Here is a 55,878-nt window from a genome sequence, read left to right as displayed (position 1 = left end):
GCGGCGTCGGCTCCGCGCCATGGAGCGTGATGCGCAACTGATTTATACCCGCCGCGGTACGTACGCGCCGGTCGACAAGCTGGACCTCATCCTGGGCCGCATCAGCGGTCACCGTGACGGCTTCGGCTTCCTGGTGCCGGATGACGGCTCCGACGACCTGTTCATGAGCCCTGCGCAAATGCGTCTGGTGTTCGACGGCGACCGTGCACTGGCGCGCGTCTCGGGTCTGGACCGTCGCGGCCGCCGGGAAGGCGTGATCGTCGAAGTCATTTCCCGTGCACACGAAACCGTGGTGGGTCGCTACTTCGAAGAAAGCGGCATCGGTTTCGTCCAGCCGGACAACCCAAAAATCCAGCAAGAAGTGCTGATCACCCCAGGCCGTAACAACGGCGCCAAGATCGGTCAGTTCGTCGAGGTGAAAATCACCCACTGGCCGACACCGCGCTTCCAGCCCCAAGGTGACGTGGTTGAGGTGGTGGGCAATTACATGGCGCCCGGCATGGAGATCGATGTCGCGCTGCGTACCTACGACATCCCTCACGTCTGGCCTGAGGCTGTGCTGAAAGAAGCCGCCAAGCTCAAGCCGGAAGTGGAAGAGAAGGACAAGGAAAACCGCGTCGATCTGCGTCACCTTCCGTTCGTGACCATCGACGGTGAAGATGCCCGCGACTTCGACGATGCCGTTTTCTGCGAAGCCAAGCCCGGCAAGCTGCGCCTGTTCTCCGGCGGCTGGAAGCTCTACGTGGCGATCGCCGACGTATCGAGCTATGTGAAGCTTGGCTCGGCGCTCGACGCTGAGTCTCAGGTGCGCGGCAACTCGGTGTATTTCCCCGAGCGCGTGATCCCGATGCTCCCTGAGCAGCTGTCCAACGGCCTGTGCTCGCTGAATCCGCTGGTTGATCGTCTGGCAATGGTTTGCGAGATGACCATCTCCAAAACCGGCGAGATGACTGACTACGTTTTCTACGAAGCCGTGATCCACTCCCATGCGCGTCTGACCTACAACAAGGTCAGCTCGATGCTGGAGCATCCAAAAGCCGCCGAAGCCAAGCAGCTGCGCGAGCAATATGGCGACGTCGTGCCGCACCTGAAGCAGCTTTATGCGCTGTACAAAGTGCTGCTGGGCGCCCGGCACGTTCGCGGTGCCATCGATTTTGAAACCCAGGAAACCCGGATCATTTTCGGGACCGAGCGCAAAATCGCCGAGATCCGCCCGACCACTCGCAACGATGCGCACAAGCTGATTGAAGAGTGCATGCTTGCGGCGAACGTGGCGACTGCAGCGTTTCTCAAGAAACACGAGATCCCTGCCCTGTATCGCGTCCACGACGGTCCGCCGCCCGAGCGTCTGGAAAAGCTGCGTGCCTTCCTCGGCGAGCTGGGTCTTTCCCTGCACAAGGGCAAAGACGGCCCGACGCCGAAGGATTATCAGGCGCTGCTCGAAACCATCAAGGACCGTCCGGATTACCACCTGATCCAGACTGTCATGCTGCGCTCGTTGAGTCAGGCGGTGTACAGCTCTGATAACCATGGCCACTTCGGCCTGAATTACGAAGCGTATACCCACTTCACCTCGCCGATTCGTCGCTACCCGGACTTGCTGACTCACCGGGCGATCCGCAGCGTGATCCGCTCCAAGCAGGAAACGCCGCACGTTCGTCGTGCCGGTGCTCCCGTCATTCCGAAAGCGCGCATCTACCCGTACGATGAAGCAATGCTCGAGCAGTTGGGCGAGCAGTGCTCGATGAGCGAACGCCGTGCCGATGAGGCCACCCGCGACGTCACGAACTGGCTTAAATGCGAGTTCATGAAAGACCGCGTTGGCGAGTCGTTCCCGGGCGTGATCACGGCTGTCACCGGCTTTGGTCTGTTCGTCGAGCTGACCGATATCTATGTCGAAGGCCTGGTTCATGTCACCGCATTGCCGGGTGATTACTACCACTTCGATCCGGTCCACCATCGTCTGGCCGGCGAGCGCACAGGGCGCAGCTTCCGCCTGGGCGACACCGTTGAAGTGCGTGTCATGCGTGTTGATCTTGACGAGCGCAAGATCGACTTCGAAATGTCCGAGAAGACCACCAGCGCACCGATCGGCCGCAAACGTCGGACGTCAGAGCCTGCCGCGGCAGAGAAGGGCAAGGATTCCAAGGAGTCCTCGTCTGCTTCCAAGTCCGGTCGCCGGACCGCGAAAGAGCCTGTTGCCGAGGCCTATCGACCAAGTGATGCGGCTGCCAAGAACGCTGAAGTGCGCAAAAGCCGTGAAATGAAAAAAGCGCTGCTGACTGAAGCCAAGGGTGGTAGCAAGGCATCGTCGGGAAAGTCGACGAGTGATTCCGCTGGCGCCTCCGGTAAGTCCAGCAAGCACCGCAAGGGTTCGTCGAAATCGGGCTCGGCTTCTTCTGCAAGTAGTGGCAGCGTTCGCAAACCTAGGGCAAAGTCATGAGTCAGCTGGAAAAAATCTACGGTGTTCATGCCGTAGAGGCGCTGTTGCGTCATCACCCGAAGCGGGTCAAGCAGATCTGGCTGGCTGAAGGGCGCAGCGATCCGCGGGTTCAGGTGCTCATCGAGCTCGCTGCGCAGAACCGCGTGTCGGTGGGGCAGGCCGAGCGCCGCGAGATGGATGCCTGGGTTGAGGGCGTTCACCAGGGCGTGGTGGCGGATGTGAGTCCGAGCCAGGTCTGGGGCGAGGCGATGCTCGACGAGCTGCTCGACCGCACCGAAGGTCCTCCGCTGATTCTGGTCCTGGATGGCGTCACCGATCCGCATAACCTGGGCGCCTGCCTGCGGACTGCCGATGCGGCCGGTGCGCTGGCGGTGATCGTGCCGAAAGACAAGTCCGCGACTTTGACGCCGACCGTGCGGAAAGTGGCGTGCGGCGCGGCCGAGGTCATTCCTCTCGTGGCCGTGACCAACCTGGCGCGCACGCTGGAAAAACTCCAGCAACGCGGCCTGTGGGTTGTCGGTACCGCAGGTGAGGCCGAGCAAGAGTTGTATCAGCAGGACCTGACTGGCCCGACCATCCTGATCATGGGGGCTGAAGGTAAAGGCATGCGCCGCCTGACCCGCGAGCATTGCGATTATCTGGTACGTCTGCCGATGGCGGGTAGCGTCAGCAGCCTCAACGTTTCGGTCGCGACAGGCGTCTGCCTGTTCGAAGCCCTGCGCCAGCGCGCGGCTGCCAAGAAGTAGTTGTCAGTAGCGAGCTGCAAGCTGCAAGCCTCAAGCTCGAGCCAGTCACGCTCCGGCTTGTAGCTTGTAGCTTGTAGCTTGTAGCTCAAAGCCATTGTTCAAATATTCACCAATCTCCTTGCGCCCCTCCGACCCCTTCTCTACAATCGCGTCCCTTGCTGTCATGGCAGGTGCTCATGTGCCTGTTCCTGTGCAAGATAAACCAGTGTTATTCACTCCTTGTCTGACCGCTTTGGCGGCAGGCTACAACCCGTAAGGAGCATTCATGCGTCATTACGAAATCATCTTTCTGGTTCACCCGGACCAGAGCGAGCAAGTCGGCGGCATGGTAGAGCGTTACACCAAGCTGATCGAAGAAGACGGCGGCAAGATCCACCGTCTGGAAGATTGGGGCCGTCGTCAACTGGCCTACGCAATCAACAATGTTCACAAGGCTCACTACGTGATGCTGAACGTTGAGTGCACTGGCAAGGCTCTGGCCGAGCTGGAAGACAACTTCCGTTACAACGATGCCGTGATCCGTAACCTTGTCATCCGTCGCGACGAAGCTGTTACTGGCCAGTCCGAAATGCTCAAGGCTGAAGAAAACCGCAGTGAGCGCCGTGAGCGTCGCGACCGTCCTGAGCACTCCGACGCCGATGGCGCCGATGGTGATGACAGCGACAACAGCGATAACGCTGACGAGTAATCCACGGACCTTTTGAGGAGCCCATTACATGGCACGTTTCTTCCGTCGTCGTAAATTCTGCCGCTTCACAGCTGAAAATGTGAAGGAGATCGATTACAAAGATCTCAACACCCTGAAAGCCTACGTATCTGAAACCGGCAAGATCGTTCCTAGCCGCATTACTGGTACCAAAGCTCGTTATCAGCGTCAGCTGGCTACCGCTATCAAGCGCGCCCGCTTCCTGGCCCTGTTGGCCTACACCGACAGCCACGGCCGCTGAGACCAGGTAGTCGACAAACGCAGTAAGGGATAGATCGCATGCGTGCCATGGCTGAATTCATCATGCGCGGCCGCATGCAGGCCACTCTCGTAGTGGTTGGATGTGCGGCATTGCCGCTGTTGTTCTGGTTGAGTGCTGCCGCAGGTTGCCTTGTGCTCCTGCGACGCGGGATGAGTGACGCCTTGGGCGTCCTCGCCTGGGCTCTGCTGCCGGCTTTGGTCTGGTGGTATTTCGGTGAACCCCGCACCCTGATGGTGTTGCTGGGTTCTTGGGGGTTGGCCGCCGTGTTGCGTGCCAGCGAGTCCTGGGTCCGAGTGCTGCTGGTCAGCGTGGCGGTTGGATTGTTGTATGCAGTGATTCTGGGCGCGGTGTTTCGCGAGCCCATCGAAGCCATGGCGGGAGAGCTGCAAAAGCTCTTGCCCCACGTCTTCGGTGATGTCTACCAGCAGATGTCGGTAGAAGAGCGAGCGCGTCTGGGGGCACTGATTACACCCGTCCTCAACGGCCTGATTGCAGCGTTGTTGCAGATCGTCAGCGTGGTATGCCTGATCCTTGGGCGGTACTGGCAGGCGTTGTTGTATAACCCGGGCGGTTTCGGGCGCGAATTTCGCAGCCTGAAACTCCCGCGGGCACCGATGCTGGTGCTGCTGGTGTGCATGTTGGTGGGGCCGAACTTCGGTCCTCAACTGGCGATGCTGACACCGTTGTGCAGCGTACCGCTCATGTTCGCGGGCCTGGCCCTGATTCACGGTCTGGTGGCTGCAAAGCGCCTGACACGGTTCTGGCTGGTGGGGTTGTACGTCACGCTGTTGCTGTTCATGCAGCTGATCTATCCGTTGCTGGTGGTGATTGCCATTGTCGACAGCCTGATTGATTTTCGCGGCCGTCTGGCGTCGAAAGATGCCGATAACGGTTCTGCGAACGGTGAAGGTTAAAGTTAAGAGGTTTTACCAAATGGAACTCATCCTGCTGGAAAAAGTCGCCAACCTGGGCAACCTGGGCGATAAAGTAAACGTTAAGGCTGGCTACGGTCGTAACTTCCTGCTGCCTTTCGGCAAAGCAACCGCTGCAACCGCTGCCAACGTGGCCGCGTTTGAAGAGCGTCGTGCAGAGCTGGAAAAAGCTGCCGCCGAGAAGAAAGCTTCTGCTGAAACTCGTGCTGCCCAACTGGCTGAGCTGGAAGTGACCATCACTGCCACCGCTGGTGACGAAGGCAAGCTGTTCGGCTCGATCGGTACTCACGACATCGCTGACGCACTGACCGCCTCTGGCGTTGAAGTGGCCAAGTCTGAAGTTCGTCTGCCGAACGGCACCATCCGTAACGTTGGCGAATACGACGTAGCCGTGCACCTGCACAGCGATGTTGAAGCTACCGTTCGCGTTGTTGTTGTAGCTGCTTAAGCAGTATGGTTTCTGCGCTTCGGTGCAGAAGTCTGACCGACTGACGACTCGCTCCTCGGTCGGTTGGCATTGGGCACGTTCCTGTTCGCAGGTCGTGCCCTTTGTCATTTCTGAGTATCCTGATTCAACCCCCTGATTTCCGTGTGGCCATGAACGACATTTCCGCTCCCGAGCAATATGATCTGCAAACCGCTGCCCTGAAGGTGCCGCCGCATTCCATCGAGGCCGAACAGGCCGTGCTCGGTGGTTTGATGCTGGACAACAACGCCTGGGAGCGCGTGCTTGATCAGGTGTCGGATGGCGATTTCTATCGTCATGACCACCGTCTGATATTCCGCGCCATCGCCAAGCTGGCGGATCAGAACCAACCGATCGACGTCGTCACCCTGGCCGAGCAGCTCGACAAGGAAGGCCAGACCTCCCAGGTCGGCGGCCTGGGTTACCTATCGGAACTGGCGAAGAACATCCCGTCCGTCGCGAACATCAAGGCCTATGCCCAGATCGTTCGTCAGCGCGCAACGCTGCGCCAGTTGATCGGCATCAGCACCGAGATTGCCGACAGTGCTTTCAATCCGGAAGGGCGCACCGCTGAAGAGATTCTCGACGAGGCCGAACGGCAGATCTTTCAGATCGCCGAGGCGCGGCCCAAGACGGGCGGCCCGGTCAGCGTCAACGACCTGCTGACCCGCGCGATTGACCGCATCGATACGCTGTTCAACATCGGCGACGGCATCACTGGCCTTTCCACGGGCTACGCCGACCTGGATGAAAAGACCAGCGGTTTGCAGCAGTCTGACCTGATCATCGTCGCAGGCCGTCCGTCGATGGGTAAGACCACCTTCGCGATGAACCTTGTGGAAAACGCGGTGCTGCGCAGCGACAAGGTGGTTTTGGTCTACTCGCTAGAGATGCCAGGCGAATCGCTGATCATGCGTATGCTTTCGTCGCTGGGCCGTATCGACCAGACCAAGGTGCGTTCCGGTCAGCTGGATGACGATGACTGGCCGCGCCTGACGTCGGCGGTCAACCTGCTCAACGATCGCAAGCTGTTCATCGACGACACGGCTGGCATCAGCCCGTCGGAGATGCGTGCGCGTACGCGGCGTCTTGTCCGCGAGCACGGCGACATCGGCCTGATCATGATCGACTACCTGCAGCTGATGCAGATCCCGGGCTCGAGCGGGGATAACCGGACGAACGAGATTTCCGAGATCTCCCGTTCCCTCAAAGCGCTCGCCAAGGAATTCAATTGCCCGGTGGTCGCGCTGTCCCAGCTGAACCGCTCCCTCGAGCAACGTCCCAACAAGCGCCCGGTGAACTCTGACTTGCGGGAATCCGGAGCGATCGAGCAGGACGCCGACGTCATCATGTTCGTGTACCGGGATGAGGTGTATCACCCCGAGACCGAACACAAGGGCATCGCTGAAATCATCATCGGCAAGCAGCGGAACGGCCCGATCGGGTTCATTCGGCTTGCGTTTATCGGCAAGTACACCCGCTTCGAAAACCTCGCGCCGGGTAGCTACAACTTTGATGATGATGAGTAGGTAGCCGGTTCAGGGCTAACCACTAATCCGACCTGTGCCGTCGGATTTGATCAAAATTTGTGCTATTCTCCGCGCCCGCGAATTTCCAAGCGAAAATCGCCCCCAGACACGAACACTGGTCATCGATATGCAAGCAGCCAAGCCGTTATTTGACTATCCGAAGTACTGGGCCGAATGTTTCGGACCAGCGCCTTTCCTGCCCATGAGCCGGGAAGAAATGGATCAGCTTGGCTGGGATTCCTGCGACATCATCATTGTCACGGGTGATGCCTACGTCGATCACCCGTCGTTTGGCATGGCAATCATCGGCCGGCTGCTGGAGTCCCAGGGCTTCCGCGTCGGGATCATTGCGCAGCCTGACTGGAAGTCAAAAGACGACTTCATGAAGCTCGGCGAGCCGAACCTGTTCTTCGGCGTCGCGGCCGGCAACATGGATTCGATGATCAACCGCTACACCGCCGACAAAAAGATTCGCTCCGACGATGCGTACACGCCGGGCGGTATGGCGGGCAAGCGTCCGGACCGTGCGAGTCTGGTCTACAGTCAGCGTTGCAAGGAAGCCTACAAGAACGTGCCGATCGTTCTGGGTGGCATCGAAGCATCGCTGCGCCGCATCGCTCACTACGACTACTGGCAGGACAAGGTACGGAACTCGATCCTGATCGACGCGTGCGCCGATATCCTGCTGTACGGCAACGCCGAGCGAGCCATCGTCGAAGTGGCCACTCGCCTGTCCTATGGCGAGACGATCGAAAGCATCACTGACGTGCGCGGCACGGCATTCATTCGTCGTGATACGCCGGAAGGCTGGTACGAAGTCGACTCCACGCGTATCGACCGTCCAGGCAAGATCGACAAGATCATCAACCCGTACGTGAACACTCAAGACACCCAGGCCTGCGCCATCGAGCAGGAAAAGGGTGACGTCGAGGATCCGAACGAAGCGAAGGTCGTGCAGATTCTGGCGAGCCCGCGCATGACCCGCGACAAGACGGTCATCCGGCTGCCGTCGATGGAGAAGGTCCGTAACGACCCGGTTCTGTACGCTCACGCCAACCGCGTATTGCACCTGGAAACCAACCCGGGCAACGCCCGCGCGCTGGTCCAGAAGCACGGCGAAGTCGACGTCTGGTTCAATCCGCCGCCCATTCCGATGACCACCGAAGAAATGGACTACGTGTTCGGCATGCCTTATGCGCGCATCCCGCACCCGGTGTACGGCAAGGAGAAGATCCCGGCCTACGACATGATCCGTTTCTCGGTGAACATCATGCGCGGCTGCTTCGGTGGCTGTACGTTCTGCTCGATCACCGAACACGAAGGCCGGATCATCCAGAACCGTTCCCACGATTCGATCATTCGCGAAATCGAAGAGATCCGTGACAAGGTCCCCGGCTTCACCGGCGTGATTTCCGACCTCGGCGGGCCGACGGCGAACATGTATCGCATCGCCTGCAAGAGCCCGGAAATCGAATCCGCGTGCCGCAAGCCGTCGTGCGTGTTCCCTGGCATCTGCCCGAACTTGAACACCGATCACTCGGCATTGATTCAGCTGTACCGCAGCGCCCGTGAACTGCCCGGCGTGAAGAAGATTCTGATCGCCTCCGGTCTGCGTTACGACCTGGCTGTCGAATCGCCCGAGTACGTCAAGGAGCTGGTCACCCACCACGTCGGCGGTTACCTGAAGATTGCGCCTGAGCACACCGAAGAAGGTCCGCTCAACCAGATGATGAAGCCGGGCATTGGCAGCTATGACAAGTTCAAGCGCATGTTCGAGAAGTACTCCAAGGAAGCGGGCAAAGAGCAGTACCTGATTCCTTACTTCATCGCGGCCCATCCGGGCACGACTGACGAAGACATGATGAACCTCGCGCTGTGGCTCAAGGGCAATGGCTTCCGTGCGGATCAGGTGCAGGCGTTCTATCCGTCGCCGATGGCCAGTGCGACGGCCATGTACCACTCCGGCAAGAACCCGCTGCGCAAGGTCACGTACAAGAGCGACTCGGTCACCATCGTCAAGAGCGAAGAGCAGCGCCGTCTGCACAAGGCGTTCCTGCGCTACCACGATCCGAAGGGCTGGCCGATGCTGCGTGAAGCGCTGGAGCGAATGGGCCGTGCCGATCTGATCGGGCCGGGCAAGCATCAGCTGATCCCGCTGCACCAGCCGGAAACCGACACCTATCAGAGCGCGCGCCGCAAGAACTCGACGCCGGCCGGTAGCCACAAGGTTGCCAGGACCACCAAGATCCTGACGCAGCACACCGGCTTGCCACAACGCGGCAGCGACGGCAGCAAACCTTGGGACAAGCGCGAAGAGGCCAAGGCCGCGGCGGCTGCTCGTAACAAGCAGGCAGCCAAGGATCGCTCGGATGCGGCCAAACCCGGCAAAGGCAAGAAGCCAACGCGTCAGCCGGTCTTTCCACGCTAACACCCTCGCGCCAACGCTTCTTCGCTCCAACAAAACGCCAGCTTTCGAGCTGGCGTTTTGCATTCCGGTGCAAATAACCCCACCCGCCTCATTTCCGTGCGACCCTTGCACCATTCGTTGAAGCGGGCGCGATTTTGGTGCTGTGCTTGGCTGAACAAGCTACCTCCACGCCGGAGGCGCCTGATTTGCCGGGGTGGCATAAGTCTTGCGCAGCTCCGTTACCGTCCAGGCTCGCAGGAGGCACGCCGTGTCGATTCACATTGCCTTGCACCATGTCACGCATTACCGCTACGAACGCGCGGTTGAGCTGGGTCCGCAGATTGTCCGCTTGCGCCCGGCGGCCCACAGCCGCACGCGCGTGTTGTCGTATTCGCTGAAAGTCCTTCCTGAAAACCATTTCATCAACTGGCAGCAGGACCCGCAGGGTAATTACCTGGCGCGGTTGGTGTTCCCGGAAAAGACTGATGAGTTGCGCATCGAGGTGGACCTGGTCGCCGAAATGGCGGTGTTTAACCCCTTCGATTTCTTCCTTGAGCCCTACGCTGAGAAGATCCCGTTCACCTACGCCCGCGAAGAGCATCACGAGCTGCAGCCCTATCTGGAAAAGCTGCCGCTGACCCCAAGATTCCAGGCGTATCTGGACAGCATCGACCGCACGCCGATTCCGGCGATCGACTTTCTGGTCGGCCTCAACCAGCGTCTGGCCAATGACATCGGTTACCTGATTCGTATGGAGCCGGGCATTCAGACGCCCGAATACACCCTGGAAAACGCTTCCGGTTCCTGCCGCGACTCCGCCTGGTTGCTGGTGCAGTTACTGCGACATCTGGGTTTGGCTGCGCGGTTTGTGTCCGGGTATTTGATTCAGCTCAAAGCCGATGTGAAGGCGCTGGATGGACCGTCCGGCACCGACGTTGATTTCACGGATCTGCACGCCTGGTGCGAGGTGTATCTGCCCGGCGCTGGCTGGGTGGGCCTTGACGCTACGTCCGGCTTGTTTGCCGGTGAGGGTCACATTCCGCTGGCGTGCAGCCCCGAGCCGTCTTCGGCGGCGCCGATCAGTGGCATGGTCGAGCCCTGCAACACCGAATTCACCCACGAGATGTCGGTGCGGCGCATCTGGGAGGCGCCCCGCGTCACCAAGCCCTACACCGAAGAGCAGTGGCAGGACATTCAGGCGCTGGGCCGGCAGATTGATAACGACCTGATGGCACACGACGTGCGCCTGACCATGGGCGGCGAGCCGACCTTTGTGTCCATCGACGACCGTGACGGCGATGAATGGAACACCGCCGCACTGGGGCCGAAGAAGCGTCTGCTCTCCGCTGAGCTTTATCAACGCATGCGGGACCATTACGCGCCCCAGGGCATCGTTCATTTTGGTCAGGGCAAGTGGTACCCCGGTGAGCAATTGCCGCGCTGGTCGCTGAACTGCTTCTGGCGTAAGGACGGGCAACCGGTGTGGCGCAACAACGCGCTGGTCGCTGACGAAACCCGGGACTACGGCGCCGACAGCGAAATGGCGGGCAGTTTCCTGCGTAGCGTGGCCGAGCGGCTGAAGCTGCCGGCGCGCTACGTTTTCCCGGCCTACGAAGACCGTTTCTATTACCTGTGGCGTGAGGGCGCGCTGCCCAAAAACGTCAGCGCCGAAGCTTCGCGTCTTGAAGACCCGCTCGAACGCGAGCGCCTGCGCAAAGTGTTTTCCCAAGGGCTGGACACCATCATCGGCCACGTGCTGCCGCTGGCGCGAACCGCCGCCGACGATCATTGGCAGAGCGGTCGCTGGTACCTGCGTGACGAGCATTGCCGGCTGGTGCCGGGGGACTCCGCGCTGGGCTATCGCCTGCCACTGGCTTCCCAGCCTTGGGTCAAGGCTGCCGAGTATCCCTACATCCACCCGACCGACCACAATCAGGCATTTGCAGAGTTGCCCGACCGCGACGAGGTTCAGTCGCGACTGGACGGCCTGGCAGAGCAGGGCGACCCGGGCGTCGAGCGCGAACCCGAGATCGACGAGTCCGCCGATTGGCTGACCCGCACCGCCTTGAGCGCCGAAGCACGGGGCGGGCGGTTGTATCTGTTCATGCCGCCGCTGCAATCCCTTGAGGCCTATCTGGAACTGGTCGCCGCCATCGAAGCGACGGCCGAGGACATGCGCTGCCCGGTGTTGCTGGAGGGGTATGAGCCGCCGAGCGATCCGCGTCTGGCGAACTTCCGCATTACCCCGGATCCGGGCGTGATCGAAGTGAACGTGCAGCCGTCGTCCACCTGGGATGAGCTGGTCGAACGCACCGAGTTTCTCTACGAACAGGCGCGTCTGACCCGGCTGACCACCGAGAAATTCATGATCGACGGGCGCCACACCGGCACCGGCGGCGGCAACCATTTTGTCCTCGGTGGCGCAACGCCGGGCGACTCGCCCTTCCTGCGCCGGCCGGATCTGCTGCGCAGCCTGTTGAGTTACTGGCATAACCACCCGTCGCTGTCCTACTTGTTCTCTGGATTGTTCATCGGCCCGACCTCCCAGGCACCGCGTGTCGACGAAGCACGCAACGACTCGTTATACGAGTTGGAAATCGCCTTCTCGCAAATGCCCGCGCCGGGCGAAGAATGCGCGCCGTGGCTGGTGGACCGGCTGCTGCGCAATCTGCTGATCGACGTGACCGGCAACACCCACCGCGCCGAATTCTGCATCGACAAGTTGTACTCGCCCGACGGTGCGACCGGCCGCTTGGGCCTGCTGGAATTGCGCGCATTCGAGATGCCGCCCCACGCACGCATGAGTCTGGCGCAGCAGCTGTTGCTGCGGGCACTGGTCGCGCGTTTCTGGCGCGAACCCTATGCACCGGCGAAACTGGCGCGCTGGGGTACCGAGCTGCACGACCGCTTCATGCTGCCGCATTTCATTGAGCAGGATTTCGCCGACGTCATCGCCGAGCTCAACAGCGCCGGTTATCCCGTGCGCGCGGAGTGGTTCGCGGCGCATCTGGAGTTTCGCTTTCCGAAGGTCGGCGATTACACCGTCAGCGGTATCGAGCTGGAGCTGCGCCAGGCCCTGGAGCCTTGGCACGTGCTGGGCGAGGAGGGTGCAGCGGGTGGCGCGGTTCGTTATGTGGACTCATCCCTTGAGCGCTTGCAGCTGAAGGTCACCGGCCTGCCGCCGCAGCGTTACATGCTCACCTGCAACGGTGTGCCGGTGCCGCTGCGACCGACCGGGCGCGTAGGCGAGTTCGTCGCGGGGGTGCGTTATCGCGCCTGGCAGCCGACCAATGCCTTGCAGCCGACGATCCCGGTGCATGCGCCGCTGGTTTTCGACATTCTCGACACCTGGATGCAGCGTTCGCTGGGGGGCTGCGAGTATCATGTCGCCCACCCTGGCGGGCGCAATTACGAAACCCTGCCGGTGAACGCCAACGAAGCGGAAAGCCGACGTCTGGCGCGGTTCTTCCGGGTGGGACACAGTCCCGGCAAACTGGACGTCCCCACGCTAACCCTCAACGATGAACTGCCGATGACCCTGGATTTGCGCCTGCATCGGTAATCGCGCCGGCGGCCTGACGTGGGGTCAGGTCGCCGTGCCGCACGTCTAAACATGGAAAGCGCCCCTGCGTGTCATGTTGTCTGCGCTACTCTGAGCGCAGTTGATTCGAGTCCTTTTGTTGTCTGCCGAGCCTTCCATGCCAGACCTGCTTGACCACTATCCGCTCACCCCGGGTACCTACCACGAGATGCTGGATGCCAGCGGCGCCGTTCGGCCGCATTGGCAGCGGCTGTACGAGCATCTCCAGCGCAGCACACCTGGGCAGCTCATCCAGCGTCAGGCGCTGCTCGCCAGGCAGATTCAGGAAAACGGCGTCACCTATAACGTCTACGCCGACCCCAAGGGCGCCGATCGTCCTTGGGAACTGGACATGCTGCCCCACGTGATTCCGATGGAAGAGTGGCAGCCACTGGCGGCCGGCATCGCCCAGCGCGCGCGTTTGCTCAATGCCGTGCTGGCTGATCTCTACGGCCCGCAGGAACTGATCGCCGAAGGTCTGCTGCCGGCGGAGCTGGTGTTCGGCCACAACAACTTTCTCTGGCCATGCCAGGGCGTAAAGCCGCCTGAAGGCACGTTTCTTCATGTGTATGCGGTTGACCTGGCGCGCACGCCCGACGGTCGCTGGTGGGTCACGGCCGACCGGACTCAGGCGCCGTCGGGTGCGGGTTACGCGCTGGAAAACCGGCTGATCGTGTCGCGGGCGTTTCCCGAGTTGTACCGGGATCTGCAAGTCCAGCACCTCTCGAATTTCTTCCGGTCGCTGCAGGAAACTCTCGCGCGCCAGGCACCCACCAGCCACGAAGCCCCGCTGGTGGTACTGCTAACACCTGGGCGTTTCAACGAGAGTTATTTCGAGCATCTGTATCTGGCCGGTCAGTTGGGTTATCCATTGGTGGAAGGCAGTGACCTGACCGTGCGTGACGCGACGGTGTACCTGAAAACCCTCAGCGGGTTGCGTCGTGTTCACGCGATCATGCGCCGTCTGGACGACGATTTTTGCGATCCACTTGAACTGCGCACGGATTCCGCGCTGGGCGTGCCGGGCCTGCTTCAAGCGGTGCGACAGGGCCGCGTGCTGGTCGCCAATGCCTTGGGTAGCGGCGTGCTGGAATCGCCGGGGCTGTTGGGGTTTCTGCCAAAGATCAATGAACACTTATTTGGTGAAGAGCTGTTGCTGCCGTCGATCGCCACCTGGTGGTGCGGCGAGCCGCCGGTGCTGGCCCAGGCGCTGGAGAAGATGCCGGAGCTGCTTATCAAGCCTGCGTTCCCGTCCCAGAGTTTCGCCCCGGTCTTCGGCCGCGATCTCAGCGACGATGACCGCCAGGCCCTTGGCGCGCGTATGCAAGCCCGGCCTTATGCCTACGTCGCGCAGGAATTGGCGCAGTTGTCCCACGCGCCAGTCTGGCAGGGTGAGGACAGTCAGCTGCAGCCCCGCGCCATCGGCATGCGCGTTTACGCGGTGGCAACGGCCGATGGCTATCGCGTCCTGCCGGGCGGCTTGACCCGCGTGGCGGCCGATGCCGACGCTGACGTGGTGTCGATGCAGCGCGGCGGCGCAAGCAAGGACACCTGGATTCTTGGCGAGCGCCCCCTGGGTAGTGAACCGTGGAAAAACCGTCACTCGCTGGGCGTGCACGACCTGATCCGTCGCGACCCGTATCTACCGTCGCGTGTGGTGGAAAACCTGTTTTGGTTCGGCCGTTATTGCGAGCGATGCGACAACAGCGCGCGCCTGCTGCGGATCATGCTGACGCGCTATGTCGACGGCGATGATCCAGTCGCTTTGCGAGCAGCGGTCGAGCTGGCCGAACGGTTGAATCTGCTTCCGCTCCAGGACGAAGATGAGCCGAGCGAGCTGCATGAGCGTTTGCTTGAAGCGCTTTTGGGTGATGACTGGCCGTTCAGCCTGCGTTCCAATTTGCAGCGCCTGCAGTGGGCGGCGTCCCAGGTGCGCGGCAAGTTGTCCCGCGAGAACTGGCAGGCGCTGGTGGAATTGCAGCGTGAAGCCCTGAGCCTGGAGACCGAGAGCCCTGATTTCGGTGAGTTGCTGGATTTCCTCAACCGGCTGGTAATGTCGCTGGCGGCGCTGTCCGGTTTTGCCCTGGACGACATGACCCGCGACGAGGGCTGGCGCTTCCTGATGATAGGGCGGCGCATCGAGCGCTTGCAGTTTCTCTGTACGACGCTGGCGGCGTTCCTGCGCAGCGAGGCGGTGTTTCACCAGGACGCCCTGGACGGGCTGCTGGAGCTGGGCAACAGCGGGATCACCTACCGCTCGCGCTATCTGGCCCTGCCGCAGTTGATCCCGGTGCTCGACCTGCTGGTGCTGGACGACCAGAACCCCCACGCGGTGTTGTTTCAGCTCAAGCTGGTGGCCCGCTCGGTGAAGCGCATGAACGAGGATTTCGGTGTGCCTCAAGACAACAGCCTCGCGACGCTGATTCAGCGGCTGGCGGTGTTCGATCTGGGTTGCCTGGAAGAAGGGTTGTTCGGTGAGAGCAGCATCAAGGCAGCACTGGATGGGCTGGCGGATCTGCTGCAAACCATCGGCGAGACCAGCGGCCACGTTTCGGACCGGCTCGCGCTGCGTCATTTCGCCCACGTCGATGATGTCAGCCAGCGCACGGTGTCGGTCTGATGAACAGCGCCCAGTATCAAGTCCTCCACGACACCCACTACAAATACGACAGCCCGGTTTCCCTGGCCCAGCAGCTCGCCCATCTGTGGCCACGGCGCAGTCCCTGGCAGCGCTGCCTTGAGCAGCATTTGGTCATCAGCCCGACCCCGACCACCCGCCGTGATGAGCTGGACGTGTTCGGCAATCCGCTGACGCGCCTGGCGTTCGAACGTCCCCATGATGAGCTGCAGGTCAACGCGCGCCTGCGCATTGAAGTGCTGGAACGGCCGCAGCTGGATTTCAATGGGTCCGCTCCATGGGACGAGGCGCAGCATCGACTGACCTACAGCGCCTCGAGGATGGCGCCGGATATCCTTGACGCCTGCCGGTATCGCTTCGAATCGCCTTACGTGCATTTGAAGCAGACCTTCGTCGAATTCTCCGCCAGCTGCTTTCCCGCCGGACGGCCGATGCTGCTGTGCGCGCAGGCGCTGATGGAGAAGATATTCGAAGAGTTCACGTTCGATGGCGAGGCGACTCAGGTGGCCACGCCGTTGGTGGAAGTGCTGGAAACCCGACGAGGTGTCTGTCAGGACTTTGCTCATTTGATGCTGGCGTGCGTGCGCTCGCGCGGGCTGGCGGCGCGGTATGTCAGCGGCTATCTGCTGACCCAGCCGCCGCCCGGCCAGCCACGGCTGATTGGCGCCGATGCGTCCCACGCGTGGGTGTCGGTGTTCTGTCCGGTGTTGGGGTGGGTGGATTTCGATCCGACCAACAACGTTCAGCCTGCGCTTGAGCACATCAGTCTGGCGTGGGGGAGGGATTTTTCTGACGTGTCGCCATTGCGGGGGGTGATTCTGGGAGGCGGGAGCCACGATCCGGAAGTGCGGGTGACGGTGATGCCGATTACGGGTTAGGCGGGCGTTGGTATCGACGGGGCTGTGAGCGCGCTTGCGATATCGGGGTGTCAGCCAATGGATGGATCATGGCGAAAATCCCATCGTGAGCAAGCTCACTCCTACAGGTTTTCGCGTTCATCCATCCCATTGCGCTGAATCAGATGATCACTCAGCAGGCTTTTCTTCGGCGGAGCCTTTTACTTCGGTGGAGCCTTCAGCATCGGTAGAGTGTTCAGCTTCAGTGGCGCCTTCGGCGTTTTCGCCGTCTACGACTGCACCTTCTCCAGCCTCTGCTTCAGCCTTCTCGGCCTGCTTGCGCTGTGCTTTTTCCTCTTTCTTTTGCTCTTTTGCCAGATCACGTTGGCGTTTGGCGAAGGAATAGTTGGGTTTGGCCATGGGCAGTCCTCGAGGCAGACGATAAGTCAGCACATTCTGCCTGAGAATGGTGCAAAACCGGCGTGGTATTTTTCCTCACCCGATCATCAATCACGGTCAGTCGCCCGCCATTACAGGTCGCAGCCGTTGAAAACCGCGCGTTTATAGACGCCGTAATCCTGGCTGGCGCGGTCGTAATTGCCCGATGCGCCGCAGGCGTAAGCGGCGAGCAAGCTGCGGAAAATGCTGGAAAGTTGCATGGGATCGTCCTGAAGGTGGGTGACAGGGCGATCTTATGCAGCCATCTTAGCGCTGACTGTTTGATTGTCTCGATGGCCCTGATAGAGGCCGTGCCGAGATGACCGGCAATAACGGTTGTTGAATTGTTCTAATTCAGGGCTGTCTTTGTATACGAAATCAAAGGCTACCCCACCTGGAGACGCACCATGATTCGCAAGCTTGTCGCTGCATCCGTTCTGACTTTGGCCAGTGGGCACCTGCTGGCGGCCGAATGCTCGGTCGAAGTCGATTCCACCGACCAGATGACGTTCACCACCAAGGCGATTGAAATCGACAAGAGCTGCAAGCAGTTCACCGTCAACCTGAAACATACGGGCAGCCTGCCGAAGGCGGTCATGGGCCACAACCTGGTCATCAGCAAATTCGATGACATGTCGCAGATCGCCAATGACGGCATGAGCGTCGGCATCGACAATGATTATCTGAAGGACGGTGACGCGCGCGTTATTGCCCACACCAAAGTCATCGGCGGAGGCGAGTCGGATGCGGTCACGTTCGACGTATCCAAGCTGGATCCGGCCCAGGCATATGGCTTCTTCTGCTCGTTCCCGGGCCACATCGGCATGATGAAAGGCACTGTCACGCTGAAGTGATCATTGGGCCTGCTTCGAGTCGGTCATCTTGAAGATGCCCTGGGCGTTGCTGCTGTCAAAGTTGAGATCGATCTTGCCGTTGTCAGGGTCGATCTTGCGCTGAATGAACTCCACGAATGAGCCCGGCACCTTGTGCGTCACCACGACGCCCTCGGCGTTCAACAGCACTCGGTTTACGGTGCAGGCCTTGTACGCGGTCTGCATGACCCTTCCCGAACCTGACACCTCGATACTGTCCTTCATTGGCCGCTCGCGCCGATGCTGTTCGGCCACTGTCGCTTCCAGATCCACCACCCGATCGGTCAGGTGATTGAAGCTGTTGCCTTCGGTGGCGATCCATGCCATTTCCGCGCTCTCGCTGAGTAGCTTGCGATAGTCATCTTCCCGAACGACGCCGTGTTGGCGGCCAAACGCGCGATACAGCGCCGGTAGCAGCTGCGTGGCTTCGGAAACGCTGCAATGGCGGGTGGTGCGCAGGCGATTGAGGATGCTCAGGTCTTCCGGGCTCAACGGGTCGCGGCTCGAACCGACGACACGGCTGACCGCCTCTTGAAACGGCTGACTGAGTCGGCCGGGGTGCAGTTCGGAGACGAAGAACTGCGCGATGTCTTCGGGCAGGTCCATCTGGCGATAGCCCCAGCCGGTCATGTTCAGTTTGGTCAACGGATAGGTGCGCACATCGGTGAAACCCAGCGGCTCGAGCAGGCGCGAGAAGGCCTGACGACCGCGCGGCAATTCGCCGTTGTCCGCCCAGTCGACGGTGCGGATGGCGCCGTGGTCGAACACCACCTTGCGGCCGCCCTCGGATTGCTCGTCCACGTAGCGAAGTCCGTCAGGCACGGCCTCCACCAGCTTGTGGAACAGGCACAGGTTCAACGCTTCAGCGAGCCAGACCCGATGGACCGCCTCGTCAGACCATGAAAATCCGCTCAGCGCCTGAGGCACCTCGACGCGGTGTTCGAGCCATGCCGCAGCGGGCTGGCCGACGGTGGACGCAACGAGGGAGAAGAGGCCTTGGAAAGCAGTCATGGATAGCGGCTCTGGGCGGGGAAGTCAGAGCGCTATGTAAGCCGTGATGGCGAGCGCCATCAAGCGAAAAGAAATAACGGGTTCATTCCGTTTTTGAATGCTGCCCGATGGATTTTCATCCAAACCCATCGGGCATCTTCATTGCCGAGCCTTATGGCGCGTACGGCAGATCCCGTTTGTGCTGGGTCTTGCGGTAAGTGCTGACAATAATGTCGGCGGTTTCCTGCTTCACCGGCTCACCGTGCAGGAAGGCGTCGATCTCTGCGTAACTGATGCCGTGGGCCGCTTCGTCCGGTTTGCCGGGGACCAGTTCTTCGAGGTCGGCGGTGGGGACTTTCTCGACCAGGTTTTGCGGGGCGCCGAAGCTGCGGGCGATCGCGCGGACCTGATTCTTCACCAGACCGCTCAGCGGCGCCAGGTCGCAGGCGCCGTCGCCGAACTTGGTGTAGAAGCCCATGACCGCTTCAGCGGCGTGGTCGGTGCCGATGACCAGACCGCCTTTCACGCCGGCAATGGCGTACTGCGCGACCATCCGCGTCCGGGCCTTGATGTTGCCTTTTACGAAATCCACGGCACTGGCGGCCTGGCCTTCGAAGGCTTTGATCTGATCAACCAGCGCTTTCACCGAGGGCGCGATGTCCACCGTGTGGCGCTCGTCCGGGTTGATGAAATCCACCGATGCCGTGGCTTCATGTTCGTCGTGCTGGATGTGGTACGGCAGGCGTACGGTGATGAAGGTGTAGGCATTGTCGCCGGTGCTTTCACGCAGCTCGCGGATGGCACGTTGGGCCATCAGACCCGCTGTCAGCGAATCCACGCCGCCGCTGATGCCGAGCACCAGCACTTTCAGGCGGGCGTTATTCAGGCAGTCCTTGATGAATTGCACGCGGCGGCTGACTTCCGCCTGCAGCGCTTCGTCATTGGCGAAAGGCGGCTGGACGTTGAGCTGCCGGGCGATCTCGCGCTGTACGTCTTGCATGATTGACTCCTTGAGCAAAAAAGGAATGGCATGGAAAAGGGGCGGCGGTCGGTGCTCGACTCAGGCTGGCACCTTGAATACGTGGCGCAGATAGGACACGAACTCCGGGTCCTTGCACTGGGTTTTGCCGGGCTCGTCGGAAATCTTTGCCACGGGCTGGCCGGCGCAGGCGGTCATTTTCAGCACGATGCTCATCGGCTTGATCCCCGGAATGTCTGCCGTCAGGTTGGTGCCGATCCCGAAGCTGACGTTGATGCGACCCCGCAGCGCGCGGAATATTTCCAGCGCCTTGGGCAGATTCAAACCGTCGGAAAACACCAGCGTCTTGCTCATCGGCTCGATGCCCAGCTTCTGATAATGACGGATGCATTTTTCGGCCCACTGCACAGGATCGCCCGAATCGTGGCGCAGTCCGTCGAAGAGCTTGGCAAAGAACAGGTCGAAATCACCGAGGAAGGCATCGGTGGTGATGCAGTCGGTCAGTGCAATACCCAGCAGGCCTCGGTACTCACGCACCCAGCAGTCGAGCGCGGCGATCTGGCTGTCGATCAGCCGCGGGCCAAGTTGCTGATGGGCCATGATCCATTCGTGGGCCATGGTGCCAAGGGGTTTGAGGTCGAATTTGCGCGCCAGGTGCACGTTGCTGGTGCCGACGAACTGGCCGGGGAAATCCTTTTTCAACACTGAAACCACGTCTTCCTGCACCGCGTAGGAGAAGCGCCGGCGCGTGCCGAAGTCAGCCACTTTCAGTTCCGCCAGTTCATCGGCGGTGGCGGTGGCGGTCAGCCAGTCGAACTTGCGGTACAGCTGATCGCGGGCCTGGCTGAGCAAGGTTTCCGGGTTGCGGTGTCGGTTGCGGACTTCGCTGACGATGGCCAGAACGGGCACTTCGAAGAGGATCACGTGCAGCCATGGGCCAGACAGGCGGATGCACAGTTCGTCGTTTTCGATGGTGGTCTGGACGTAGCGCAGGTTGAAGCGGAACAGCCCGAGGAAACGCAGGAAGTCGGGCTTCATGAAGTTGATGCGTTCGAGGAAACCGGTCTCCTCGATGCTCAGCGACAGTTCGCAGAGCTGCTCGATCTGATGGCGGATCTCGGCCAGATACGGCCTGAGGTCTTCACCGTTGCGGCAGCGAAACTCCCACTCGACTTCGACGTTGGGGTAGTTGTGCAGCACGGCCTGCATCATGCTCAGCTTATAGAGGTCGGTATCGAGCAGGTTCTGCACGATGCGGTCCGCGAAAGCGCTCTCACTCATTGTGTCGCTCCAGCCAGCAGCGGGCCGCCAAGGTGCGGCCCGGGATTCAATTGGGTGTCGCATACAACCTTGCGGTAGCGCTGTGGCGGTACGTCCGGTTTGTTATTGACGATGGCCGACATAATGCCAGTCGTCGTGGAAGAGGGGCAGAAATGTTTCAGCGATTGTGGGACCGGCTTTAGCCGGGAAGGCGTCGGTGGTCACGCCGCAGATGTGATCGTATGCAAAAGGGCCTCTTCCCGGCTGAAGCCGGTCCTACGAACACCGCGTGTATCCAGTGCGAAAGGCGGGGACTCCCTAACTCACTGCGGCGTTGGCTCGTTGAGCTGTTCGAGCATCCATTCCACAAACACGCGGATCTTCGGCACTTCGGCCGCGTGTTCCGGGTAGGCGAGGTAATAGGCGTCCTGACTCGGCAGAGCATGGGGCCATGGGATGATCAGTTTGCCGTCAGCCAGTTCCTCTTCGACCAGAAACCGGGGCAGCAGCGCGACGCCGCATCCCACTTGCGCCGCGCGAATGCACATGTAGATCGTTTCGAAACGCGGGCCGTGGTAGCTGTGTTCCGTCTGGTAGCCCTGACTCTCGAACCAGTCATGCCAGGCCTGGGGACGATGCGCGTTTTGCAGCAGGACCAGATCGGTCAACTGCGTAGGATCTGTGAAGGGCTCAATCGGTAAACTGCCGGGGGCGCAGACCGGGATCAGCTCTTCGCTGAACAGCTTCACGCTCTCGGCACCGGGTCGGGCGCCACCGCCGAAATAGAACGACAGGTCGCAACGGCTCTGGGCGAGGTCATCGCTTTCCTGTTCGTTGACCAGATCCAGATGAATGTGCGGATGACGCATGCGCCAGCCCTTCAGTCGCGGCACCAGCCAGCGGGCACCGAAGGTCGAGGGTGTCGACACCCGCAGGACTTCGGTTTCGCCGCCGTAGGAACGCAGGAAGTGCGTCGACATTTCCATCTGCGTGAGCACTTTGCGCACTTCGCCCAGGTACAGCGCACCGGCTGGCGTCAATTGCAGGCGCCGACGAACCCTTCGAAACAACAGGTGTTGCACCAATTCTTCCAACTGGGCGACCTGCTTGCTGACCGCGCTCTGGGTGAGGTTCAGCTCCTCGGCCGCGCGGGTAAAACTCAGGTGGCGGGTCACCGCTTCAAAACATTGCAGCGCGGTGACCGACGGGAGATGGCGTTTGCTCAGCATATTCGGCTCGTTAAGCGTCAGCATGAAAAAACGGAATGATATCTCGCTTAATCGTCGTTTGTTGCAGTGCCGCCCGCCAGCTATTACTAGAGGCTGACGAAATAACCCATATTTGGCATTCCGCTTTCGCGCTTACGATCAGTTTCAGGAGAAACCATGCTCAACGACCTGCTTACCCGACTCGGTGTCGATGCCGCGCTTTATCAACAGGGCGACAAGCCTGTTCACACGCCTATCGATGGCAGTCAGGTGGCGTCGGTGAACTGGGAAAGCGCCGCCGAAGTCGAGCAGCGCACCACCCGCGCCGACCACGCCTTCGAAGCGTGGCGCAAAGTCCCTGCGCCCCGGCGTGGCGAGCTGATCCGCCTGTTTGGCGAAGCGCTGCGCAAGCACAAGGCCGACCTGGGCGAGCTGGTGTCGTGGGAGGCCGGCAAGATCACACAGGAAGGGCTGGGTGAAGTGCAGGAAATGATCGACATCTGCGACTTCGCCGTCGGCCTGTCGCGTCAGATGTACGGCCTGACCATCGCTTCCGAGCGCCCGGGCCACCACATGCGTGAAACCTGGCACCCGCTGGGCGTCGTCGGCGTCATCAGCGCGTTCAACTTCCCCGTTGCGGTATGGTCGTGGAACACCGCACTGGCGCTGGTCTGCGGTAACTCGGTGATCTGGAAGCCGTCGGAAAAGACCCCGCTGACGGCGCTGGCCTGCCAGGCACTGTTCGATAAAGTCGCCGCTGAGTTCTCGGACGCTCCGCAGTACCTCACCCAATGCATCGTCGGCGGCCGCGAAGCCGGTGAGGCGTTGGTGGATGACGCCCGCGTCGCGCTGATCAGCGCCACCGGCAGCACGCGCATGGGCCGCGAAGTGGCGCCGAAACTCGCCGCACGTTTCGCCCGCAGCATTCTGGAGCTGGGCGGCAACAACGCGATGATTCTGACCCCGAGTGCCGATCTGGACCTGGCCGTGCGTGCCGTGCTGTTCAGCGCTGTCGGCACGGCGGGTCAGCGTTGCACCACCCTGCGTCGTCTGATTGCGCACTCGTCGGTCAAGGCCGAGTTCGTCGAGCGCTTGAAAGCGGCGTACGCCAAAGTGCGTATCGGGCATCCGCTGGAAGGCAATCTGGTCGGTCCGCTGATCGACAAGCAAAGCTATGAAAACATGCAGGAGGCGCTGGAACAGGCGTTAAGCGAAGGCGGCAAGGTGTTTGGCGGCAAGCGCCAGTTGGAAGATAAATTTCCCAACGCTTACTACGTCTCGCCGGCCATCGTCGAAATGCCGGAGCAGAGCGATGTGGTGCGCAGCGAAACCTTCGCGCCGATTCTGTACGTCGTGGGCTACGAAGAATTCAGCGAGGCGGTGCGCCTGAACAACGACGTGCCCCAAGGTTTGTCGTCCTGCATCTTCACCACTGACGTGCGCGAGGCCGAGCAGTTCATTTCGGCGTTGGGCAGCGATTGCGGCATTGCCAACGTCAACATTGGCCCGAGTGGTGCAGAGATTGGTGGCGCGTTTGGTGGTGAGAAAGAAACCGGCGGCGGTCGCGAGTCCGGCTCGGATTCGTGGAAGGGCTACATGCGTCGCCAGACCGCCACGGTGAACTACTCCCGCGAACTGCCGCTGGCGCAGGGGATTACGTTTGATTGATTAGCAGTGAAGGAGTGTAGTCATCGCACCGCGTTGACTTCATTCGCGAGCAAGGTGGAGCGCCACCCCGGTCGCTCCCACAGATTTAGGTGATCGTACCCACGCGCTCTGCGTGGGCACGCCCTCGATAGGCGCTCTGCGCCTGCTTGTAGTGACGCGGAGCGTCATCGGCTGCATTACCACGCGGAGCGTGGGAACGATCAGGTCTGGCTGTCTCTTTCCGAGGGTTTGCGATGCCGTTACGCGAAGAATGTCTGTGGGAAACGATGACGCCGCAAAGGCCGGAAGCGCCCGCGTTGCGCAGGGAAGTGACTGTCGATGTGTGCGTCATCGGCGCAGGCATCACCGGTTTGTCGGCGGCCATTCATCTGCTTGAGCAGGGCAAGACCGTCGCTGTCGTCGAAGCCCATCGCACCGGGCAGGGCGGGTCCGGCCGGAACGTAGGACTGGTCAACGCCGGCCTGTGGATTCCGCCTGACGAGATTGAAGCCGGCTTCGGCGAGAAAGTCGGCAGCCAGCTCAACACCATGCTCGGCAATGCGCCGTCGCTGGTATTCAGTCTGATCGAAAAGTACGGCATCGAGTGTCAGGCGACGCGCAAAGGCACGCTGCACATGGCCCACAACGCCAAGGGTGAGCTGGACTTGCGCAGCCGTGAGGAACAATGGAAACGTCGCGGCGCGCCTGTGGAATTGCTCACCGGCAAGGCTTGTCAGGAAGCTACCGGCACCACCGAAATCACCTCCGCCTTGCTCGATCACCGCGCCGGCACCATCAACCCGATGGCCTACACCAGCGGGCTGGCGGCGGCCGTCACGCAATTGGGCGGTCAGCGTTTCGATCACTCGCCGGTCAAACGCCTTGAACGTCAGGGCTCCCGCTGGTGCGTGATCACCCAAAACGGCGCGGTGCTTGCCGAGCAAGTTGTTATCGCGTCCAACGCCTACACCGAGGGCGAGTGGACCGAGCTGCGACGCAACTTCTTCCCCGGCTATTACTATCAAGTGGCCTCGGCGCCACTGACCGAAGACGCTGCCCGGCAGATCTTGCCAGGCGGGCAGGGTTCCTGGGACACGCGGCAGGTGCTCAGCAGCATTCGTCGGGATGCGGATGGTCGGCTGTTGTTGGGCAGTCTGGGCAATGGCAATCAGAAGCCCGGCTGGTTTTTGAAGGCGTGGGCCGATCGCGTGCAACAGCATTATTTCCCGTACCTCAAATCAGTGGAGTGGGAATCCACATGGACCGGCTGCATCGCGTTTACGCCCGATCACTTGCTGCGAATGTTCGAGCCTGCACCAGGACTGGTCGCTGTCACCGGTTACAACGGACGCGGCAACACCACAGGGACGGTGGTTGGCAAAGCCTTCGCCGATTATCTGTGCAGCGGCAACGCCAGTGTCTTACCCATCCCCTTTGCGCAGATGCAGCCGCTGGCGGCCGTTGGACTGCGCAGTTCTTTGTACGAGGCTGGCTTTTCGCTATACCATGCGGGCCAGTGCCTCAGAATCGTGATCTGAGAAGAATTTTCTCTTCAAAACAACGATTTCTCCTACATCCACTACCCTCAAATGGTGCGTCCCGTAGCGGATCCGCACCGACGGTGTGCAGTTCGGTGACGCAGGCTGTAACAACAGGGTTGTACAGGTGAAGGCGGCGCGGTTGCGCGCCTGCTTCCCTGCGGTTGCTCTTTTAAAGTCGCAAGGTTGCACCTTGCGCGGTTTAGACGGTTGCACGCCCTGTGAAAATGGGCAGAAATCAGTCGGATAGCAACAAAACGACGAGTTTCTCAAGAATAAAAAACCGATGGCACGCCACTTGCTCGCAGCAGCTTCGTGGTCGCAGTGCTAATTAAAAAACCCAGGAGCACCAACTCATGTCGCAGACGTTCTACAGAAAAGGCTTTCTTGCACTCGCCGTGGCTACTGCCATGGGTGCGGCTTCATTTGCGCAGGCAGCCGACATCAAGATCGGCGTTGCTGGCCCGATGACCGGCGCCAATGCCTCGTTCGGCGAGCAATACATGAAGGGCGCTCAAGCAGCTGCCGATGCCATCAACGCTGCGGGCGGTGTCAACGGCGATAAAATCGTCCTGACCGCCTACGACGATGCGTGCGAACCGAAACAGGCCGTTGCCGTTGCCAACAAGGCGGCGTCTGACAAAGTTGCCGGCGTTGTCGGTCACTTCTGCTCCTCCTCAACCATCCCGGCGTCGGAAGTCTATGACGAAGCCGGCATCATCGCGATCACCCCTGGCTCCACCAACCCGACCGTTACCGAGCGCGGCCTGAGCGCCATGTTCCGTATGTGCGGCCGTGACGATCAGCAAGGCATCGTTGCCGGCGACTACATCGTCGACGTGCTCAAGGGCAAGAAGATCGCCGTCATCAACGACAAGGACACCTACGGCAAAGGGCTGGCAGACGCCACCGCCAATCAGCTGACCAAGCGCGGCGTGACGCCTGTGCTGCAAGAAGGTCTGACCCGTGGCGAGAAAGACTTCAGCGCCCTGGTCACCAAGATTCGTGGCGCCGGCGCTGACGTCGTTTACTTCGGCGGCCTGCACCCGGAAGCCGGTCCACTGGTTCGCCAGTTGCGTGAACAAGGCCTGAAAGACGTGAAATTCATGTCTGACGACGGCGTCGTGACCGACGAACTGGTGACCACCGCTGGCGGCGCGCAATACGTCGATGGCGTGTACATGACCTTCGGCGCCGACCCGCGCATGCTGCCAGACAGCAAGGCCGTGGTTGAGCAGTTCCGCAAATCCGGTTACGAGCCAGAAGGCTACACCCTCTACGCGTACGCTTCGGTTCAGGCCTTGGCCGCTGGCTTCAACGGCGCCAAGTCGAACAAAGGCGAAGACGCTGCCAAGTTCCTCAAGGCTCACCCGGTCAAAACCGTCATGGGCGAGAAAGCCTGGGACACTAAGGGCGACCTGAAAGTCTCTGACTACGTGGTTTACCAGTGGGACAAGGACGGCAAATACCACCAGCTCGAAAAGCAGAAGTGAGTTAAGCGCTTAGTCGGATCTGCTGTTTCCCGGGGGTGAGCCAGGAAACAGCCTGATCCGGTAATCGGCGCTGTCTGACGGCGGCGCCGGATTTCTTCTGTTGCCACTGTGTGCGCCGTTCTATTCCTCACGAGGGAATGGTCGCGCGCGCCAGGTCGGCCTTTCAAGTTCGTGAGCGTGCGTGATGGACGGTATTTTCCTGCAGCAAATGGTCAACGGCCTGACACTGGGCTCGGTCTATGGCCTGATCGCCATCGGTTACACGATGGTCTACGGCATCATCGGCATGATCAACTTCGCCCACGGCGACGTGTACATGATCTCCGCCTACCTCGCAGCCATCGGCCTTGCCGTGCTGTCTTTCTTCGGCGTTGAGTCATTCCCCTTTCTGATTCTTGGCACACTGATCTTCACCATCGTGGTCACCGGTGTGTACGGTTTCGTCATCGAGCGAGTGGCGTACAAACCGCTGCGTAACTCGACCCGTCTGGCGCCACTGATCAGCGCGATCGGTATCTCCCTGATTCTGCAGAACTACGCGCAGATCGCTCAGGGCCCACGCCAGCAAGGCGTTCCGACCCTGCTCGAAGGCGCCATGCGCTTCGATGTCGGCAGCGGTTTCGTACAGATCACCTACACCAAAATCTTCATCCTGATCGCTGCCTTCGTCGGCATGGGCGTACTGACCTACATCATCAAATACACCAAGCTGGGCCGGATGTGCCGCGCCACGCAACAGGATCGCAAGATGGCCTCGATTCTGGGCATCAACACCGACCGGGTGATTTCCTACGTCTTCGTCATTGGTGCGGCCATGGCGGCATTGGCCGGCGTGCTGATCACCATGAACTACGGCACCTTCGACTTCTTCGCCGGCTTCGTCATCGGCATCAAGGCGTTTACCGCAGCGGTACTCGGCGGCATTGGTTCGTTGCCGGGGGCCATGCTTGGCGGCCTGATCCTGGGGGTTGCCGAGTCGCAGTTCTCCGGTCTGATCAACTCCGACTACAAAGATGTGTTCAGTTTCGGCCTGCTGGTAGTGATTCTGATCTTCCGTCCCCAAGGCCTGCTGGGTCGCCCACTTGTGGCGAAGGTATAACCATGTCTGCACCTACTAAACCCATTGATATCAAACAAAGCCTGATCGACGCGGTGATCGCCGGGCTGCTGGCGCTGATCGTGTTCGGCCCGATTGTCGGCATCGTGCTGGATGGCTATGGCTTCAACCTGCAACCGGGCCGCGTCGCCGTGCTCGTCGGCGTTGTCGTTGTCGGTCGTTTCTTCATGAGCCTGTTCCTGCAGACGCCGAAGGGCGTGGCCATCGCGCAGAGCTTCGAAAGCTCGGGCTCCGGCGTGCACGTGCTGCCGCCGGGTTACAAGACGCGCCTGCGTTTTATCATTCCGCTGATGATTCTCATCGCAGTGATCTTCCCGATCTTCGCTGACAAGTACGTGCTGACCGTGGTGATCCTCGGCCTGATCTACGTGCTGCTGGGCCTGGGCCTTAATATCGTGGTCGGCCTCGCCGGTTTGCTCGATCTGGGTTATGTGGCCTTCTATGCAATTGGCGCGTACGGCCTGGCGCTGGGTTATCAGTATCTGGGCCTGGGGTTCTGGTCGGCGTTGCCGCTGGCAGCGATTGCAGCGGCGCTTGCCGGTTGCATCCTCGGCTTTCCGGTGCTGCGCATGCACGGGGACTACCTGGCGATCGTGACCCTGGGCTTCGGCGAGATCATCCGTCTGGTGCTCAATAACTGGCTGTCGTTCACCGGCGGACCGAACGGCGTGCCAGTGCCTTCGCCGACCTTCTTCGGGCTGGAATTCGGGCGTCGCGCCAAAGACGGCGGCATCCCGATCCACGAGTATTTCGGCTTCGAATACAACCCCGACCTGAAGTTCATCTTCATCTACACCGTGCTGTTTCTGGTGGTGCTGGCGGTGCTGTACGTCAAACACCGCCTGACCCGCATGCCGGTAGGCCGCGCGTGGGAAGCGCTGCGTGAAGACGAGATCGCCTGCCGCTCCATGGGCCTGAATCACGTGCTGGTCAAGCTGTCGGCCTTCACCATCGGCGCGTCGACGGCGGGTCTGGCGGGGGTGTTCTTCGCCAGTTATCAAGGCTTCGTCAACCCGACCTCGTTCACCTTTTTCGAGTCGGCGCTGATCCTCGCTATTGTCGTGCTCGGCGGCATGGGCTCGACCGTCGGCGTGGTCATCGCGGCGTTCGTGCTGACCGTCGCACCGGAACTGCTGCGCAGCTTCGCGGAATACCGCGTCTTGTTGTTCGGCATCCTCATGGTGCTGATGATGATCTGGCGTCCCCGTGGCCTGATTCGCATCAGCCGTACCGGCGTGCAGCCACGCAAAGGCGTGCTGGCCAAAGTGGAGGGCGCGTGATGAGCGACGAAATCGTTCTGTCCGTCGAAAACCTGATGATGCACTTCGGCGGCATCAAGGCCCTCAGCGACGTCAGCCTGCAAGTGCGGCGCAACTCGATCTTCGCCCTCATCGGCCCGAACGGCGCCGGCAAGACCACGGTATTCAACTGCCTGACCGGCTTTTACAAAGCCACCGGCGGGCGCATCGAGCTCAATGCGCGGGGCAAGAAAACCAACGTCATTCAGTTGCTCGGCGAGCAGTTTCGCGCCGCCGACTTCGCTTCGCCGAAGCGCTTCGGCAGCCGGCTGTACTACAAGATGTTCGGCGGCACGCACCTGGTAAACCGTGCAGGGCTGGCGCGTACTTTCCAGAACATTCGTCTGTTCAAGGAAATGTCCGTCGTCGAGAACCTGCTGGTCGCACAGCACATGTGGGTCAACCGCAACATGCTCGCCGGCATCCTCAACACAAAGGCCTATCGCAAGGCCGAAGACGACGCCATGAACACTGCGTTTTACTGGCTCGAAGTGGTGGATCTGGTGGACTGCGCCAACCGTCTGGCCGGTGAGCTTTCCTACGGCCAGCAACGCCGTCTTGAGATCGCGCGGGCGATGTGCACGCGTCCGCAGGTCATCTGCCTGGACGAACCGGCAGCAGGCCTGAACCCTCAGGAAACCGAGGCGTTGAGCGGCATGATTCGCCACCTGCGCGATGATCACGACATGACCATCGTGCTGATCGAGCACGACATGGGCATGGTCATGGGGATTTCCGACGACATCGTCGTGCTCGACCACGGCAACGTGATCGCCAAGGGCAAACCGGAGCAGATCCGAAACGATCCGAAAGTGATCGCGGCATATCTGGGCGCTGATGAAGAGGAGTTGGTATGAGTAAGCCGATCCTCGAACTGAAAGAGATCGACGTGTATTACGGGCCGATCCAGGCCCTGAAGAAAGTCTCGATGCACATTGACGAGGGCGAGACGGTCAGCCTGATCGGCTCCAACGGCGCGGGCAAATCCACGCTGCTGATGTCGATCTTCGGCCAGCCACGGGCGGCCAGCGGCCAGATCATCTATCAGGGCACCGACATCACCCACAAGTCGTCCCACTACATCGCGTCCAACGGCATCGCCCAATCGCCGGAAGGCCGCCGCGTGTTCCCGGACATGTCGGTGGAAGAGAATCTGATGATGGGCACCATCCCCATCGGCGACAAACACGCCAGCGAAGACATGCAACGCATGTTCGAGATGTTTCCGCGGCTCAAGGAGCGTCGTAACCAGCGGGCAATGACCATGTCCGGCGGCGAGCAGCAAATGCTCGCCATCGCCCGCGCGCTGATGAGCCGTCCCAAGTTGCTGTTGCTGGACGAGCCGAGCCTGGGGCTGGCGCCGATCATCGTTAAGCAGATCTTCGCGACGCTGCGTGAGCTGGCGCAGACCGGCATGACCATCTTCCTGGTCGAGCAGAACGCCAACCATGCGCTGAAGCTGTCAGACCGCGCTTACGTGATGGTCAACGGCGAGATCCGTCTGACCGGCACGGGTAAGGAATTGCTCACCAATGAGGAGGTCAGGAACGCCTATCTCGGCGGTCATTGATTCTTGATCCTGCTGTTAAAACAAGCCCCGGGTGGATAACTCCCGGGGCTTTTTTGTGAGGAAGTCGAATTGTGGAAAACAATTTTGGGCAGTTGCGAAAACGCGACATATAGCCGCTGCAAATCGCTGTTTTGTCACGCTTTTGACTTGTTCAGTTTTACTGTGGAGGTGACTGTGAATAAGTTGTCAGCAGCTGGCTGCAGGCCTTAGTTTACGTGGCTTACAGCCTTCTGATCAATTTTTGATCAGCCGTTTCGGCCGGTATTTTGCGGGGGTTTGTCAACGTTGTTCCGGCTGGTTTTTTATACAGTCTTTATGTAGATCCGCCCTGTGGATAAGTCTGTGCGCAACCGTTGGAAAGACCGCCGCAGATAGCGCAGTCTCTGGCCTCGACGCGTCATTCCTGTCCGCGCACCCAAGTCCCGGGGGAATTGGACGGCAGATGGCCCATGGCCGGTCAAGTAAAAACATCGTTCGAGTTACCCACACGCCCCGTATGCCGGGGCTTCCGGCGTTTCGAGTTGCCCCCAGAAAATGGTTGTCTGACTGTGGATAAGGTGGGCAAAAGTGTCTGCAGGCCATATGGCATAAGGCCTTGGAGTCATTGGTTGTTTTTTATACAGCAAAGCAGTTGTATGACGATGTTGCTGATGGTGCTTGATCCCGGCCTGTCTGCGCGGGCATTCTCCAGAACCTTCTTACACGCAACGCAGCATGCGTGACATTCCCGCTTGGCTTGATAAGCCCGCATCTTTAGTCAGGAGAAAGAAATGACCTCTACCGTATTCATTACCGGGGCCACTTCCGGGTTCGGCGAAGCCTGCGCCCGTCGTTTTGCCGAGGCGGGCTGGTCGCTGGTGCTGACCGGTCGCCGTGAAGACCGCTTGCAGGCGCTGAGCGCTGAATTGTCGAAACAGACCAAGGTGCACACGCTGACGCTGGACGTGCGAGATCGCGCAGGCGTGGAGCGCGCTGTGGAAAGCCTGCCGGCTGAATTCGCGAAGATTCGTGGCCTGATCAATAACGCTGGCCTGGCGCTGGGCATCGATCCTGCACCCAAGTGCGATCTGGATGACTGGGACACCATGATCGACACCAACGTCAAAGGGCTGGTTTACACGACGCGCACGCTGCTTTCACGCCTCATCGCTTACGGCCGCGGGGCCAGCATCGTCAATCTTGGTTCGGTGGCGGGGAATTATCCGTACCCGGGCGGTAACGTGTATGGCGGCACCAAGGCGTTCGTCGGACAGTTTTCGCTGAACCTGCGCAACGACTTGGTCGGCACCGGCGTACGCGTGACCAACCTAGAGCCGGGGTTGTGTGAGAGTGAGTTCTCGCTCGTGCGCTTCGGCGGCGATCAGGCCAAGTACGACGCGACCTATGCGGGTGCAGAGCCTATCCAGCCCCAGGACATCGCCGACACTATCTTCTGGATCATGAACACCCCGGCCCACGTCAACGTCAACAGCCTGGAGCTGATGCCTGTGAGCCAGACCTGGGCCGGCTTTGCGATTGATCGCAGTCGTGGGGAGAAGTAAGTAGGGTTTTAGGTGATTAGCGCCGCCCGGCACGCGGCGCGTTTTAGAAAGCAGCGCCGTCCATGTGAGCGTGGGCTTGCTCACGAAGACGGCATTTCAATCGCTGAATCTTTAGCGGATGTACCTGCCCATTCGCGAGCAAGCTCGCTCCCACGGGTTTGAGTAAGGCGCAGAATCAGGTGCCGAGCGCCATCCATGTGGGAGTGAGCTTGCTCACGAAGACGGCATTTCAATCGCTGAATCTTTAGCGGATGTACCTGCCCATTCGCGAGCAAGCTCGCTCCCACCGGGGGCGTCGCCAATCTCTGATGGGATGACCATCAGGGAGTCAGCTCAGCCGCTGAAATACTCGGCCAACCCGATGTAGCAGGTCGCCAGGTGATACGGCGTCGTCGACGGCATGTCGCTGCGGCTGATCTGCCCCTGGCTGTCGAGGCACTCGTTCCAGCCGGTGGGGTGCAGGAACTGCGCTTGCAGCGCGTTCAACTGACGCGCCAGCAGGTGCTCACCATCAGGCCGCAAGGTCAACGCGCGCAGGTATTCAGCCTGGGCCCAGATACGCTGCGTGCCGTCTTTCACCGAACCGTCCACTTCCAGCATCGCCGCGACCGCGCCCGTCGTTTGATCGACGCCCTGTGCCTCGGCATGGGCGAACGCGGTCTCCAGCGAGCGATACAGCGGCGTGCCCCGCAGCCGCGTGGAAGACGCCAGCAAGTAGAACCATTCGAACTGGTGACCCGGCTCGGACCAGTTATCCACAGCGTCCAGCGGTTTCTCCAGCATCACCCCATGCTCAACATCGACAAAGCGTCGTTGCATGGCGTCCACCAACCCATCCAGCGCCGCCCGCGTGTCAGCGTCGTCGCGCACGGCCAGTGTGCCGAGAAAGGCTTCGGCCAGATGCATCAGCGGGTTCTGCAGCGGGCCGGCGTTCAGCGAAGACCAGTCTTCGGCCAGCACGGACTCGTACAAACCGTCGCCATCGGCGAAGCGTTCGGCGACCACGTTCAGGGCGGCATTGAGCACCGACTCCACCAGCGGCTCACGGACCTTGCCCCAGTAATGCGCGCAGGCGAAGACGATGAAGGCGTGGGTATAGAGGTCCTTGCGGCGATCCAGCGGCGCGCCCTGTGGATCAATGCTGTAGAACCAGCCGCCGTGCTCGGCATCGTGAAAGTGCTGCTGCAACGACCGAAACAGCGCCGCCGCTCGGGTAGCGGCGTCGGGGACGTCGGGGTGATCGATCAGGCTTGAAAACAGGAACAGCTGACGCGCACAGGCCATGGCCCGATAGCGCTGCGGCGGCAGAGGCCGATGCTGAGCGTCGAGCGCCTCGAACGGCAACGCCATCTCGGCATTCCACCCCGGGCCTTGCCACAACGGCACGACCACGCCCATGAAGTGCTGCTGCAGCTCAGTGAACAGGGCGGACAGTTCAGACTTGGCGGTGGGGAGGGAAGCGTCAGGCATTGGATGGCGTCACGGCAGTGGCAAATTGCGCGACATGGTAGCAGGAGGTGAGGCGAGCGGGGCAGCGGGGATCAATTGATCCCCGCCAAGCCCTATCGGAAATGCCTGCCGTTCAACGCAAAACGCGATCCCTGTAGGAGTGAGCTTGCTCGCGAAGACGGTATTTCAACCGCTGAAGATTGAGCGGATGTTCGGACCTCTTCGCGAGCAAGCTCGCTTGTATGGTTAGACTTGAAGGGGTGGTGGGACGAACAGTTCGCATCTGACTGCTGCAACAGTACAGACCGTGGGAGACCTCGCCCCACCCCTTCCACCAAAAGCGCCGATAAAGAATGCTTCGTTCAAGCGACGATAGAAACAAGCCTGCGCCTCTGGGTGAAACCCCTCCAAGCCGTAAAACCTTAACGTGGAGAAGTGTCCATGGCAATGCACGTTTCGAAGTCAATCGTGGGCGTGGATGTCGCCAAAGTTGAACTCGTTATTTACGAGCCAGATCAGGATTTGCTCACCTCGATAACCAACGAAAAGCCCGCCATAAAGCGCTGGCTTAAAACGTTGCCGAGGCCCACCGCGATTGCAGTTGAAGCAACAAATGTTTATCACATCGACCTGATCGAGCTGGCTTATGAGGCGGGTTTCGACGTTTACATCATTGATGGCTATCAGCTGAGTAATTACCGTAAAAGTGTTGGCGTGCGCAGTAAAACGGACGCCTCCGATGCTCGTCTTCTTGCCCGTTATCTGAAAAACGAAGGCGAAGATTTACGCCCCTGGACTCCACCTCCCGCCGTCTACGGCAAGCTGCAAAGCCTTCTGCGGCGCAGGGCTTCGCTGGTTCAGGCCAAAACCAGCCTGACTCAGAGCTGGGCAAATGACGCCAGTTTGAAAGCTGTGTTCGCCACTTTTCTCAAATCGGTTGAGCGCCTGGACCTGCTCGTCCAGAAAAAACTCAAAGATGTCTTGCGAGAAGCCGGTTTGCTTGAAGAAGTGGCACGTTGCCAAGCGATCGAGGGTATCGGTTTTCTGACCGCAACTGCTTTGGTCATGGCGTACAACCGAGGCGACTTTAAAAGCGGCGATTCTTTTATCGCTTTTTTGGGCATGGATCTGAGGGTAAGTGACTCGGGCCAAAAAAATGGCCGTAGATCCTTAACTAAGCGAGGGTGCTCGGAAGTTCGTCGATTACTGCACAACGCGGCCATGTCGGCCTGCCGATCAAGTGCCTGGAAAGGGTTTTACAACGAACACCTGAGCAGCGGAAAAGCGACTACCCAGGTGCTTGTCATGCTCGGCCGTAAACTCGCTCGGATCGCGTTCTCCCTGATGAAAAACCAAAGCGAATATCAACCGAAAGGGGGGATTTTGGCTTGATGACAACCATAGAATCTCCCACAATTGACCTGTCGGTAGACATATATCTGCGGTCTGGTTTTATCGGAGCGTCATTCAGCCCGCGAACAACCAGACGCCGGTCGCCGCCGACAAAGCGCCAGCGATCCGCACGATCGGGGCCGCCGCCGTTGGCAGGAAGCGCACCACGGCATAACCCGCCGCGTGCAGTGCAGCGGTCGCGCCGGCGAAACCTAGGGCGTAACCCCAAGGGCTCGACATCTCCGGCAGCTCCAGACCATGGGCCACGCCGTGGAACAGCGCAAACAGCGCCGTCGCCGCCACGGCCACGAACAGTGGCGGACGCACCGCCAGCGCCACCGCCAGGCCCAACGCAAACACCGAGGCCGCAATACCGCTTTCCAGTGCAGGCAGCGCCAGCCCTTCAAACCCGAGCAAGCCGCCGAGCAGCATGGTGCCGACAAACGTGCACGGCAGCGCCCAGCGCGCGGCGCCTTTTTGCTGTGCAGCCCAAAGCCCGACAGCAATCATCGCCAGCAGGTGATCGATGCCGCCCAATGGATGGCTGATGCCTGCCACAAGACCGCTTTCGTCGTGGCCGGGGTGGGCGAAGGCCAGCGCCGGGACGAGGAGCAGCGCCAACGCGCCGAATACTTTTTTGCCGTTCATGAATGAATTCCTTGAGTCCTTAAGATGTACGAATCAGGCCGCAGTCAGCAGGCCCTGGCGCTCGATGAACGCGACGATCTGCTCCAGGCCGTGACCGGTTTTCTGGTTGCTGAACACGAACGGCTTGTCGCCGCGCATCTTCTTCGTGTCGCGGTCCATCATCTCCAGCGAGGCACCCACCAGCGGCGCGAGGTCGATCTTGTTGATCACCAGCAGATCGGATTTGCAGATGCCGGGGCCACCCTTGCGCGGCAGCTTGTCGCCTGCCGACACGTCGATCACGTAAATGGTGAGGTCCGACAACTCCGGGCTGAACGTCGCGGACAGGTTGTCGCCGCCCGACTCGACGATGATCAGGTCCAGTCCCTCGAAGCGCCGATTGAGCTGGTCGACGGCTTCCAGATTGATCGACGCGTCTTCGCGGATCGCCGTGTGCGGGCATCCGCCGGTTTCCACGCCGATGATGCGCTCAGGCGCGAGTGCTTCGTTGCGCACCAGAAAATCAGCGTCTTCACGGGTGTAGATGTCGTTGGTGACCACCGCCAGGTTGTAGCGATCTCGCAGGGCCAGGCACAGCGCGAGCGTCAGGGCGGTCTTGCCGGAACCGACCGGACCGCCGATGCCGACGCGCAAAGGTTGGCTGTTCATTCGTTCTCTCCGTTAAGCAGGTTGTGCGGTTCGAGGCGCTGCGCCGATGGCGGCCACCTCATGATCGGAACAGGCGGCTGTACTGCCGCTCATGGTTCATGCTCGCCAGCGCCAGACCGAATGGCGCGCTGCCGATGTGTTCAGGATTCAGCGCGGTCGCGTGTTGCTGGGCGTTCTGCAGCAGGGGCAGCAACTCGCTGGTCAGGCGCTGGGCGGCTTGCTGCCCCAGTGGCAGGGTTTTCATCAGCACCGCCAGCTGGTTTTCCAGCCAGCTCCAGAGCCAGGCGGCGAGCGCGTCCTGAGGACTGATCTGCCACGCGCGCGCAGCCAGTGCCCAGCCCAGCGCCAGATGCGGCTCGCCCACGCGCTGCAGAAAATCCCGTGCGGGCTGATCCATTTCCGGCAGGCCGTTGAGCAATTGCTGCAGCGAGTAACCCATCTGCCGACTTTCCAGATGCAGCTCGCGGGTTTCGCGGCTGGCGCGGTGTCCTTCGCTCAATTGCAGCAACGTCGCCCAGTCGTCTTCGGCAGCCGCCGTGCAGTGCGCCAGTAAAAGCGGCGCTTCGAATCGCGCAAGGTTGAGCAGCAATTGGTCGCCAATCCAGCGGGCGGCGCTGGCCGAGTCGTGAACGGTCGATTGCTCGACCGCCATTTCCAGGCCCTGGGAATAGCTGTAACCGCCGATCGGCAGTTGCGGGCTCGCCAGACGCAGCAGCGCCCAGGCAGCGTTCACGTGCGCACGCCGAATTGATGAATGCGCGGCGCGTAATTGAAGTCTTCTTCACCGGCGCGGGAGTGGTGATGGCCGCCACCGTAGGCGCCGTGCTCGGGCTGGAAGGGCGCTTCGATGGATTCGGTGGTGGCGCCCAGTTGATCGAGCATGGCCTTGAGCACGTAGTCGTCGAGCAGACGCAGCCAGCCGTCGCCCACTTGCAGCGCCACATGGCGGTTGCCCAAGTGATACGCCGCGCGCGTTAGTTCGAAAGCGTTGCTGCACGTCACGTGCATCAGCTGTTCAGGGCGCGCGCAGACGCGCACGATCCGGCCGTCTTCAGCCTTGAGGAAATCTCCGTCACGCAACGGCGGCTGACCCCGTTCAAGGAAAAGCCCGACGTCTTCACCTTCGGCACTGAAACAGCGCAGCCGGCTTTTGCTCCGGGCCTCGAAAATCAAATGCAGCTCTGCGGCCCATTCAGCCTGAGGTTCGGTTCTTTGATGAATGACGAGCATCAGAAAGCTTCCAGCAATGTGCGATGCAAGGGCTAGAGCAAGTGCCTTGCCAACAGGCGTGCAGCGCAGAAATTGCCTGAATACGGTGCAGCGATGGATGGGCCGAGCCATCGGATGCGCCTTATCGGTGCATCAGTCGCAGCAACGCACTTCGGTGGTGCGGGGTGAAGGGTTTGGGCGTAATGCAGAGCCGTGAAGCGTCGCGGGTCACTCGGTGCTGCCCAGTCCCTGCCAGCGCTTGGCGCCGATAAAGATGAAGCGCAGTTGCTGGGTGATTTTCGCGCGCGGGGTCAGGTGTGCGGCCAACGCCGGGGGCGGCGGGTCGATCAGCTCGGGGAGCATGGCGAACACGCTCTTGACCACAAGGTCGGCCATGACCGAGAGGTCGTCGGTGTTCAGGTGCTGGAATTTGGGCATCGACGCCAGGTCGGTCGCAAGGTCGGCGATGATGCCTTCGCGCAGTGCACCAAGCGCCTGACGCACTTTCAACGAGCCGCCGTATTGCTCGCGCGCCAGAAACAGAAACTGCGAGCGGTTGGCGGCCACGACATCCAGAAAGATGCGGATAGAGGCGTCGATGATGCCGCTGTGGATGTTGTGGTTGTGGCGCACGCGGCGGATGGTTTCACGGAAGGTCTGGCCGACTTCGCTGACCAGCGCCAGGCCGAGGTGGTCCATGTCATCGAAATGCCGGTAGAAACCGGTGGGCACGATGCCGGCGGTTTTCGCCACTTCGCGCAGGCTCAGGCTGCCAAAACCACGTCCGCTCTCCATCAGGCCCCGGGCTGCATCGAGCAGGGCATGGCGGGTCTGCTGTTTCTGTTCGGCGCGGGGCAGCATGGGGCGTGTATCTGATGAAGGCATGGGCCGCAACTCTAGCAAATGCGTTTGCGTGGCGTCGAACCCGGTTTCACGTCGGGCAATAAAAAGCCCGGCGATCAAGGCCGGGCGGTTCTCGCGCTTATGCTGGCGGATTGAGGGTGCTCAAACCGGCCTCTTCCCGGCTAAAGCCGGTCCCACTAATCCAGCGCCGCGTTGTTTCCGTAGGACTGGCTTTCTGTAGGACCGGCTTTAGCCGGGAAGCTTTTCGATGCAACGGGTAAGAATCAGGAAACGCGCTGGTACTGCTGAATCAGGCGATCAGGGCCGTTGTCGGCAACGCGCTGGTATTGATTGATCAATCGATCCGGGCCGTCCTGCGCGACAGTCGGCAAACCCGAATGCTGCGTCGCCTTCGCTTCGCCAAGGATCGCTTGTTCGCTGGCAGGCATCGCAAACGCGCTCGAGGCAAGTAGGGAAAGGGTCAGGGCAATCAATTGGCGTTTCATGGAAGGATGCTCGGGTGTAAAGGGTTGTGTGAACGTGCTGGAGATTTTACCGCTGACCTGTGGATAAAGAAGTTCAGCGGGCTGATGGTGACCATCGACAGAAATGATGCGGCTGCGGACCCCTTGCCGGGCGGGCTTCTCAGCGCGTTTCGGATCAACAGTGGCGATCGTCTGGACGTACGGTATGGGCGGGGGGCGGAACTTTTCTGACCCTGAATACAGATTTCATCAAACCCACGCGGCTTTTCTCAGTCGAACCGTTACGACGTACGAGACGCGCCCTGGACGGCGCGTCGGTTTTGGGGAGATGACGCAATGACGCGAGGCCGTAAAATTTTCGCCTGGACAGCCGCAATCCTGCTGCTGTTGCTGGTGATTCTGATCATTGTGATCGCCACGTTCGACTGGAACCGGCTCAAGCCGACCATCAATGAAAAGGTGTCTGCAGAACTGCATCGCCCCTTTGCCATCAACGGCAATCTGGCCGTGAACTGGCACCGTGAGCCCGACGAAGGCGGCTGGCGCGCCTGGGTGCCATGGCCGCATATGTCGGCGGAAGACATCGCATTGGGCAACCCGGAATGGTCGAAGACGCCGCAGATGGTCACGCTCAAGCGCGTCGATCTGCGCTTGTCTCCCTTGCCGCTGCTGGCCCAGCGCGTGGTCATTCCACGTATCAACCTGACCGAGCCCAATGCGAAAATTGAGCGTCTGGCCGATGGCCGCGCTAACTGGGTGTTCGATCTGCCTAAGAGCGACCCGAACGCCAAACCCTCGAGCTGGGTGGTGGACATCGGCTCGATCGGCTTCGATAAAGGCTTCGTGAGCTACAACGACCAGAAGATCAACACGGCCGTTGACGTGGTCATCGACCCGCTGGGCAAGCCGATTCCCTACAGCGACATCGTCGGCAGCAGCGAGGCGAAGAAGGTCCAGGACAAGGGCGCTTCGGCTCAGGATTACGCTTTCGGCTTTACCGCCAAAGGCCAGTATCACGGCCAGAAACTCAACGGCAGCGGCAAAGTGGGTGGTCTGTTGGCGCTGAAAGACGCCGCGCTGCCATTCCCGGTACAGGCCGACGTCAGTGCGGGCGCCTTGCGTGTCGCCATCGCGGGCACCGTGACCGATCCGCAGAACCTCGGTGAACTGGACCTGCGGCTGAAACTGTCCGGCGACAGCCTCAGCAACCTGTATCCGCTGACCGGCGTGACCCTGCCGGATTCCCCACCGTACGCCACCGATGGCCGCCTCGTCGCCAAACTGCATGACCCGGCCGGTGCGTCGTTTCAGTACAAGGGTTTCAACGGCAAGATCGGTGACAGCGATATCCACGGTGATCTCGGCTTCGTGGCGAGCGAACCGCGTCCCAAGCTGACCGGCGCGCTGGTGTCCAATCAGTTGCTGATGACTGACCTCAAGCCGCTGATCGGCGCCGATTCCAACGCCGAGCAGAAGACCCGCGGCGGCGAGAGCAAGCAGCCGACAGGCAAAGTGCTGCCGGTCGAGGAGTTCAAGACCGACCGCTGGGCTGCCATGGACGCCGACGTTGAGTTCACCGGCAAGCGCATCGTGCAGAGCGCCGACCTGCCGTTCACTGATCTTTACACCCATGTAGTGCTCAACGATGGCGTACTGAGCCTGCAGCCGCTGCGCTTCGGTGTCGCCGGCGGCAAGCTCGACGCCGATATCAAACTGAACGGCCATACCCAGCCGCTGGAAGGCCGCGCGAGGTTGTCGGCTCGAGGTTTCAAGCTCAAGCAGCTGTTCCCGACCTTCGAACCGATGAAAACCAGCTTTGGTGAGCTCAACGGTGATGCCGATCTCAGTGGTCGGGGCAACTCGGTTGCTGCCTTGCTGGGCACCTCCAACGGCGAGCTGAAAATGCTGGTCAATGACGGCGCTGTCAGCCGTGGCCTGATGGAGATTGCCGGGCTGAACGTGGGTAACTATGTGGTCGGCAAGCTGTTTGGCGACAAGGACGTGAAGATCAACTGCGCGGCCACCGATGTTGGCTTCAAGGACGGCCTGGCGAGCACCAAGGTGTTTGTGTTCGATACCGAGAACGCGATCATTTACGTCGACGGCACGGCGAACCTGAAGACCGAACAACTGGACATGAAGATCACGCCGGAATCGAAAGGCTTCCGGGTCTTCTCCCTGCGTTCGCCGCTGTACGTGCGCGGGCCGTTCAGCAAGCCCAATGCGGGTGTGGAGTCAGGTCCGCTGTTGCTGCGTGGCGCGGGAATGGTGCTGTTGGGGGCGGCAGTGGGGCCGGCGGCGGGATTGCTGGCACTCGTAGCGCCGAGCAGCGGGGACGCGCCTAACCAGTGCACCGCGTTGCTGGAGCAAATGCGCTCGGGCAAGGCGCCGAAAACGGTGAAGTGAGTTCGGCACCGGTTCTGTGCCGTCTTCACTTCCACAATATGCCCGGCTTCGGCGCGGGCTTGCGTTGTACCCGGTCCTGCAGGAGTGAGCTTGCTTGCGAAGGTGGCATCACGGCCGCCTGACATGCGTCGGATGTGCGGGCCTCTTCGCGAGCAAGCTCGCTCACACATAACCGGGTTCGGCGCCTGATTCAGCGTCTGGTTGATCTGGCCCTTCTGGGAGCGAGCTTGCTCGCGAATAGCGCGGTATACCCTAAACATCCCGCCTGAAAGTTATCCACAAAAAAGCCAGGGCATGTGCCCTGGCTTTTTGCATTGCGTGTTGCGTATCAGAGGCCGTCGAGCAGGTCAGCCATGTCGTCGGCGTGCTCTTCTTCCTGCGCCAGGATCTCTTCGAAGATGCGGCGGGTGGTTGGATCTTGGTCGCCGATGTACTGAATGATTTCGCGGTAGCTGTCGATCGCGATGCGCTCGGCCACCAGGTCTTCAGTGATCATCTCTTTCAGCGTGTTGCCGGCCACATATTGCGCGTGGGAATTTTTGCTCAGCAGGTCCGGGTTGAATTCCGGCTCGCCGCCCAGCTGCACGATACGCTCGGCCAGCTTGTCAGCGTGTTCGAGTTCTTGATTGGCATGTTCTAGAAACTCATCGGCTGCTGCGTGGGATTTAATCCCCTTGGCCATGAAGTAATGGCGTTTGTAACGCAGGGTGCAGACCAGTTCGGTGGCCAGCGACGAGTTCAGCAAACGCAGGACCTCATCACGATCACCGTTGTAGCCTTCAGTAACGGCGCCGTCTTCAACGTTTTTGCGCGCGCGCTCTCGCAGGGTGGCGACGTCGGTCATTGGGTGCAGATTGATCATCAGATTTCTCCAGGGCTGTTCCGGTTTTTTTCCGTCGCGCTCTGTTGCGCCATGCCTGAAGCAGGCGCCCGGCAGGATCGGGGTCTTAAGGTGTGAGTGGTGGGCACTGGCAAAAGTTTGATTTTTGTTGAGGGACTTTTTGACGCGGGGGTTTTTCAGCGTGGGGCAAAGCGGGGCGAGCGTGCTTCAGGACGAATCCCCCGCGATCACGGCTGTGCCGGGCATCCTTGCGATGCACCGGCACAGTGATTACGGGCGGACTCATCCATTCAAACCAATGGCGTCAGATCACATGGCGCGTTCGTTGGCGTCACGCTGTTCGCACGTCATGAAGCCCTTGCTGTTGACGCGGCCATTGTTGTCGAAGGTGACGTAGTAAGCCTGCTGATGGCCTTCGCGATTCAGCACGTAGTTGTTGCAAGTGCCGGGGTGGGCGCGACGCTGAACAGTTGTCGATGGCGTGCCGCCGATGGTCAGGACTTGTTCCTTGGTCATGCCTTCTTCGACTTGCTTGACCAGCGGCTCATTGCGATAGGTCGCGTAATCAACCGGGTTGGGCAGGGTGGTCGATGCGCAACCAGCCAATGCGGCCATGGAAATCACTACTGCCAGGGATTGCTTGAACATTCGAATCGCTCCGCGAAAAAGGCCATTGTTGGCCCGTTGCTCTTAGGAGCATTGGAGAGGCAAAAGAGTTCGATCAAATTGATGGCGATGGGGCATTACCCGCACCTGTCGCGCTTAGGGGCAATCGCGGGCCATCCTGGGCTGATTGTCGTCAAATCTCACCTGCCGAAAATTGCTCGCACGTTCGCGAAACAGCGAGGTCAATCTGATGGCATGGTCGGGAGATGCAGTTCTCACCTGGTTTAAATCAGCGATGACTACCCGCTCGACCATTTCGACATCGTCAACCAGCACTTCGGTCTGGTGGGCAAGGGAGCCAATCCCCTGGGTGGTTCCTGAAACACGCCGCGCGTCTCAAAGCCGCCGGTCTTTGACTTATTTGGCCGTAGTTCGTGATCAGTCGACCCGTGAGGTCGCGTAGGAAGAGATGCGATGAGCGATAAAGAGCTTTATGAAATCGAGTACACGCTGGCCGGTGAGCACCATGTGGATCTGATTGAAAACCTCGACGTGCCGATCATCGAGGTCGTGCACGAGCTGGCGCTCAAGCACAACGTGGCCGTTGAAGATGACCCCTTCGATACCGGTGAAGACACCATCGGTCTGCCCCATGTGCTGGGCATTACCGATGTGTCGATTCACGCTGCGGAGGATCACGACAAAGCCTGATTGCCGGGCTCATCCGACAGACAGGTTTAACGGATCGCGGCCTTGCGCAGCGGTGTGGTCCAGCGTTCTGCCAGGATCACCCCGCCCAGCGTCAGGGCACCGCCGATAAAGTGATACGACGCCAGCTGCTCGCCCAGCGCGAGCGCGGCAACCAGCGCCGTCAGGATCGGCACCAGGTTGAAAAACAACGTGGTACGGCTGGGTCCGAGGATGGAAATCGCTTTCATCCACAGCAGCGGCGCGAGCATCGAGGTCGGGATGCACGCATAGAGCACCAACGGAATGTTGCTCGCATTCAATCCAGTCTTCGGTGAAATCACGAACAGTGGAAACAGCGCAATGATCGCCACCAGAATCTGCAGATAGAGCAGCTGCAACGGCGGCATGCGCAACTGCCATTTCTTCAGCAGCGTGCTGTAGGTCGCATAGGCCAGCGTTGCGACAAGCATCATCACGTCGCCGATGTTGATGCCGTGGGCAACCAGCAAGCTCCAACTCCCCTGTGACACCACCCATAAGACGCCGGCAAACGACACAATTGCACCGACCAGTGCGCCTGCAGTCAGCCGCGTGCCGAGGCTGACGATCGACATGCCCAGCGTCATCACCGGCACCAACGACAGAATGATGCCCATGTTGGTGGCCGTCGTGATATTCGCCGCGTAGTACGCCAGGCTCTGATAAATCGCCATGCCCAGGACGCCCAGCACCACCACCTTGCCGATGATGGGTTGGATCTGCGCCCGGTTGCGCAGCACGGGGCCGAGCAGAAACGGCGTGAACAACACCCCCGCCAGCAACCACCGATAGAAGCCGATTTCAGCCGGGAAAATACGCCCTGCGGCGGCCTTGGTGATGACGTTGTTGCCCGCCCAAATCATGACGGTCAGCAGTGGATAAAGGTATTGCATGAGCGAACCGGCTGTTGAATGAGGCGCCATTATCGGCCTGTCAGTCCGCACGTCCAGCGCACGCTGTGCATTTGCAGAAATATGCAGCAACATTCTTTGACTACACTGCTTTGAAAGCCATGCAGGTGCCTGGCGCTTCCGGAGAAAACCGATGACGATGCTGCGTATTCCTCTGCTGGTGTTGGGCCTGCTGCTGAGCGCCCAGGGTTTTGCCGCCACCGCGCAACAAAACAAGATGACCACCTGCAACGCCGATGCCTCGGCCAAATCCCTGAAGGGCGACGAGCGCAAGGCGTTCATGAGCACCTGCCTGAAGGCCGCGCCTGCGCCTGCCGCCACCCAGCAGGAGAAGATGAAAACCTGCAACGCCACGGCCAGCACCCAGGCGCTCAAGGGCGATGCGCGCAAGGCATTCATGAGCGATTGTCTTAAAAAGAAATAATTTTCCGATCCGATTCCAGGCGCTGAAAAGCGGCGCCAGCCCCTGTACTTTCTGCGATTGCGGCCGATGATCTGGCCTGCAATCGCAGCCTCCTCACGCTTGAGCCTTCAAGGGCTTTCGCGTCGCTGGTTCTCCACTCAGAACGCTGGCAGACTGCCCATCCTTCACGCCGCTCGTTTTGAGGCTGTATGCCAACGTTTACGCCCCGTCAAGTCTATCTGGCCAGTTGCATTCTCGTGTTCGGCGGGTTGCTGCTGGTCCTGCCGCTCAACCTTCTGCCCAGTCTGCTGGCGGGTTTGCTGGTGTATGAGCTGGTCGACATGCTCACGCCGCAGCTGCAACGGCTGATTGCCGGCGAGCGCGCGCGGTGGCTGGCGGTGGCGTTGCTGGGCACTCTGGTGGTGACCGTGTTGGCGTTGCTGTTTGCCGGCGCGATCAGCTTTTTGCTGCACGAAGCGGAAAACCCCGGCGCGTCGCTGGATAAATTCATGATTCTGGTGGACCGCGCCCGCGGTCAGCTGCCGCCCTTCATCGACAACTACCTGCCGGCCAGCGCCACCGAGTTTCAGGTGTCGCTCAGCGCCTGGCTGACCAAGCACCTCGGCGAGCTGCAACTGCTCGGCAAGGGCGCGGCGCACATGTTCGTGACGCTGCTGATCGGCATGGTGCTGGGCGCGATCATCGCCTTGCAGCGCATCCCCGATGTCACCAAGCGCAAGCCATTGGCGGCGGCGCTGTTCGAGCGTCTGCACCTGCTGACCCAAGCCTTCCGCAATATCGTCTTCGCGCAGATCAAGATCTCGCTGCTGAACACGGCGTTCACCTCGATCTTCCTGGCGGTGATCCTGCCTCTTTGTGGCGTGCACCTGCCGCTGACCAAAACCCTGATCGTGCTGACCTTTCTGCTGGGCCTGCTTCCGGTGGTGGGCAACCTGATGTCCAACACGCTGATCTTTATCGTCGGCATGTCGTTGTCGATCTGGGTGGCGATGGCGGCGTTGGGGTACCTGATCGTGATCCACAAGGTCGAGTATTTCCTCAACGCACGGATCGTCGGCGGGCAGATCAGCGCCAAGTCGTGGGAATTACTGCTGGCGATGCTGATCTTCGAAGCCGCCTTCGGCCTGCCGGGCGTGGTCGCAGGGCCGATTTATTACGCGTACCTGAAAAGCGAACTGCGCCGGGCGGAGTTGGTATAGCGACTGGTGCTCAACAGATGTGCCCCCTTTTCACGGCTGCACGCGGTCAGTGGGACCGGCTTTAGCCGGGAAGAGGCCAGTGGGTGCACTTAAGATTTGCGGCGTGACGCCCGGCGTCTTCCCGGCTAAAGCCAGTCCTACAAGTGCATGCGGTCCCACTAAGAGCATGCGGTCCCACTGAGGGCAAGACAGCTGCGAATCAGCCGTAGCGTTTTTTCGCCTCGATCGCCAAACCGCTGCCGATGCTGCCGAAGATGTTGCCTTCGACGTGCCGGGCCTTGGGCAGCATGGCGGCGACGCTGTTGCGCAGGGCCGGGATGCCACTGGAGCCGCCGGTAAAGAACACGGTGTCGACATCGGTCACGCCCACGCCTGCCTGATTCAACAGGTTCGTCACGCTGCCGCGCACGCGTTCGAGCAGCGCATCGATGGACGACTCGAACAGCTGCCGCGTCAGGTCGACGCTCAGGCCGGGTTCGACGCGGTCCATCGGCACCAGACGGCTGTTTGCTTCGGTCAGCTGGATCTTGGTCTCTTCCACTTCCATCGCCAGCCAGTGGCCGGCGCGTTGCTCGATCAGCTTGAACAGCCGGTCGATACCTTGGGTGTCTTCGATGTCATAGCGCATGCTGCCCAGCGCCAGTTGCGACTTTTGCGAATACACCGAGTTGATCGTGTGCCAGGTCGCCAGGTTCATGTGCGTGCTGGTCGGCATGTAAGCGCCGCTTTTCATGCGGCTGCCGTAACCAAACAGCGGCATCACGCCCTGTAGGCTCAACTGCTTGTCGAAGTCGGTACCGCCGATGTGCACGCCGCCGGTGGCGAGGATGTCGCTGTGGCGGTCATCGATCAACCGACGCTCCGGGGACAGACGCACCAGCGAGAAGTCCGACGTACCACCGCCGATGTCGACGATCAGCACCAGCTCTTCACGGTCCAGGGTCGACTCGTAGTCGAACGCCGCCGCAATCGGCTCGAACTGAAAGGAAACGTCCTTGAAGCCGATCTTGCGCGCCACGTCGGCCAAGGTGTCTTCGGCCTCTTGATCGGCGGCAGCGTCGTCATCGACGAAATGCACCGGCCGGCCCAGCACCACCTGATCAAAGGATTGACCGGCCGCAGCTTCGGCGCGTTTCTTGAGTTCGCCGATGAATAGCCCGAGCAGGTCCTTGAACGGCATCGCCGTACCGAGGACGCTGGTGTCGTGCTTGATCAGCTTGGAACCCAGCAGGCTCTTGAGCGAGCGCATCAGGCGGCCTTCGTAGCCCTCGAGGTACTCGTGAAGGGCGAGGCGACCGTAGACCGGGCGGCGCTCTTCGATATTGAAAAACACCACCGAAGGCAGCGTGATCTTGCCGTCCTCCAGCGCGATGAGCGTTTCCGCTCCGGGACGCAGCCAGCCGACCGTGGAGTTGGACGTGCCGAAATCGATGCCAAGGGCACGGGCCGGGGATGGAGTGCTCATCTGCTTTGCATACCAGTCAAAAAACGGCCGCGCAGTGTATGCGAGTGCGCGCCGGATGCGTAGCGCGAAACGTCGGTTTATCAGCCGCCGGGCATCTATTTCGCGCGCGTGTCTTGAACTGCGGCCCCGAGCCCCAATCTAGCAGGCAACTCTTAATGCTTTTGGCCGGTCTGGACAGCGTTTCATTTCGCGCGACTGCGTGCCGATAACCTTGCAACGTTCAACGCTGCCAGCGTTCACATATGAAACGCGGTGCGGACTGGGCTGGATATTCCAGAATTGGGTGACCGTCAGATGGACTTCAAAGACTATTACAAGATCCTTGGCGTAGAGCCGACGGCGGACGAAAAGACAATCAAGACCGCCTATCGCAAGCTCGCGCGCAAGTATCACCCCGACGTCAGCAAAGAGCCTGGCGCGGAAGACAAATTCAAAGAGGCTTCCGAGGCCTATGAAGCGCTGAGCGATCCGGAACAGCGCGCCGAATACGACGAGATTCGCAAATACGGTAGTCAGGGCCGGTTCCAGCCGCCGCCTGGCTGGCAGGGCCGTGGCGGCGCGGGCGCAGGGCCGGGTTTTGGCGGCGGCGGCTTCGAGGACGGAGATTTTTCCGACTTCTTCAGCTCTATCTTCGGCAATCGTGGTGGTCAGCAAGGCGGTCGGGCGCAGAGCCCGGGGCGTCGAGGGCAGGATGTGGAGATGGAACTGGCGGTGTTTCTGGAGGAGACACTCTCCACCGAGTCCAAGCAGATCAGCTTCAAGGTGCCGCAGCACAGCGCCAACGGCCAGCGCATGGCGGACATCACCAAGACGCTGAACGTGAAGATCCCGGCGGGCGTCACCGATGGCGAGCGCATCCGCTTGAAAGGGCAGGGCGCTCCCGGCGTGGCCGGTGGCGAGAAGGGCGATCTCTATCTGATCATTCGTCTGGCGCCGCATCCGATGTTCGACGTCGAGGGCCACGACCTGATCATCACGGTGCCGATCGCGCCGTGGGAAGCGGCGCTGGGCACCAAGGTCGCCGTTCCGACACTGACCGGCAAGATCAACCTGACCATCCGACCGGACAGTCAGAACGGCCAGCGGCTGCGGGTCAAAGGCAATGGTCTGTTGAACAAGCAGGGCCAGCGCGGCGATCTGTACGCACAACTGAAAATCGTCATGCCCAAATCCACCGATGAGGCTACCAAAGCGCTGTGGGAGAAGCTGGCCGAGCAGGCCGCGTTCGATCCGAGGGCTCAATGGAGTAACTGATCATGAGCAACACCCTGGTCATCGACATGCAGGAGTTCTGTCAGGTGGTCGACCTGCCGGCCGCCTTCGTCATCGAGATTGTCGAACATGGCATTCTCGAACCCCAGGGAAGGCAGCCGGACGAATGGCTGTTCGACAGCGCGGCGCTGTCGATTGCCAAACGCGCGGTCAAATTGCATTACGAATTGCAGCTGGAATGGGACGGCGTCGCCCTGGCGCTGAACCTGCTCGACGAGCTTGAACACGTGAGGGCCGAAAACCGCATGCTCAGGCAGCGGTTGGGGCGGTTTCTCGACTGACAGGCTGGCGTGGAGGGCAGTGCGGGAGCGAGCTTGCTCGCGAAGAGGCCCTCTCATTCGTTACATCTTCGGCAGCAGGACTGCCGCCTTCGTGAGCAAGCTCACTCCCACAAGTGCTGCGTTTCTGCCAGATAGCGATCTTCCTGCTGACGACGTCATTGTGGGAGTGAGCTTGCTCACGAATAGGCCCTTCCGCTACATCTTCGGCGGCAGGACTGCCGCCTTCGTGAGCAAGCTCACTCCCACAGGTATCGAGCACCCCTGCAACAGCGCGGTGTTTGGCCGATAGCGATTCCGTGCAACCGCCTGCTAGCCTTTCTTCGGCAATTCCACGGTAAACGTCGTGCCGTCACCAACGTTCGACACAACCGTGATGCCGCCGCCATGGGCGTTCACCACTTCTTTGACGATGAACAGTCCCAGGCCCAGGCTGGTGGACGGGTTGTGGATGCCGGCCTTTTCATTGGCCGAGCGCACCAGCGGGTCGAAGATGCTGCCGATGGCTTCTTCCGCAATCGGCTCGCCGTCGTTGTGCACCGAGAGGCTCACGTGGTTTTCACTGCCGGTGAGCGTGACGGTGACCCGACGCGTCGCCGCGCCATGCTGCAAGGCGTTGCCAATCAGGTTCTGCAGCAACTGCGCGATGCGCGCCTGATCCCACTCGCCCCGGGTCTCACCGGTGCTGGTGAACACTGCGTTGCAATCGGGCTGCCCCGCCGTGGCCGCGTCAATGGCTTCACGGCAGGCGAGGGTCATCTCCATCGGCTTGCGTTCGACCGGCAACGTGACGCCGAGACGGCTTCGAACGAACTCCAGCAAATCGCTGATCATCGTTCCCATCAACAGACTGCTGCTCTTGATGCGCTTGATATACGCAAGATCGGCGTCCGTCAGCGCGGTTTTGCGCATCAGCACTTCGGACGACATGCCGATGGCCTGCAAGGGCGCGCGCAGGTCGTGGCCGAGAATGGCGAGAAAGATGTCACGGGAACGCGTCACGCGATCGGCGTAGGCGGCCGTCGACTCGGCCAGGGCTTCGTCGATGGCTTCGTTGAAGCGAATCATGTCAGTGAGGTGACTGGCCTGTGGCTCTTTCTGGCTTTCTGCCCAGAAGCGCACGACCGTGGCCCGAAGATGACGGAATTCGGAGGTCATCTGCACCAGATCAAACCCGACGATATGCCGCAGCTCGCCATGACTGGAGGCGGCCTGATCGAGTGTCGGGGTTTTGCCGATGTCTTCGCCCTGAGCCTTGGCGATGCGCTCGGCTTTGGTCTGGGCGGTGTTCATGTCACGCGCCGCCGCGAGAAGGATCGCCTCGGCGTGGTCGCGCAGCTCGACTGAACTCATCTGGGCGGCTGCGGGCGTCAGCGTGGCCGCAAACCGTTCCCACTCATCGACGATGCGATCCACATTCTGAACGATGAAGTCCGAAAGACGCATGGGGGACTACCTTGCTGGCGGGGCGCTGAATGAGAGCGCGCATAGTACCGCCATGTTGTTGCAGGAAGCATCACGCATTTGCGTGCGCTTCCTCTTAGTGTTGGCTCGCCGTCCAGTTGAAGCGCTGTCAGGCAGCCAAAACAAGCCATGTAGGAGACCGGGGTCGCGCCCCACCGTGCTCACGAAGGCGGCATTTCAGCCACTGAAAGAGTGGGTGGATGCGCCGGCCCCTTCGCGAGCAAGCTCGCTCCCACAACAAAGTGAGTTCTGCGCTTAGAACAGAAAATACCGCTGCGCCATCGGCAAGACCTCGGCCGGCTCGCACCACAACAGCACGCCGTCGGCCTTGACCTGATACGTCTGCGGGTCCACGTCGATGTTCGGCAGGTAGTCGTTGTGGATGAGGTCGGCCTTGGTCACGCTGCGGCAGCCCTTCACCACCCCAATCTGTTTCTTCAGCCCCAGCTGCTCCGGAACGCCGGCATCAAAGGCCGCCTGGCTGATGAAGGTCAGGCTGCTGGCGTGGAGCGAGCTGCCGTAGCTGGCGAACATCGGGCGGTAGTGAACCGGCTGCGGGGTCGGGATCGAGGCGTTGGCGTCGCCCATCAGACTCGCGGCAATCGACCCACCTTTAAGGATCAGCGTCGGTTTCACGCCGAAGAAAGCCGGGCGCCAGAGCACCAGGTCCGCCCATTTGCCCACTTCCACCGAGCCCACCTCATGGCTGATGCCGTGGGTGATCGCCGGGTTGATGGTGTATTTGGCGATGTAGCGTTTGGCGCGGAAGTTGTCATTTCCCTCGCCGTCACCAGGCAATGGCCCGCGCTGGCGTTTCATTTTGTCGGCGGTCTGCCAGGTGCGCATGATCACTTCGCCGACGCGGCCCATGGCCTGGCTGTCGGAGCTGAGCATCGAGAATGCGCCCAGATCATGAAGAATGTCCTCGGCGGCAATGGTCTCGCGGCGGATGCGGCTCTCGGCGAACGCGACGTCTTCGGCGATACTGGGGTCCAGGTGATGGCAGACCATCAGCATGTCCAGGTGCTCGTCGATGGTGTTGCGGGTGAACGGCCGGGTCGGGTTGGTCGAGCTCGGCAGCACGTTAGGGAAGCCGCAGGCCTTGATGATGTCCGGTGCGTGACCGCCGCCGGCGCCTTCGGTGTGGTAGGTGTGAATGGTGCGGTTCTTGAACGCCGCCAGGGTGGTTTCGACGAAGCCGGATTCGTTCAGGGTGTCGGTGTGGATCGCCACCTGCACGTCGTACTGATCAGCGACGCTCAGGCAGTTGTCGATGGCTGCTGGCGTGGTGCCCCAGTCTTCGTGCAGCTTGAGGCCGATGGCGCCGGCCTCGACCTGCTCGATCAGCGGCTCGGGCAGGCTGACGTTGCCTTTGCCGGTGAAGCCGATGTTCATGGGGAACGCTTCGGCGGCCTGCAGCATGCGCATCATGTGCCACTTGCCGGGCGTGACCGTGGTCGCGTTGGTGCCCGTCGCCGGGCCGGTGCCGCCGCCGATCATGGTGGTGACACCGCTCATCAGCGCTTCTTCAATCTGCTGCGGGCAGATGAAATGGATGTGGGTGTCGACGCCGCCGGCGGTGAGGATCATGCCTTCGCCTGCAATCACTTCGGTCGCCGCGCCGATGGCGATGGTCACGCCGGGCTGGATGTCCGGGTTGCCGGCCTTGCCGATAGCCGCGATGCGCCCGTCCTTGAGACCGACGTCGGCTTTGACGATGCCCCAGTGATCGACGATCAGTGCGTTGGTGATCAGCGTGTCGACGACTTCGGCAGCCACGCCCTGGCCCTGGCCCATGCCGTCACGAATGACCTTGCCACCGCCGAACTTCACTTCCTCGCCATAGACGGTGAAATCCTGCTCGACCTCGATCCACAGCTCGGTGTCGGCCAGACGCACACGGTCGCCGACAGTGGGGCCGAACATGTCGGCGTAGGCTTGTCGGCTGATCTTCATACTTCGTTCCTCGAATCAAAGCGGCAAGCCTCAAGCGGCAAGCTGCGAGTAAAAGCGAATGTTGTGTACGCCGCGGACTGCTGTGCTTGGCGCTTGTAGCTTGGCGCTTGCAGCTTGACCTGGCTGGAAAGTGAACGCGTTTTACAGTTCCCCCATAACTCTTCCGGCAAACCCGAAAACCCGCCTCAACCCGGCCAGGTCTACCAGTTCCACTTCCCGCGCCTGCCCTGGCTCGAAGCGCACGGCGGTGCCGGCCGGGATGTTCAAACGCATGCCCCGGCTGGCGGCGCGGTCGAAGGTCAGGGCGTCGTTGGTCTCGAAAAAATGAAAGTGCGAGCCGACCTGAATCGGCCGGTCGCCGCTATTGGCGACGCTGAGGGTGATGGTGCGGCGACCGGCGTTGAGCTCGATGTCGCCGGGCTGGATCTGGTACTCACCAGGGATCATGCGCTCTTCCTCGACAGTAACTTGTAGTAAATGGCCGTGGCCTTGTATTCGCCGTCAGGGTTGCAGGCGTAGTCCGGCAGCAGCCCCGACAGCTCGTAACCCAGCGCGCGATAGAAATCTTCAGCATCGGAACCTGCCAGCGTGTCCAGAAACAACAGCCCGCGCTGATGCTGCTGCGCGGCCTGTTCCACGGCGGTCATCAATTGAGTTGCCAGCCCGCGCCGACGCGCCTGACTGAGCACCAGCAATTTCTGCACCTCGGCGCGGTTCAGGCCGTTGGCCTTCTGGCACAGCGCCAATTGCACCGTCGCCAGCACCTGGTCTTCTTCTGCCACCACCCACAGCAGCACGTTGCCCTCCCTTACCTCGGCTTTGACGCCGTCCCACCAGTCGGCAGCCTCCTCGGCGCCTAGATCCGCCATGAACCCGACCGACGCGCCGTCTTGCACGGCGTCGAGCAATAGCGCCACCAGCCCCGGGCGGTAGTGGGCAAAACTTTCTGGCGTGACGCGGCGTAAGTGGGCGGCATTCATGGACGAAATCCTTTCAGAATGAACATTCAGGCGACAGGCTTGATGCCGGGCGCTTGCGAGGGTGGAGCAGAGGCGCCGGGCGACAGGTCCAGTTGCATGAAGGTCAGGTCCAGCCAGCGGCCGAACTTGGTGCCGACCTGGGGCATCTGCCCGGTCGTGATGAAACCCTCGCGCGCGTGCAGGTGAATCGACGCCGCGTTTCCGCTTTCGATAGCCGCGACCATCATGTGCTTGTCGCAGGCACGGGCCCGTTCGATCAGCGCTTTCATGAGCAGCGGACCCAGGCCGTTGCCCCGTTGATCGGCACGCACGTAAACCGAGTGCTCAACGGTGTGGCGAAAGCCTTCGAATGGCCGCCAGTCGCCGAACGACGAATAGCCCAGCACCTGATCGTCGGCGTCGACCGCCACCAGAATCGGGTATGCCTGGGCCTGGCGCGCGGCGAACCAGGCTTCGCGGTTGGCGAGATCCACCGGCTGCTCGTTCCAGATCGCCGTGGTGTTGAGCACGGCGTCGTTGTAGATGGCCAGCACGGCCGGCATGTCCGTCAGCAGTGCGTCACGAATCGAATAGGTCATGTTCGTTTCCACGGGTTCCTGTGTGGCTGTTTCAGTGGGCATCTCAGCGTCGATGCGCCGCTCAGGCAATCGGTTGATGCACGGTGACCAGCTTGGTGCCGTCCGGAAAGGTGGCCTCGACCTGGATTTCCGGGATCATTTCAGGGATGCCCTCCATCACCTGTTCACGGGTCAACAGAGTTGTCCCGTAGTGCATGAGGTCGGCGACGGTCTGGCCGTCCCGCGCACCTTCCAGCAGGGCGGCGGAAATGAAGGCCATCGCTTCCGGGTAGTTGAGCTTCACACCGCGTGCCAGCCGCCGCTCGGCCACCAGGCCTGCGGTGAAGATCAACATCTTGTCTTTTTCGCGTGGTGTCAGGTCCATGGTGTTTGTCCGTCTCAAATAACTGAATAAGTCAGCGCTGCAATGTATCTGTAGGAGTGAGCTTGCTCGCGATTGCGGTGTGTCAGAGACATATTCCTATCTGACGGATCGCTATCGTCCGGATGCGGCCCAGACCAAGCTCACTCCTACAGGTTGTCTATGCGTGCCCCGAGGGAGCGGGTCGGGCAACGCGTCCCATCAAGTGCTCCAGATCCGCGGCGCCACCGCTTCCCGGCCCAACAGGGCAGGGCGTAGCAGCTTCCATAATGCAATCAGCCAGGCCCGAGCATGCAGGGCTTCGTCTGCCAGGCAACGGGCGATGATCAGCCCGGGCAGCTGGCTCAGGTCGCCGCGCACGGGGGAATGTTCGGCCAGCTCGCGGCAGCGCTCCATCAATTCAGCGTCGATTTCCCCGGTCACTATCAGCGTTGCGAACACCGGTTTGCCGCCCAGGCCGATCGGCGAATCCAGCAAGCCGTCGTTGCCGACGATGCGCTGGCGCTCGTGCCACAACAGCGTGCCGTCACGCCGGATATCCAGATGCGCCTGAAAGTGGCCGTGATCGAAACGCTCGCCACTGGCCGGTCGGCCCAGCGCAACCACATCCCAATAAAACAGCCGGGCGTCGCCTTCAAGGTCGATCCGCGTGGTCAATTCAGCCTTGGCCTCGCTGAACACGATGCTCTCCTGGGGCAGCCATTCCAGCGTGCCCCCTGCCGCGACTTTGATGTCCAGTTGTTGATAAGCCGGACCCGCCGCGCGGTACCACTTCGCTGCGCCGGGGCTGGTCAGTTGCGCCCAGGCATTGGCGCCCACGCTGGCGCTGATGTCCAGCCGGTCGCCGCCGGCAATGCCGCCCGGCGGGTGAACGATGATGTGCTGGCAGACCTGCGGGCCTTCTGCGTACAGATGCTTTTGCACCCGCAACGGACCTTTATGGCGTCGCTGGGTCGGGCGCGTGCTGTCGCCGAAACGCCCATACGCCAGCTCCAGCTCGGCATGCCAGCTGGGGGTGAACAGGGCGGTGTGGGCAGGAAGATTCATAAGTCGATTATCGTGTTATCGAAGGACCGTACCTTAGCTGATCGGCGCATCAAATGGTGACCAGACCCCGAACGCCTTCGGCCTCCATGTTTTCGCCACGGCCCTGCTGGACGATCTCGCCGCGGGACATGACGATGTACTGATCCGCCAGCTCGGCGGCAAAGTCGTAGAACTGCTCGACCAGCAGAATT

Annotated in this window: 52 protein-coding genes and 1 pseudogene (2 of these 53 running past the window's edge); 28 read left to right on the top strand and 25 right to left on the bottom strand. The window is 60.8% G+C overall.

Annotation, left to right across the window (positions count from 1 at the left end; translation table 11 throughout):
- From rnr to AC07RO_RS17640, 11 genes are all read left to right on the top strand, one after another.
- Positions 1 to 2,443, top strand: partial view of a ribonuclease R gene (gene rnr / locus AC07RO_RS17690; protein ID WP_495086690.1) — the 3' portion only. 176 nt of this gene lie to the left of the window's left edge; 2,443 of the gene's 2,619 nt are visible here — the last part of the coding sequence; its start codon lies beyond the left edge, outside the window; its stop codon occupies positions 2,441 to 2,443.
- Positions 2,440 to 3,189: a 23S rRNA (guanosine(2251)-2'-O)-methyltransferase RlmB gene (rlmB, locus tag AC07RO_RS17685; protein WP_037015712.1), complete on the top strand. Its 750-nt coding sequence runs from the start codon at positions 2,440 to 2,442 to the stop codon at positions 3,187 to 3,189. The genes rnr and rlmB overlap by 4 nt, the downstream gene beginning before the upstream one ends.
- Before the next feature lie 265 nt (positions 3,190 to 3,454).
- Positions 3,455 to 3,877: a 30S ribosomal protein S6 gene (gene rpsF, locus AC07RO_RS17680; RefSeq protein ID WP_065987796.1), complete on the top strand. Its 423-nt coding sequence runs from the start codon at positions 3,455 to 3,457 to the stop codon at positions 3,875 to 3,877.
- A gap of 28 nt (positions 3,878 to 3,905) precedes the next feature.
- Positions 3,906 to 4,136: a 30S ribosomal protein S18 gene (rpsR, locus tag AC07RO_RS17675; protein ID WP_037015707.1), complete on the top strand. Its 231-nt coding sequence runs from the start codon at positions 3,906 to 3,908 to the stop codon at positions 4,134 to 4,136.
- Positions 4,137 to 4,174: 38 nt separating this feature from the next.
- Positions 4,175 to 5,071 carry a hypothetical protein gene (locus tag AC07RO_RS17670; RefSeq protein WP_495086689.1) on the top strand — a complete coding sequence of 299 codons (897 nt, stop codon included), beginning with the start codon at positions 4,175 to 4,177 and terminating at the stop codon, positions 5,069 to 5,071.
- A gap of 19 nt (positions 5,072 to 5,090) precedes the next feature.
- A complete protein-coding gene (rplI, locus tag AC07RO_RS17665) occupies positions 5,091 to 5,537 on the top strand; it encodes a 50S ribosomal protein L9 (RefSeq protein ID WP_122533812.1) in 447 nt (148 codons plus the stop codon).
- 149 nt (positions 5,538 to 5,686) lie between these two features.
- A complete protein-coding gene (gene dnaB, locus AC07RO_RS17660; protein ID WP_065987793.1) occupies positions 5,687 to 7,084 on the top strand; it encodes a replicative DNA helicase in 1,398 nt (465 codons plus the stop codon).
- A 127-nt stretch (positions 7,085 to 7,211) separates the two neighbouring features.
- Positions 7,212 to 9,512, top strand: a complete 2,301-nt coding sequence (locus AC07RO_RS17655; RefSeq protein WP_282367766.1) for a YgiQ family radical SAM protein — start codon at positions 7,212 to 7,214, stop codon at positions 9,510 to 9,512.
- A 247-nt stretch (positions 9,513 to 9,759) separates the two neighbouring features.
- Positions 9,760 to 13,053: a transglutaminase family protein gene (locus tag AC07RO_RS17650; protein WP_495086688.1), complete on the top strand. Its 3,294-nt coding sequence runs from the start codon at positions 9,760 to 9,762 to the stop codon at positions 13,051 to 13,053.
- Positions 13,054 to 13,189: 136 nt separating this feature from the next.
- Complete coding sequence (locus tag AC07RO_RS17645; protein ID WP_495086687.1) at positions 13,190 to 15,691, top strand: circularly permuted type 2 ATP-grasp protein; 2,502 nt, start codon at positions 13,190 to 13,192, stop codon at positions 15,689 to 15,691.
- Positions 15,691 to 16,587, top strand: coding sequence for a transglutaminase family protein (locus AC07RO_RS17640; RefSeq protein ID WP_192171084.1), 897 nt, complete (start codon positions 15,691 to 15,693; stop codon positions 16,585 to 16,587). Before AC07RO_RS17645 ends, AC07RO_RS17640 begins: the two co-directional genes overlap by 1 nt.
- 147 nt (positions 16,588 to 16,734) lie before the next feature.
- On the opposite strand, the gene AC07RO_RS17635 is transcribed toward AC07RO_RS17640, so the two are convergent.
- Together AC07RO_RS17635 and AC07RO_RS17630 are read right to left on the bottom strand one after the other, a co-directional pair.
- Entirely contained in the window at positions 16,735 to 16,965 is a 231-nt protein-coding gene (locus tag AC07RO_RS17635; protein ID WP_192171083.1) for a hypothetical protein, read from the bottom strand.
- A gap of 110 nt (positions 16,966 to 17,075) precedes the next feature.
- On the bottom strand, positions 17,076 to 17,204 hold the full coding sequence (locus tag AC07RO_RS17630; RefSeq protein WP_346629326.1) for a hypothetical protein: 129 nt from the start codon (positions 17,202 to 17,204) through the stop codon (positions 17,076 to 17,078).
- Positions 17,205 to 17,390: 186 nt separating this feature from the next.
- On the opposite strand from AC07RO_RS17630, the gene azu reads away from it, so the two are divergent.
- A complete protein-coding gene (gene azu, locus AC07RO_RS17625; RefSeq protein ID WP_495086686.1) occupies positions 17,391 to 17,837 on the top strand; it encodes an azurin in 447 nt (148 codons plus the stop codon).
- Here azu and AC07RO_RS17620 read toward each other — a convergent pair whose 3' ends face one another.
- From AC07RO_RS17620 to AC07RO_RS17605, 4 genes are all read right to left on the bottom strand, one after another.
- Positions 17,838 to 18,866, bottom strand: a complete 1,029-nt coding sequence (locus AC07RO_RS17620; protein WP_495086685.1) for a DUF1338 domain-containing protein — start codon at positions 18,864 to 18,866, stop codon at positions 17,838 to 17,840. It abuts the gene before it with no gap.
- A gap of 151 nt (positions 18,867 to 19,017) precedes the next feature.
- The gene (gene nadE / locus AC07RO_RS17615; RefSeq protein WP_495086684.1) at positions 19,018 to 19,845 is read right to left on the bottom strand and encodes an NAD(+) synthase; all 828 of its coding nucleotides are present in this window, start codon (positions 19,843 to 19,845) and stop codon (positions 19,018 to 19,020) included.
- Positions 19,846 to 19,905: 60 nt separating this feature from the next.
- Positions 19,906 to 21,105: a nicotinate phosphoribosyltransferase gene (gene pncB, locus AC07RO_RS17610; RefSeq protein ID WP_192171079.1), complete on the bottom strand. Its 1,200-nt coding sequence runs from the start codon at positions 21,103 to 21,105 to the stop codon at positions 19,906 to 19,908.
- Positions 21,106 to 21,407: 302 nt separating this feature from the next.
- Complete coding sequence (locus tag AC07RO_RS17605) at positions 21,408 to 22,313, bottom strand: LysR family transcriptional regulator (protein ID WP_495086683.1); 906 nt, start codon at positions 22,311 to 22,313, stop codon at positions 21,408 to 21,410.
- Positions 22,314 to 22,469: 156 nt separating this feature from the next.
- Between AC07RO_RS17605 and amaB the strand changes: the two genes are divergently transcribed.
- The 8 genes from amaB to AC07RO_RS17565 all read left to right on the top strand — a co-directional run bounded on the left by amaB (position 22,470) and on the right by AC07RO_RS17565 (position 32,496).
- Complete coding sequence (amaB, locus tag AC07RO_RS17600; protein WP_495086682.1) at positions 22,470 to 23,960, top strand: L-piperidine-6-carboxylate dehydrogenase; 1,491 nt, start codon at positions 22,470 to 22,472, stop codon at positions 23,958 to 23,960.
- Between the two features lie 233 nt (positions 23,961 to 24,193).
- On the top strand, positions 24,194 to 25,477 hold the full coding sequence (gene amaA / locus AC07RO_RS17595) for an L-pipecolate oxidase (protein WP_495086681.1): 1,284 nt from the start codon (positions 24,194 to 24,196) through the stop codon (positions 25,475 to 25,477).
- A gap of 356 nt (positions 25,478 to 25,833) precedes the next feature.
- Positions 25,834 to 26,970 (top strand): ABC transporter substrate-binding protein, encoded by a 1,137-nt coding sequence (locus tag AC07RO_RS17590; RefSeq protein ID WP_495086680.1) that lies wholly within the window; start codon positions 25,834 to 25,836, stop codon positions 26,968 to 26,970.
- 184 nt (positions 26,971 to 27,154) lie between these two features.
- Positions 27,155 to 28,069 carry an ABC transporter permease subunit gene (locus AC07RO_RS17585; RefSeq protein ID WP_037015668.1) on the top strand — a complete coding sequence of 305 codons (915 nt, stop codon included), beginning with the start codon at positions 27,155 to 27,157 and terminating at the stop codon, positions 28,067 to 28,069.
- Positions 28,070 to 28,071: 2 nt separating this feature from the next.
- A complete protein-coding gene (gene livM / locus AC07RO_RS17580; RefSeq protein ID WP_192171074.1) occupies positions 28,072 to 29,367 on the top strand; it encodes a high-affinity branched-chain amino acid ABC transporter permease LivM in 1,296 nt (431 codons plus the stop codon).
- A complete protein-coding gene (locus tag AC07RO_RS17575; RefSeq protein WP_192171073.1) occupies positions 29,367 to 30,242 on the top strand; it encodes an ABC transporter ATP-binding protein in 876 nt (291 codons plus the stop codon). Before livM ends, AC07RO_RS17575 begins: the two co-directional genes overlap by 1 nt.
- On the top strand, positions 30,239 to 30,955 hold the full coding sequence (locus AC07RO_RS17570; RefSeq protein WP_065987777.1) for an ABC transporter ATP-binding protein: 717 nt from the start codon (positions 30,239 to 30,241) through the stop codon (positions 30,953 to 30,955). Before AC07RO_RS17575 ends, AC07RO_RS17570 begins: the two co-directional genes overlap by 4 nt.
- A gap of 770 nt (positions 30,956 to 31,725) precedes the next feature.
- Positions 31,726 to 32,496 (top strand): SDR family oxidoreductase, encoded by a 771-nt coding sequence (locus AC07RO_RS17565; protein ID WP_192171072.1) that lies wholly within the window; start codon positions 31,726 to 31,728, stop codon positions 32,494 to 32,496.
- Positions 32,497 to 32,829: 333 nt separating this feature from the next.
- On the opposite strand, the gene AC07RO_RS17560 is transcribed toward AC07RO_RS17565, so the two are convergent.
- Complete coding sequence (locus AC07RO_RS17560) at positions 32,830 to 33,966, bottom strand: AGE family epimerase/isomerase (protein WP_495086679.1); 1,137 nt, start codon at positions 33,964 to 33,966, stop codon at positions 32,830 to 32,832.
- 420 nt (positions 33,967 to 34,386) lie between these two features.
- On the opposite strand from AC07RO_RS17560, the gene AC07RO_RS17555 reads away from it, so the two are divergent.
- Entirely contained in the window at positions 34,387 to 35,337 is a 951-nt protein-coding gene (locus AC07RO_RS17555; protein ID WP_495086678.1) for an IS110 family transposase, read from the top strand.
- A gap of 75 nt (positions 35,338 to 35,412) precedes the next feature.
- On the opposite strand, the gene AC07RO_RS17550 is transcribed toward AC07RO_RS17555, so the two are convergent.
- The 6 genes from AC07RO_RS17550 to AC07RO_RS17525 all read right to left on the bottom strand — a co-directional run bounded on the left by AC07RO_RS17550 (position 35,413) and on the right by AC07RO_RS17525 (position 39,191).
- A complete protein-coding gene (locus AC07RO_RS17550; RefSeq protein WP_495086677.1) occupies positions 35,413 to 35,985 on the bottom strand; it encodes a HupE/UreJ family protein in 573 nt (190 codons plus the stop codon).
- A gap of 33 nt (positions 35,986 to 36,018) precedes the next feature.
- Complete coding sequence (gene ureG, locus AC07RO_RS17545; protein WP_037015648.1) at positions 36,019 to 36,633, bottom strand: urease accessory protein UreG; 615 nt, start codon at positions 36,631 to 36,633, stop codon at positions 36,019 to 36,021.
- 58 nt (positions 36,634 to 36,691) lie between these two features.
- Positions 36,692 to 37,366 carry an urease accessory protein UreF gene (locus AC07RO_RS17540; protein WP_495086676.1) on the bottom strand — a complete coding sequence of 225 codons (675 nt, stop codon included), beginning with the start codon at positions 37,364 to 37,366 and terminating at the stop codon, positions 36,692 to 36,694.
- Entirely contained in the window at positions 37,363 to 37,863 is a 501-nt protein-coding gene (gene ureE, locus AC07RO_RS17535) for an urease accessory protein UreE (protein WP_192171068.1), read from the bottom strand. Before ureE ends, AC07RO_RS17540 begins: the two co-directional genes overlap by 4 nt.
- A 207-nt stretch (positions 37,864 to 38,070) precedes the next feature.
- On the bottom strand, positions 38,071 to 38,703 hold the full coding sequence (locus tag AC07RO_RS17530; protein WP_463583982.1) for a TetR family transcriptional regulator: 633 nt from the start codon (positions 38,701 to 38,703) through the stop codon (positions 38,071 to 38,073).
- A 266-nt stretch (positions 38,704 to 38,969) separates the two neighbouring features.
- Complete coding sequence (locus AC07RO_RS17525; protein ID WP_122533791.1) at positions 38,970 to 39,191, bottom strand: hypothetical protein; 222 nt, start codon at positions 39,189 to 39,191, stop codon at positions 38,970 to 38,972.
- Positions 39,192 to 39,506: 315 nt separating this feature from the next.
- Here AC07RO_RS17525 and AC07RO_RS17520 point away from each other — a divergent pair, with 315 nt between their 5' ends.
- Complete coding sequence (locus AC07RO_RS17520) at positions 39,507 to 41,576, top strand: AsmA family protein (protein WP_495086675.1); 2,070 nt, start codon at positions 39,507 to 39,509, stop codon at positions 41,574 to 41,576.
- Between the two features lie 328 nt (positions 41,577 to 41,904).
- Here the strand turns inward: AC07RO_RS17520 and AC07RO_RS17515 are convergent, their stop codons facing one another.
- Positions 41,905 to 42,438, bottom strand: coding sequence for a ferritin-like domain-containing protein (locus AC07RO_RS17515; protein WP_065987767.1), 534 nt, complete (start codon positions 42,436 to 42,438; stop codon positions 41,905 to 41,907).
- A 288-nt stretch (positions 42,439 to 42,726) separates the two neighbouring features.
- Positions 42,727 to 43,065, bottom strand: coding sequence for an osmotically-inducible lipoprotein OsmE (gene osmE, locus AC07RO_RS17510; protein ID WP_133774484.1), 339 nt, complete (start codon positions 43,063 to 43,065; stop codon positions 42,727 to 42,729).
- A gap of 174 nt (positions 43,066 to 43,239) precedes the next feature.
- On the opposite strand from osmE, the pseudogene AC07RO_RS17505 reads away from it, so the two are divergent.
- Both AC07RO_RS17505 and AC07RO_RS17500 read left to right on the top strand, forming a co-directional pair.
- A pseudogene (locus tag AC07RO_RS17505) lies at positions 43,240 to 43,439 on the top strand (triacylglycerol lipase); the annotation flags it as partial.
- A gap of 58 nt (positions 43,440 to 43,497) precedes the next feature.
- Positions 43,498 to 43,734, top strand: coding sequence for a hypothetical protein (locus tag AC07RO_RS17500; protein WP_037015625.1), 237 nt, complete (start codon positions 43,498 to 43,500; stop codon positions 43,732 to 43,734).
- Between the two features lie 26 nt (positions 43,735 to 43,760).
- Here the strand turns inward: AC07RO_RS17500 and AC07RO_RS17495 are convergent, their stop codons facing one another.
- Positions 43,761 to 44,645: a DMT family transporter gene (locus tag AC07RO_RS17495; RefSeq protein WP_495086674.1), complete on the bottom strand. Its 885-nt coding sequence runs from the start codon at positions 44,643 to 44,645 to the stop codon at positions 43,761 to 43,763.
- A gap of 151 nt (positions 44,646 to 44,796) precedes the next feature.
- On the opposite strand from AC07RO_RS17495, the gene AC07RO_RS17490 reads away from it, so the two are divergent.
- Positions 44,797 to 45,087, top strand: coding sequence for a PsiF family protein (locus tag AC07RO_RS17490; RefSeq protein ID WP_346626821.1), 291 nt, complete (start codon positions 44,797 to 44,799; stop codon positions 45,085 to 45,087).
- 188 nt (positions 45,088 to 45,275) lie between these two features.
- The gene (locus AC07RO_RS17485) at positions 45,276 to 46,286 is read left to right on the top strand and encodes an AI-2E family transporter (RefSeq protein ID WP_133774480.1); all 1,011 of its coding nucleotides are present in this window, start codon (positions 45,276 to 45,278) and stop codon (positions 46,284 to 46,286) included.
- Between the two features lie 199 nt (positions 46,287 to 46,485).
- Here AC07RO_RS17485 and AC07RO_RS17480 read toward each other — a convergent pair whose 3' ends face one another.
- Complete coding sequence (locus tag AC07RO_RS17480) at positions 46,486 to 47,751, bottom strand: Hsp70 family protein (RefSeq protein WP_495086673.1); 1,266 nt, start codon at positions 47,749 to 47,751, stop codon at positions 46,486 to 46,488.
- Positions 47,752 to 48,045: 294 nt separating this feature from the next.
- Between AC07RO_RS17480 and cbpA the strand changes: the two genes are divergently transcribed.
- Together cbpA and AC07RO_RS17470 are read left to right on the top strand one after the other, a co-directional pair.
- Positions 48,046 to 49,005, top strand: coding sequence for a curved DNA-binding protein (cbpA, locus tag AC07RO_RS17475; protein WP_495086672.1), 960 nt, complete (start codon positions 48,046 to 48,048; stop codon positions 49,003 to 49,005).
- 2 nt (positions 49,006 to 49,007) lie between these two features.
- Entirely contained in the window at positions 49,008 to 49,304 is a 297-nt protein-coding gene (locus tag AC07RO_RS17470) for a chaperone modulator CbpM (RefSeq protein WP_282367806.1), read from the top strand.
- A gap of 309 nt (positions 49,305 to 49,613) precedes the next feature.
- Here the strand turns inward: AC07RO_RS17470 and AC07RO_RS17465 are convergent, their stop codons facing one another.
- From AC07RO_RS17465 to urtE, 8 genes are all read right to left on the bottom strand, one after another.
- Positions 49,614 to 50,747: a sensor histidine kinase gene (locus AC07RO_RS17465; protein WP_192173462.1), complete on the bottom strand. Its 1,134-nt coding sequence runs from the start codon at positions 50,745 to 50,747 to the stop codon at positions 49,614 to 49,616.
- A gap of 273 nt (positions 50,748 to 51,020) precedes the next feature.
- Positions 51,021 to 52,721: an urease subunit alpha gene (ureC, locus tag AC07RO_RS17460; protein WP_495086671.1), complete on the bottom strand. Its 1,701-nt coding sequence runs from the start codon at positions 52,719 to 52,721 to the stop codon at positions 51,021 to 51,023.
- Positions 52,722 to 52,862: 141 nt separating this feature from the next.
- Complete coding sequence (locus AC07RO_RS17455) at positions 52,863 to 53,168, bottom strand: urease subunit beta (RefSeq protein WP_065987755.1); 306 nt, start codon at positions 53,166 to 53,168, stop codon at positions 52,863 to 52,865.
- Positions 53,165 to 53,701 (bottom strand): GNAT family N-acetyltransferase, encoded by a 537-nt coding sequence (locus tag AC07RO_RS17450; protein ID WP_495086670.1) that lies wholly within the window; start codon positions 53,699 to 53,701, stop codon positions 53,165 to 53,167. Before AC07RO_RS17450 ends, AC07RO_RS17455 begins: the two co-directional genes overlap by 4 nt.
- A gap of 26 nt (positions 53,702 to 53,727) precedes the next feature.
- The gene (locus tag AC07RO_RS17445) at positions 53,728 to 54,279 is read right to left on the bottom strand and encodes a GNAT family N-acetyltransferase (RefSeq protein ID WP_423570825.1); all 552 of its coding nucleotides are present in this window, start codon (positions 54,277 to 54,279) and stop codon (positions 53,728 to 53,730) included.
- A gap of 61 nt (positions 54,280 to 54,340) precedes the next feature.
- On the bottom strand, positions 54,341 to 54,643 hold the full coding sequence (locus AC07RO_RS17440; RefSeq protein ID WP_020293711.1) for an urease subunit gamma: 303 nt from the start codon (positions 54,641 to 54,643) through the stop codon (positions 54,341 to 54,343).
- 198 nt (positions 54,644 to 54,841) lie between these two features.
- On the bottom strand, positions 54,842 to 55,687 hold the full coding sequence (locus AC07RO_RS17435; protein ID WP_495086669.1) for an urease accessory protein UreD: 846 nt from the start codon (positions 55,685 to 55,687) through the stop codon (positions 54,842 to 54,844).
- A 49-nt stretch (positions 55,688 to 55,736) separates the two neighbouring features.
- Positions 55,737 to 55,878, bottom strand: partial view of an urea ABC transporter ATP-binding subunit UrtE gene (gene urtE, locus AC07RO_RS17430; protein ID WP_495086668.1) — the end only. Its footprint extends 557 nt past the window's final position; the window shows 142 of its 699 coding nt (coding positions 558-699); its start codon lies beyond the right edge, outside the window — the gene reads right to left on this strand; it ends in the stop codon at positions 55,737 to 55,739.

Source organism: Pseudomonas sp. GW821-FHT07F05 (assembly GCF_059418765.1).
The sequence above is the reverse complement of the archived record's forward strand: the minus strand, read 5'-3'. Positions and strand labels throughout refer to the sequence as shown.

Excerpts from the sequence above, each read along its gene's own strand:
- ureE (WP_192171068.1), bottom strand. The coding sequence starts at position 37,863 with ATGCTCGTCATTCATCAAAGAACCGAACCTCAGGCTGAATGGGCCGCA.
- AC07RO_RS17515 (WP_065987767.1), bottom strand. The coding sequence starts at position 42,438 with ATGATCAATCTGCACCCAATGACCGACGTCGCCACCCTGCGAGAGCGC.
- AC07RO_RS17495 (WP_495086674.1), bottom strand. The coding sequence starts at position 44,645 with ATGCAATACCTTTATCCACTGCTGACCGTCATGATTTGGGCGGGCAAC.
- amaB (WP_495086682.1), top strand. The coding sequence starts at position 22,470 with ATGCTCAACGACCTGCTTACCCGACTCGGTGTCGATGCCGCGCTTTAT.
- AC07RO_RS17450 (WP_495086670.1), bottom strand. The coding sequence starts at position 53,701 with ATGAATGCCGCCCACTTACGCCGCGTCACGCCAGAAAGTTTTGCCCAC.
- AC07RO_RS17530 (WP_463583982.1), bottom strand. The coding sequence starts at position 38,703 with ATGCTGCCCCGCGCCGAACAGAAACAGCAGACCCGCCATGCCCTGCTC.
- AC07RO_RS17620 (WP_495086685.1), bottom strand. The coding sequence starts at position 18,866 with ATGACTGCTTTCCAAGGCCTCTTCTCCCTCGTTGCGTCCACCGTCGGC.
- AC07RO_RS17670 (WP_495086689.1), top strand. The coding sequence starts at position 4,175 with ATGCGTGCCATGGCTGAATTCATCATGCGCGGCCGCATGCAGGCCACT.
- AC07RO_RS17645 (WP_495086687.1), top strand. The coding sequence starts at position 13,190 with ATGCCAGACCTGCTTGACCACTATCCGCTCACCCCGGGTACCTACCAC.
- AC07RO_RS17655 (WP_282367766.1), top strand. The coding sequence starts at position 7,212 with ATGCAAGCAGCCAAGCCGTTATTTGACTATCCGAAGTACTGGGCCGAA.
- AC07RO_RS17520 (WP_495086675.1), top strand. The coding sequence starts at position 39,507 with ATGACGCGAGGCCGTAAAATTTTCGCCTGGACAGCCGCAATCCTGCTG.
- pncB (WP_192171079.1), bottom strand. The coding sequence starts at position 21,105 with ATGAGTGAGAGCGCTTTCGCGGACCGCATCGTGCAGAACCTGCTCGAT.
- AC07RO_RS17575 (WP_192171073.1), top strand. The coding sequence starts at position 29,367 with ATGAGCGACGAAATCGTTCTGTCCGTCGAAAACCTGATGATGCACTTC.
- AC07RO_RS17640 (WP_192171084.1), top strand. The coding sequence starts at position 15,691 with ATGAACAGCGCCCAGTATCAAGTCCTCCACGACACCCACTACAAATAC.
- AC07RO_RS17630 (WP_346629326.1), bottom strand. The coding sequence starts at position 17,204 with ATGCAACTTTCCAGCATTTTCCGCAGCTTGCTCGCCGCTTACGCCTGC.
- nadE (WP_495086684.1), bottom strand. The coding sequence starts at position 19,845 with ATGCAAGACGTACAGCGCGAGATCGCCCGGCAGCTCAACGTCCAGCCG.
- AC07RO_RS17440 (WP_020293711.1), bottom strand. The coding sequence starts at position 54,643 with ATGGACCTGACACCACGCGAAAAAGACAAGATGTTGATCTTCACCGCA.
- osmE (WP_133774484.1), bottom strand. The coding sequence starts at position 43,065 with ATGTTCAAGCAATCCCTGGCAGTAGTGATTTCCATGGCCGCATTGGCT.
- AC07RO_RS17635 (WP_192171083.1), bottom strand. The coding sequence starts at position 16,965 with ATGGCCAAACCCAACTATTCCTTCGCCAAACGCCAACGTGATCTGGCA.
- AC07RO_RS17560 (WP_495086679.1), bottom strand. The coding sequence starts at position 33,966 with ATGCCTGACGCTTCCCTCCCCACCGCCAAGTCTGAACTGTCCGCCCTG.
- rpsF (WP_065987796.1), top strand. The coding sequence starts at position 3,455 with ATGCGTCATTACGAAATCATCTTTCTGGTTCACCCGGACCAGAGCGAG.
- AC07RO_RS17435 (WP_495086669.1), bottom strand. The coding sequence starts at position 55,687 with ATGAATCTTCCTGCCCACACCGCCCTGTTCACCCCCAGCTGGCATGCC.
- rpsR (WP_037015707.1), top strand. The coding sequence starts at position 3,906 with ATGGCACGTTTCTTCCGTCGTCGTAAATTCTGCCGCTTCACAGCTGAA.
- cbpA (WP_495086672.1), top strand. The coding sequence starts at position 48,046 with ATGGACTTCAAAGACTATTACAAGATCCTTGGCGTAGAGCCGACGGCG.
- AC07RO_RS17500 (WP_037015625.1), top strand. The coding sequence starts at position 43,498 with ATGAGCGATAAAGAGCTTTATGAAATCGAGTACACGCTGGCCGGTGAG.
- AC07RO_RS17550 (WP_495086677.1), bottom strand. The coding sequence starts at position 35,985 with ATGAACGGCAAAAAAGTATTCGGCGCGTTGGCGCTGCTCCTCGTCCCG.
- AC07RO_RS17525 (WP_122533791.1), bottom strand. The coding sequence starts at position 39,191 with ATGAAACGCCAATTGATTGCCCTGACCCTTTCCCTACTTGCCTCGAGC.
- ureG (WP_037015648.1), bottom strand. The coding sequence starts at position 36,633 with ATGAACAGCCAACCTTTGCGCGTCGGCATCGGCGGTCCGGTCGGTTCC.
- livM (WP_192171074.1), top strand. The coding sequence starts at position 28,072 with ATGTCTGCACCTACTAAACCCATTGATATCAAACAAAGCCTGATCGAC.
- AC07RO_RS17605 (WP_495086683.1), bottom strand. The coding sequence starts at position 22,313 with ATGCTGAGCAAACGCCATCTCCCGTCGGTCACCGCGCTGCAATGTTTT.
- AC07RO_RS17490 (WP_346626821.1), top strand. The coding sequence starts at position 44,797 with ATGACGATGCTGCGTATTCCTCTGCTGGTGTTGGGCCTGCTGCTGAGC.
- AC07RO_RS17445 (WP_423570825.1), bottom strand. The coding sequence starts at position 54,279 with ATGACCTATTCGATTCGTGACGCACTGCTGACGGACATGCCGGCCGTG.
- AC07RO_RS17590 (WP_495086680.1), top strand. The coding sequence starts at position 25,834 with ATGTCGCAGACGTTCTACAGAAAAGGCTTTCTTGCACTCGCCGTGGCT.
- AC07RO_RS17485 (WP_133774480.1), top strand. The coding sequence starts at position 45,276 with ATGCCAACGTTTACGCCCCGTCAAGTCTATCTGGCCAGTTGCATTCTC.
- AC07RO_RS17455 (WP_065987755.1), bottom strand. The coding sequence starts at position 53,168 with ATGATCCCTGGTGAGTACCAGATCCAGCCCGGCGACATCGAGCTCAAC.
- dnaB (WP_065987793.1), top strand. The coding sequence starts at position 5,687 with ATGAACGACATTTCCGCTCCCGAGCAATATGATCTGCAAACCGCTGCC.
- ureC (WP_495086671.1), bottom strand. The coding sequence starts at position 52,721 with ATGAAGATCAGCCGACAAGCCTACGCCGACATGTTCGGCCCCACTGTC.
- AC07RO_RS17465 (WP_192173462.1), bottom strand. The coding sequence starts at position 50,747 with ATGCGTCTTTCGGACTTCATCGTTCAGAATGTGGATCGCATCGTCGAT.
- rplI (WP_122533812.1), top strand. The coding sequence starts at position 5,091 with ATGGAACTCATCCTGCTGGAAAAAGTCGCCAACCTGGGCAACCTGGGC.
- AC07RO_RS17470 (WP_282367806.1), top strand. The coding sequence starts at position 49,008 with ATGAGCAACACCCTGGTCATCGACATGCAGGAGTTCTGTCAGGTGGTC.
- AC07RO_RS17565 (WP_192171072.1), top strand. The coding sequence starts at position 31,726 with ATGACCTCTACCGTATTCATTACCGGGGCCACTTCCGGGTTCGGCGAA.
- rlmB (WP_037015712.1), top strand. The coding sequence starts at position 2,440 with ATGAGTCAGCTGGAAAAAATCTACGGTGTTCATGCCGTAGAGGCGCTG.
- AC07RO_RS17555 (WP_495086678.1), top strand. The coding sequence starts at position 34,387 with ATGGCAATGCACGTTTCGAAGTCAATCGTGGGCGTGGATGTCGCCAAA.
- AC07RO_RS17480 (WP_495086673.1), bottom strand. The coding sequence starts at position 47,751 with ATGAGCACTCCATCCCCGGCCCGTGCCCTTGGCATCGATTTCGGCACG.
- AC07RO_RS17585 (WP_037015668.1), top strand. The coding sequence starts at position 27,155 with ATGGACGGTATTTTCCTGCAGCAAATGGTCAACGGCCTGACACTGGGC.
- amaA (WP_495086681.1), top strand. The coding sequence starts at position 24,194 with ATGCCGTTACGCGAAGAATGTCTGTGGGAAACGATGACGCCGCAAAGG.
- azu (WP_495086686.1), top strand. The coding sequence starts at position 17,391 with ATGATTCGCAAGCTTGTCGCTGCATCCGTTCTGACTTTGGCCAGTGGG.
- AC07RO_RS17570 (WP_065987777.1), top strand. The coding sequence starts at position 30,239 with ATGAGTAAGCCGATCCTCGAACTGAAAGAGATCGACGTGTATTACGGG.